At 72.7% G+C, this 45,511-nt stretch carries 35 protein-coding genes and 4 pseudogenes; 16 read left to right on the top strand and 23 right to left on the bottom strand.

Going from position 1 to position 45,511, the window contains the following annotated elements; translation table 11 throughout:
* The first annotated feature begins 139 nt into the window (after positions 1-139).
* Positions 140-739: a DDE-type integrase/transposase/recombinase gene (locus E0504_RS45035; RefSeq protein WP_207974704.1), complete on the top strand. Its 600-nt coding sequence runs from the start codon at positions 140-142 to the stop codon at positions 737-739.
* Between the two features lie 113 nt (positions 740-852).
* A complete protein-coding gene (locus E0504_RS45040) occupies positions 853-1,335 on the top strand; it encodes a GNAT family N-acetyltransferase (RefSeq protein WP_112105225.1) in 483 nt (160 codons plus the stop codon).
* Between the two features lie 34 nt (positions 1,336-1,369).
* On the opposite strand, the pseudogene E0504_RS45045 reads toward E0504_RS45040, so the two are convergent.
* A pseudogene (locus tag E0504_RS45045) lies at positions 1,370-2,037 on the bottom strand (class I SAM-dependent methyltransferase).
* A gap of 128 nt (positions 2,038-2,165) precedes the next feature.
* Here E0504_RS45045 and E0504_RS45050 point away from each other — a divergent pair.
* Both E0504_RS45050 and E0504_RS45055 read left to right on the top strand, forming a co-directional pair.
* Positions 2,166-2,834: a hypothetical protein gene (locus E0504_RS45050; RefSeq protein WP_112105224.1), complete on the top strand. Its 669-nt coding sequence runs from the start codon at positions 2,166-2,168 to the stop codon at positions 2,832-2,834.
* A gap of 195 nt (positions 2,835-3,029) precedes the next feature.
* Entirely contained in the window at positions 3,030-3,821 is a 792-nt protein-coding gene (locus E0504_RS45055) for a VOC family protein (RefSeq protein ID WP_112105220.1), read from the top strand.
* Positions 3,822-3,963: 142 nt separating this feature from the next.
* Here E0504_RS45055 and E0504_RS45060 read toward each other — a convergent pair whose 3' ends face one another.
* The 4 genes from E0504_RS45060 to E0504_RS45075 all read right to left on the bottom strand — a co-directional run bounded on the left by E0504_RS45060 (position 3,964) and on the right by E0504_RS45075 (position 9,658).
* The gene (locus tag E0504_RS45060; RefSeq protein WP_071063508.1) at positions 3,964-4,395 is read right to left on the bottom strand and encodes a nuclear transport factor 2 family protein; all 432 of its coding nucleotides are present in this window, start codon (positions 4,393-4,395) and stop codon (positions 3,964-3,966) included.
* Positions 4,396-4,414: 19 nt separating this feature from the next.
* The gene (locus E0504_RS45065; protein ID WP_112105219.1) at positions 4,415-5,626 is read right to left on the bottom strand and encodes an amidohydrolase family protein; all 1,212 of its coding nucleotides are present in this window, start codon (positions 5,624-5,626) and stop codon (positions 4,415-4,417) included.
* Positions 5,627-5,921: 295 nt separating this feature from the next.
* Positions 5,922-8,303, bottom strand: a complete 2,382-nt coding sequence (gene hypF / locus E0504_RS45070; protein ID WP_131627558.1) for a carbamoyltransferase HypF — start codon at positions 8,301-8,303, stop codon at positions 5,922-5,924.
* 89 nt (positions 8,304-8,392) lie between these two features.
* Positions 8,393-9,658 (bottom strand): hypothetical protein, encoded by a 1,266-nt coding sequence (locus E0504_RS45075; protein WP_112105217.1) that lies wholly within the window; start codon positions 9,656-9,658, stop codon positions 8,393-8,395.
* Between the two features lie 646 nt (positions 9,659-10,304).
* On the opposite strand from E0504_RS45075, the gene E0504_RS45080 reads away from it, so the two are divergent.
* Positions 10,305-11,882, top strand: a complete 1,578-nt coding sequence (locus tag E0504_RS45080; RefSeq protein WP_112105216.1) for an ABC transporter substrate-binding protein — start codon at positions 10,305-10,307, stop codon at positions 11,880-11,882.
* A gap of 72 nt (positions 11,883-11,954) precedes the next feature.
* Here E0504_RS45080 and E0504_RS45085 read toward each other — a convergent pair whose 3' ends face one another.
* Complete coding sequence (locus E0504_RS45085; RefSeq protein WP_112105215.1) at positions 11,955-12,998, bottom strand: 3-oxoacyl-[acyl-carrier-protein] synthase III C-terminal domain-containing protein; 1,044 nt, start codon at positions 12,996-12,998, stop codon at positions 11,955-11,957.
* Positions 12,999-13,319: 321 nt separating this feature from the next.
* Between E0504_RS45085 and E0504_RS45090 the strand changes: the two are divergent.
* Positions 13,320-13,904 (top strand): annotated as a pseudogene (locus E0504_RS45090) (ABC transporter permease); the annotation flags it as partial.
* Here E0504_RS45090 and E0504_RS45095 read toward each other — a convergent pair.
* The 3 genes from E0504_RS45095 to E0504_RS45105 all read right to left on the bottom strand — a co-directional run bounded on the left by E0504_RS45095 (position 13,878) and on the right by E0504_RS45105 (position 17,288).
* On the bottom strand, positions 13,878-15,464 hold the full coding sequence (locus E0504_RS45095) for an MFS transporter (protein WP_112105213.1): 1,587 nt from the start codon (positions 15,462-15,464) through the stop codon (positions 13,878-13,880). The pseudogene E0504_RS45090 and the gene E0504_RS45095 sit on opposite strands and share 27 nt — an antisense overlap.
* A gap of 413 nt (positions 15,465-15,877) precedes the next feature.
* Positions 15,878-16,729 (bottom strand): MBL fold metallo-hydrolase, encoded by an 852-nt coding sequence (locus tag E0504_RS45100; RefSeq protein WP_112105223.1) that lies wholly within the window; start codon positions 16,727-16,729, stop codon positions 15,878-15,880.
* 46 nt (positions 16,730-16,775) lie between these two features.
* Positions 16,776-17,288 carry a flavin reductase family protein gene (locus tag E0504_RS45105; protein WP_112105212.1) on the bottom strand — a complete coding sequence of 171 codons (513 nt, stop codon included), beginning with the start codon at positions 17,286-17,288 and terminating at the stop codon, positions 16,776-16,778.
* Between the two features lie 295 nt (positions 17,289-17,583).
* On the opposite strand from E0504_RS45105, the gene E0504_RS53855 reads away from it, so the two are divergent.
* Genes E0504_RS53855 through E0504_RS45120 form a run of 3 tightly spaced genes read left to right on the top strand, consistent with a single transcriptional unit; the run spans position 17,584 to position 23,091 of the window.
* Positions 17,584-20,799: a BTAD domain-containing putative transcriptional regulator gene (locus tag E0504_RS53855; protein ID WP_306769379.1), complete on the top strand. Its 3,216-nt coding sequence runs from the start codon at positions 17,584-17,586 to the stop codon at positions 20,797-20,799.
* A 55-nt stretch (positions 20,800-20,854) separates the two neighbouring features.
* The gene (locus E0504_RS45115; RefSeq protein ID WP_131627562.1) at positions 20,855-21,718 is read left to right on the top strand and encodes an ABC transporter ATP-binding protein; all 864 of its coding nucleotides are present in this window, start codon (positions 20,855-20,857) and stop codon (positions 21,716-21,718) included.
* Positions 21,719-21,720: 2 nt separating this feature from the next.
* A complete protein-coding gene (locus E0504_RS45120; RefSeq protein WP_112107679.1) occupies positions 21,721-23,091 on the top strand; it encodes an FtsX-like permease family protein in 1,371 nt (456 codons plus the stop codon).
* 20 nt (positions 23,092-23,111) lie between these two features.
* On the opposite strand, the gene E0504_RS45125 is transcribed toward E0504_RS45120, so the two are convergent.
* Both E0504_RS45125 and E0504_RS45130 read right to left on the bottom strand, forming a co-directional pair.
* Positions 23,112-23,810 (bottom strand): alpha/beta hydrolase, encoded by a 699-nt coding sequence (locus E0504_RS45125; protein ID WP_112107678.1) that lies wholly within the window; start codon positions 23,808-23,810, stop codon positions 23,112-23,114.
* 600 nt (positions 23,811-24,410) lie between these two features.
* Positions 24,411-25,505 (bottom strand): LLM class flavin-dependent oxidoreductase, encoded by a 1,095-nt coding sequence (locus E0504_RS45130; protein WP_020462300.1) that lies wholly within the window; start codon positions 25,503-25,505, stop codon positions 24,411-24,413.
* Positions 25,506-25,816: 311 nt separating this feature from the next.
* On the opposite strand from E0504_RS45130, the pseudogene E0504_RS45135 reads away from it, so the two are divergent.
* Positions 25,817-26,212 (top strand): annotated as a pseudogene (locus E0504_RS45135) (winged helix-turn-helix transcriptional regulator).
* A 4-nt stretch (positions 26,213-26,216) separates the two neighbouring features.
* Here E0504_RS45135 and E0504_RS45140 read toward each other — a convergent pair.
* The gene (locus E0504_RS45140) at positions 26,217-27,773 is read right to left on the bottom strand and encodes an MFS transporter (RefSeq protein WP_235014297.1); all 1,557 of its coding nucleotides are present in this window, start codon (positions 27,771-27,773) and stop codon (positions 26,217-26,219) included.
* A 339-nt stretch (positions 27,774-28,112) separates the two neighbouring features.
* On the opposite strand from E0504_RS45140, the gene E0504_RS45145 reads away from it, so the two are divergent.
* The 3 genes from E0504_RS45145 (at position 28,113) to E0504_RS45155 (ending at position 31,230) form a co-directional block, all read left to right on the top strand.
* The gene (locus E0504_RS45145) at positions 28,113-29,105 is read left to right on the top strand and encodes an aldo/keto reductase (RefSeq protein WP_112107676.1); all 993 of its coding nucleotides are present in this window, start codon (positions 28,113-28,115) and stop codon (positions 29,103-29,105) included.
* Positions 29,106-29,186: 81 nt separating this feature from the next.
* Positions 29,187-30,563 carry a TrkH family potassium uptake protein gene (locus E0504_RS45150; protein ID WP_373694012.1) on the top strand — a complete coding sequence of 459 codons (1,377 nt, stop codon included), beginning with the start codon at positions 29,187-29,189 and terminating at the stop codon, positions 30,561-30,563.
* Entirely contained in the window at positions 30,556-31,230 is a 675-nt protein-coding gene (locus E0504_RS45155) for a TrkA family potassium uptake protein (RefSeq protein ID WP_112107674.1), read from the top strand. The genes E0504_RS45150 and E0504_RS45155 overlap by 8 nt, the downstream gene beginning before the upstream one ends.
* Before the next feature lie 51 nt (positions 31,231-31,281).
* On the opposite strand, the gene E0504_RS45160 is transcribed toward E0504_RS45155, so the two are convergent.
* The 3 genes from E0504_RS45160 to E0504_RS45170 are packed head-to-tail and all read right to left on the bottom strand — an operon-like array spanning position 31,282 to position 34,369.
* Positions 31,282-32,013 carry an ABC transporter permease gene (locus E0504_RS45160; protein WP_112107673.1) on the bottom strand — a complete coding sequence of 244 codons (732 nt, stop codon included), beginning with the start codon at positions 32,011-32,013 and terminating at the stop codon, positions 31,282-31,284.
* Positions 32,010-33,623 (bottom strand): ABC transporter permease subunit, encoded by a 1,614-nt coding sequence (locus E0504_RS45165; RefSeq protein ID WP_112107672.1) that lies wholly within the window; start codon positions 33,621-33,623, stop codon positions 32,010-32,012. Before E0504_RS45165 ends, E0504_RS45160 begins: the two co-directional genes overlap by 4 nt.
* The gene (locus E0504_RS45170; RefSeq protein ID WP_112107671.1) at positions 33,620-34,369 is read right to left on the bottom strand and encodes an ABC transporter ATP-binding protein; all 750 of its coding nucleotides are present in this window, start codon (positions 34,367-34,369) and stop codon (positions 33,620-33,622) included. The genes E0504_RS45165 and E0504_RS45170 overlap by 4 nt, the downstream gene beginning before the upstream one ends.
* An 88-nt stretch (positions 34,370-34,457) precedes the next feature.
* On the opposite strand from E0504_RS45170, the gene E0504_RS45175 reads away from it, so the two are divergent.
* Entirely contained in the window at positions 34,458-35,120 is a 663-nt protein-coding gene (locus E0504_RS45175) for a response regulator transcription factor (protein ID WP_112107670.1), read from the top strand.
* A complete protein-coding gene (locus E0504_RS45180; protein ID WP_112107669.1) occupies positions 35,117-36,226 on the top strand; it encodes a HAMP domain-containing sensor histidine kinase in 1,110 nt (369 codons plus the stop codon). Before E0504_RS45175 ends, E0504_RS45180 begins: the two co-directional genes overlap by 4 nt.
* A gap of 7 nt (positions 36,227-36,233) precedes the next feature.
* Here the strand turns inward: E0504_RS45180 and E0504_RS45185 are convergent, their stop codons facing one another.
* The 6 genes from E0504_RS45185 to E0504_RS45210 all read right to left on the bottom strand — a co-directional run bounded on the left by E0504_RS45185 (position 36,234) and on the right by E0504_RS45210 (position 43,485).
* Positions 36,234-36,716: a hypothetical protein gene (locus E0504_RS45185; RefSeq protein ID WP_071065296.1), complete on the bottom strand. Its 483-nt coding sequence runs from the start codon at positions 36,714-36,716 to the stop codon at positions 36,234-36,236.
* 28 nt (positions 36,717-36,744) lie between these two features.
* Positions 36,745-39,003, bottom strand: a complete 2,259-nt coding sequence (locus E0504_RS45190) for a hypothetical protein (protein WP_131627564.1) — start codon at positions 39,001-39,003, stop codon at positions 36,745-36,747.
* A gap of 134 nt (positions 39,004-39,137) precedes the next feature.
* Positions 39,138-40,367, bottom strand: a complete 1,230-nt coding sequence (locus E0504_RS45195) for a hypothetical protein (protein WP_112107667.1) — start codon at positions 40,365-40,367, stop codon at positions 39,138-39,140.
* Between the two features lie 11 nt (positions 40,368-40,378).
* A complete protein-coding gene (locus tag E0504_RS45200) occupies positions 40,379-41,887 on the bottom strand; it encodes an alkaline phosphatase (RefSeq protein WP_112107666.1) in 1,509 nt (502 codons plus the stop codon).
* Positions 41,888-42,160: 273 nt separating this feature from the next.
* Entirely contained in the window at positions 42,161-42,838 is a 678-nt protein-coding gene (locus E0504_RS45205; RefSeq protein WP_131627566.1) for a histidine phosphatase family protein, read from the bottom strand.
* Positions 42,839-42,951: 113 nt separating this feature from the next.
* On the bottom strand, positions 42,952-43,485 hold the full coding sequence (locus tag E0504_RS45210) for a GNAT family N-acetyltransferase (protein ID WP_071065319.1): 534 nt from the start codon (positions 43,483-43,485) through the stop codon (positions 42,952-42,954).
* A 734-nt stretch (positions 43,486-44,219) separates the two neighbouring features.
* On the opposite strand from E0504_RS45210, the gene E0504_RS45220 reads away from it, so the two are divergent.
* Complete coding sequence (locus E0504_RS45220; RefSeq protein WP_131627568.1) at positions 44,220-44,585, top strand: hypothetical protein; 366 nt, start codon at positions 44,220-44,222, stop codon at positions 44,583-44,585.
* 166 nt (positions 44,586-44,751) lie between these two features.
* On the opposite strand, the gene E0504_RS53040 is transcribed toward E0504_RS45220, so the two are convergent.
* Positions 44,752-45,207, bottom strand: a complete 456-nt coding sequence (locus E0504_RS53040; protein ID WP_235015118.1) for a hypothetical protein — start codon at positions 45,205-45,207, stop codon at positions 44,752-44,754.
* A gap of 58 nt (positions 45,208-45,265) precedes the next feature.
* A pseudogene (locus E0504_RS53045) lies at positions 45,266-45,490 on the bottom strand (protein kinase); the annotation flags it as partial.
* Between the last annotated feature and the right edge of the window lie 21 nt (positions 45,491-45,511).

Raw genomic sequence — 45,511 nt, forward strand, 5'->3', positions numbered from 1 at the left:
TGCGTGCCCGGCACCAGACCGTGGAGCGGCGTGCGCAGGCCACCCACCCCGCCCGGAAGAAACCGGAACTACTCGCGACCAGACCCAACGAAATATGGAGCTGGGATATCACGAAGCTAACCGGACCCGTCCGCGGTGTGTGTACTTCGATCTGTACGTCATCCTCGACATATTCTCCCGCGAAGCCGTCCACTTCGAGGTTCATCCCACCGAGACCGGTGAACTCGCAAAAGCCTTCATCGAGCACGCGGTCGCCGTGAACGGCGACGTCCAACCGAACGCCGTCCACGCCGACCGCGGAACCTCGATGACCTCCCAGTCGGTAGCCGCCCTCCTGGCTTACCTGAACATCGACCAGAGCCATTCCCGCCCGCACGTCTCCAACGACAACCCCTACAGCGAAGCGAACTTCAAGACACTCAAATACTGCCCCGCTTTCCCGGGACGTTTCGGTTCTCTCCAGGACGCCCGCGTCTTCTGCGACGTCTTCTTCAGCTACTACAACAACGACCACCGGCATTCAGGCGTCGCTCTACACACCCCAGCCAGCGTCCATGACGGCACCGCGCACAAGATCCAGACCCGACGCGCCCAGGTCCTCGACGCCGCCTACCTCGCCAACCCCGAGCGGTTCCACCACCGACCAACTCCGCCTGCGCTACCGACCAAGGCGTGGATCAACCAGCCCCCAGCGATCATCGAGACCGAGGAGACGCTACACACGAACGAAGCCGCCTGATGTCTCACCATGTTTGACAGGCTCCGGATCTGGCTGTCTCACTGAATCTGGTCCGCACCGTCCGGCGGAGCGGCGATCCTGAGCCCGTGGAACCTGTGCTGGAACCAGACCCGGTGACGGTTCGTCTCGCGCATGGCGATGATCTTCCCGCCGCCCTGGACGTCTGGCGTGAGGCCAACAGTGCCCGTGGACGACCTCCCGACGCTCAGCGGATCGCCAGGGTGCAGACGAAGCTCGCCGCCCCCGATGCTCTCCTGTTTATCGCCTGCGCAGGAACGAGGGTTCTCGGCATGCTGCTGGCCGAACCGGGCCGCGGTCAGAACGGGCAGGGAGCGAGGCTGGACGGGCTGTGTCACATCTCGATGGTCTTCGTCCACCCCGACCGCTGGGGGCGACGAGTGGGAGAGCAGCTGATCGGGTATCTCGTGGACCAGGTTGGCAGCCACGGGTACGTACGGCTGCAGCTGTGGACCGGAGCTGACAACGACCGCGCGCTGCGCCTCTACCGTCGGGTCGGCTTCGTTCCCAGCGGACGGATATCCCGGACGGAAGGTGGAACAGCGATCGTGCAGCTCGTTCGCTCGGTCGCGTCATAGCAACTTCGCCAGGGCAGCCACACCAAGGTCCGGCTCACCTGGCCTGGGCGCCGACCACCCAGCAGGCCGCGGTGAAACGGACCTCGGCGCCGTGCACATAGGGATCGAACGCGGCGCGGGCCGTTTCGACGACCTGCCCGCGAGTCCGCTCGTCCACGTCCCGCAGGGCCTGACCGACCGGGCCGAACCGGGTGAAGTAGGGGACCAGCTCGTGTTCGGGAAACACACAGGACGCATCGACCGGCCGGATGTCGATCCCGGCCCATCCGCCGCGGCCCGTCGCAGGTTCGCGAAGGCGGCGACGGAGTCACCGAAGAACATGACCCCGAAACGGGAGACGATCGCGTCGAAGGCGGCAGGCTCGAACGCGTGATCCTGCGCGTCGGCGCGGATGAAGACCGCCCGCGCCCCCTCCTCGTCCCGCTCGGCCCGCGCCCTGGCGGCGGCGAGCATCGGGTCGGAGATGTCCACGCCGACGCAGCGCCCCTGCGCCCCGAGCCGCCGGGCGAGGGCGACCGTCGTGGCGCCCGTGCCGCCGCCGACGTCGAGCACATACCCGGCACCGGTGGCCGAGACCGCGTCGACGAGCAGGTCCTCGAACGGCTTGAACATCCGGTCCGTCAGGGTCTGCGCCTCGGCCCAGGCCTGCCCGGCCGGTCCGTTCCACCGCGCTGCCTGGCCGCCATCCCCGGTGACATTCATGATCGGCTCCTGTGTCTGTCTCGGCTTCGCTCACATCCGGCTCACACGGCCGGCTGATGTCGTCGGTCCTGCCGGGCCGGCACGTCGGCCGGTTCGGCGGACGGCGACATCATCACTGGAGCGACAGGATGGACCGGACGAACATGGCAGACCGGGGGAACCGCACGGATCGGCGGGCTGGCGGCGGCCGCCGCGGCGCGCGAGCGGGTCACGAGGGACGAACCAGCGGGGGGCCGCGACCGCTGCCTGCCAGATCCCTGCTGCTCCTCGCGCTGGCGGTCGTGATCGGGCTCGGGCTAACCGCCTGCCGGGCCGGTTCCGTCTCGACTGCGGGCTCCGCGCCCGCCCCCGCTGCCAGCGCTGGTACCGGCGCCGAGACGGCTGACGCGACGACCGCGTCGCAGTCGCCAGAGCCGGCGGCGCCGGCGGGCGGCGCGGGTGCCGGCGGTCCCGGTTCGCTGACCGTCGACATCACCTCGCCGGTCGACGTCGCGGGGCATGTGTCGACGGCCGTGAGCTGCCAGTCCACCGCGCGGCGCTACGTCGAGTCCTCGACGGCCACCATCGAGGGCAGGACGGTGTCGCAGGGGGTGCGGGTCGCCGGCTACGACGGGCCGGGCAGTTACCCGGCCGTCATCACGGTCTCGGTCGTCGCGCCCGACTCCGGCCGCTACGCGATCGACGCGGTTCCCGCCACCGTCGAGATCACCTCGGCCGGCGGCTCCGTGTCGTTCAGCGCGAGCACGTCCGGCGGGCGCACGCTCGCGGGCTCGATCGTCTGGGCCTGCTCCGCCTGACCTGACGGGTGCCGCGGGGGACCTCACGTCGGCCCGCGGCACCGCCCGTCCACCCGCCGCGGAGGAAGTTCGAGACAGGCCGCGCGGCGGCGATGAGTTTCTGTCGGTGGGTAGGTCCACTCTGTCGACTGCACGCGAGCAGCGGCCGCGAACCCCGCGCCGCCCACCACGTGCCCGGCGGCGAAGGAGCCCACGATGCCCGCTCACGACACCACCCTGCCCGGCGCGCCCTGCTGGGTCGACCTCATGACCTCGGATGCGGCGAAGGCCCGCGAGTTCTACGCGGAGCTGTTCGGCTGGACCTCCGAGGAGCCGAACGAGGCGTTCGGCGGCTACTTCAACTTCTCCAAGGACGGCAAGGTGGTCGCCGGGGGGATGACGAAGCAGCAGCCGGAGCTGCCCGACGTCTGGTCGGTCTACCTGCTGACCCCCGACGCGGAGAAGACCGCCGCGGCCGTACCCGCGCACGGCGGAACGATGATGATCTCGCCGATGCCGGTCGCCGACCTGGGCGTCATGGCCGTCCTCACCGACCCGGGCGGCGCCGTGGTCGGCATGTGGCAGCAGGGCCTGCACCGCGGGTTCGGAGTGCTGGCCGAGCCGGGCGCGCCGGGCTGGTTCGAGCTGCTCACGCGGGACTACGCCGCCGCGGTCACCTTCTACCAGGAGGTGTTCGGCTGGAAGACGAACGTCGTCAGCGACACGGACGAGCTTCGCTACACCGTGCTCGTCGATGACGCCGGCGAGCAGCACGCCGGGATCATGGACGCGTCAGGCTTCCTCCCCGAGGGCGTTCCGGCGCACTGGGGCGTCTACTTCGCCGTCGAGGACACCGACGCGACGCTCGCCCTCACCGTCAAGCTGGGGGGCGCGGTCGTCCAGCCGGCAATGGACACCCCGTATGGCCGTCTCGCGATCGCGACCGACCCGACGGGGGCGACCTTCAAGCTGGTGGGGAAGAACATCGAGGAGCCGGCGAAGGACTGAGGCCGTCCCCGCACCGTGCGGATCCGCGGGCGTCGGCCTCGAGCAGGCGGGAAGCCGACGCACCGCGGCGGTGAGCCCGGCCTGCCCCTCGGCGACGACCTCCCGCTGGATCATGAACCGGCTGGGACCAGGCCGGTCACCGTCATGACGACAGGCGCTCGATGACGTGCGGGATACCCGAGTCGTGCACACCGCTGCGGCGGATGAAGGTCATCGCTCTGGTGCGCAGCCGCCACCCCTCGGCGGTGCGCAGGTAGGTGTCCTTGTAGTAGCCGATGCGCATGTCGTGATTGGCGTGCTCGATGAAGCACAGCGGCTGGGTTCCGGTGGCGTTGAGGCCGTCGTCGGCGAGCTCGACCAACGAGGTGCCGGTGAGGAACAGGCCCTTGGGCGCGGCGGCGACCAGCGTCGGGAAGTCCTTGAGGGCGAAGGTGTCCCCGAAGGCGGTGTAGGTGCCGTCCGGGGTGAAGACCTTGAGTAGTCCCTCGACGTCGCCCTGCGTGATCGTCACCGCGTAGCGGGCGAGTAGCTGCTGGATCTCGACCAGGTCCTCGGTCCGGCTCGGCCCGGTCACTGCGGGTCCGGTGGCAGGCTCAGTAGACAAACTGCTTACCGCCCTTCATGACGAACGGGACCCGCTGCAGGACGCGGATGTCCTCGAGGGGGTTGCCGCGCACGCCGATGACGTCGGCGAGCAGGCCCTCGGCGAGCCGGCCCCGGTCGGTGACGTTGATGAGGTCCGCGCCCACGATGGTCGCGGCCTGGATCGCCTGCAGCGGGGTCATGCCCCGGTCGACCAGGGCGACCAGTTCGAGGGCGTTCTTGCCGTGCGGGATCGCCGGCGCGTCGCTGCCCACCGCGATCTTCACGCCGGCCTCGATGGCGTTGCGGATCGAGGCCTTCGCGCGGGGGAAGATGAGGGCGGCCTTCGCCTGGATCTCCGGCTCGGCGTCGTTCAGCACCGGCATGTTGTCGATCAGGGCCTGGGTGGCGACCACCCAGGTGCCGCGCTTGATCAGCAGGTTGATGGTGTCGTCGTCGATCATGAACGCGTGTTCGATGCAGTCGACGCCGCACTCGACCATCTGCCGGACGGCTTCCGAGCCGTGGGTGTGCGCGGCCACGCGTAGGCCGCGTCGGTGTGCCTCGTCGGTGAGGGCCAGCACCTCCTGGTCGGAGTAGTGCCGCGCGCCCGAGGGCCCACTGTGGGACATGGCCCCGCCCGAGCCGCACATCTTGATGACCTGGGCGCCGTGCTTGATGTTGTGCCGGACGGCCCGGCGGATCTCGTCGACGCCGTTGGCCAGGCCCTCCTCGACGGTGAGTTTCAGGACGTGCGGGGCGAACGCGCCGAACATCGTCGGGTCGAGGTGGCCGCCGGTCGGGGTGATGGCGTGGCCGGCGGGGACGATCCGCGGGCCGTCGACCCAGCCGGCGTCGATCGCCTTCATCAGCGCCACGTCGAGCAGGTAGCCGCCGGTCTTGCAGAACAGGCCGAGGTTGCGCACCGTGGTGAACCCGGCCCGCAGGGTCCGGCGGGCGTTCTGGGTGGCGCGCATCATCCGCAGCGGCGGGTCGTCGCGCATCTGCCCGGTGAGCGGGTGCTCGCCGGGGCCGCCCATCAGGAGGTTGAGCTCCATGTCCATCAGGCCGGGCAGCAGGATCAGGTCACCGAGGTCCATGACCTCGCCCTCGGGCTGGCCGCCGAGACCGACGATCCGATCGTTCTCGATCTTCAGGATCCCGGGCCGGGTGATCTCCCCGGTATCGACATCGAGCAAGCCGGCGGCCTTGAGTGTCAGCACCCTGTGTCCTCCTTGTCCGCGGTGACGTGACTGATCGCGGTTTGATGCCACAACCAGCAGAAATCCCGCTCTCACAGTTAAGTATCAAATTCTCACGAGCTGGGTGCAGACGTCGCCGCCTGGCGGATCCGTCCCGGGGCCTCGTCGGTCGCCTCACTTGCGGCCTCACACGGCCGTGGTCGTGGGCCGCCGGGTCATCCACGGGAGCGCGTCGCCCGCGTTCTCGCCCGCAAGCCGCATCCGCGGCATCCGCGGGCGGACTTGTGCTGAACGACCGTACAGAAGTGGCGTTCGCCTAACAAGGGTCGGCAAGGGCCCGGGCGGCGGCCGTGGCGATCGCGGCCTGGCCGAGGGCCAGCCCCCCGTCACCCGGCGGGACCACACGGTGGACGAGCACCTCGAATCCCGCGGCGGCAAGCTGGGCCCGGCAGGCCCGTACGAGGACGACATTGGCGAACACCCCCCCGGTCAGCCCAACCAGGCCGACACCGCGGCGGCGCCGGGCCGTCTGCGCGACCCGGGTCACCGCGTCGGCGACCGCCAGGTGGAACGCCGCGGCGAGCGCGTCCGGGGCGAGGCCCGCGTGCAACCCGTCGACGATCTCCGCGATCACCGGCGCCGGATCGAGCACGCGGCCGTCGAACCCGAAGGCGACCGCGGGACCGGGCCGGCGGCTGGCGGCGGCGAGCGCCTCCAGCTCGAGGGCGGCCTGGGCCTCGAAGGTGCTCCGCTGGCGCACGCCGAGCAGGGAGGCGACCGCGTCGAACAGGCGGCCCATGCTGCTGCTGGGCACGCAGGACACGCCGCGGTCCACCAGCGCCCGCAGCGCCCGCAGTTCGGTGGGGGAGCAGGCCCGCACCGGGGCCAGGTCGGCCGTCCATTCGACGCCGGCGGCGGCCAGGTGGGCCAGCGCGCAGCGGTAGGGGCCGCGCGCCGCCGCGTCGCCGCCGGGCAGCGCGACGGGACGCAGGTGCGCGACCCGGTCGGCGTGGGTGACGTCCGGGCCGACCAGCAGTGCCTCGCCGCCCCAGATCGTGCCGTCGAGCCCGTAGCCCGTGCCGTCGAAGGCCATCCCGAGGATGGTGTCGCCGAGGCGGCCGTGTTCGGCGAGCAGCGCGGCCACGTGGGCGTGGTGGTGCTGCACCAGGTGGGTCCGGCCGCCCTGGCCGGCCGCCCGCCGGCCCGCCCAGGCCCGGGTGACGTAGCCGGGGTGCAGGTCCGCGGCGACGGTCGCCGGCTCGGCGGCGTACAGGTCGGTCAGCCGGGCGCTCGCACGCTCCAGCGCCAGCAGCGCGTCGAGTCCGCCCATGTCGCCCAGGTGCTGCGAGACGATCGCCCGGCGACCGGCGGTCAGGCAGAACGCGGACTTGCCGTCGCCGCCCACGGCGAGCACGGACTCCACCGGACGGCCGAGGTCCACCGGCAGCGGCACGTAGCCGCGGGAGCGGCGCAGCGGCAGCACCTGCTCGCCGTCCCACCGCACGACCGAGTCGTCGCACGGCTGCAGGATCGGCCGGTCGTGCAGCAGGTACGCGTCGGCCAGCCCGGCCAGCCGCCCGGCGTCGGCGTCGGCGTCGGCGAAGCAGATCGGGTCGCCCGAGCGGTTGCCGCTGGTCATCACCAGCGCCCGGGGCGGGGGCGGGCCGCCGCCGGGCACCGGCGCGAACAGCAGGTGGTGCGCCGGCGTGTACGGCAGCAGCAGGCCCACCAGGGGGCTCCCGGGCGCGACCCGGTCCGACAGGGGGGCACCGGGCCGGCGCCTGGCGAGCACTATCGGAGCGGCCGTGGAGGTGAGCAGTTCGGCCTCGGCGGTCGAGAGATCGGCCATCTCGGCCGCCGTCGCCAGGTCGCGCACCATCACCGCGAAGGGCCTGTCGGGCCGTCCCTTGCGCGCGCGCAGGAGCTCGACGGCGCGGTCGTCGTCCGCGCCGCAGGCCAGGTGGAAGCCGCCGATCCCCTTGACCGCCACGATCCGTCCCGCGGCGAGGGCGCGCTGGGCCGCGGCCAGCGCGGCGTCCGTGCCGTGCGTCTCGGGTCCCTCCCGGCCGGCCTGGGCCGCGACCGCCACGCGGAACCACAGCCGCGGCCCGCAGGCCGGGCAACAGACGGGCTCGGCGTGGAACCGCCGGTCGCGGGGGTCGGTGTACTCGGCGGCGCACCGTGCGCACATCGGGAACCGGGCCATCGTCGTGGTGGCGCGGTCGTAGGGCAGCGCCTCGATGATGGTGAAGCGTGGCCCGCAGTTCGTGCAGGTGACGAAGGGGTGGCGGTACCGCCGGTCCGCCGGGTCGAACAGTTCCCGCAGGCAGTCGGCGCACACGGCGACGTCGGGCGCCACCATGGTCCGGGCACCGGCCGCCGAGGTGCTGGCCACGATCCGGAATCCGTCGTCTCCACGGCGGTTCAGGTGGGTGACGGCGACGCGGTCGACACGGGCCAGCGGCGGGGCCGGCGCGGCCAGCCGGCGCAGGAACTCGGCGACCGCCGGCCCGTCGCCCTCCACCTCGGCGACGACGCAGCCGGCTTCGTTGCCGACGAGACCGGCCAGCCCCAGCGCGGTGGCGAGCCGGTGGACATGCGGCCGGAAGCCGACCCCCTGGACGACCCCCTCGACCGTCACCCGCCGCCGGATCCGGCCGGCCGACCGGTCATCCGCGGCCGGCGATGCCGCCGGCACTGACGCTGACGCCGGCACTGACGCTGACGCCGTCGGTGCCGGCCCGGGGGCCGCCGCCGGGTTCCGTGGCGACGTCCCGGGCGGGCCTGTCACGTGGCCCGGCTCATCGCGACGTGGCGGGTGATCTCGTCGAGCACCTCCCGTACCGCGGCGGCGGCGCCGGTCTCGCCGTTCTGCTCGAAGATCGAACGGGCCTCGTGCAGCACCGCCGTCGCCTGCGGGAAGGCTCCCAGGTGTGCCAGCGCGTTGCCCTGGTTGGCCAGCGCGCGGGCGTAGCTGAGCGGGTCGGCCAGGCCTTCCCGGGTCGTGATGACCTCCTGGTAGCGGCCGACCGCCTCGACCAGATTGTCCCGCCGGTGCGCGGACGGCGCGTAGACGAGCGCGTTCGCCAGGCTCAGCTGGGTGCTCGCCCACTGCTCGGGATAGGACTGGCGGGTGTACACGGTCAACGCGGTGCGCAGGCCCTGCATGGCGACCCCGATCCGCAGCTGGTCGGACGCGGAGTTCATCGGCATGGCCAGGTAGGCGGCGGCCAGGTTGACCTGCGCGGACGCGAACAGCTCCGGGGCGGTGTCGACGGTGATCAGGCGCAGCGCGGCCAGGTAGTGCTCGGCGGCGGTGCGCAGGCCGGCCAGGTCGTCTCCGGCCAGCTCGTGGTGGACCGAGCCGAGCGTCAGGTGCAGCTCGGCCCGCCCGGTGGCCAGGTCGGTGTGCTCCAGTGCCGCCAGCGCGGCGGTCAGGTCGGTGGCGACCGCGGGGCTCGGTCCCTCGGCGTCGCGGCGCAGGCCCGCGGCCGTCGCCATGAGCTGGGCGGCCAGCCCGGGGGAGGGATCGGCGGCGGCGGCGATGCCCTCGCCCAGCATCCGCGCGGCGTCGTCGAGCCGGCCGGCGGCCATCGCGTGCGCGGCGTGCGCGGACCACGCCAGGGCCGCGATCTCGCCGGTCTCGCTGGTCAGCGGCGGCGGCTCGTCCAGCTCACCGAGGGCGAAGCGGACGACGTCCACCAGGATGCCCAGCTCGGCGCCGAGCGCCTCGCGCAGCGCGGCCGGGTCCTCCGGCGGCCGGCCCGCGGGGCGGAGCACGAACCGGTTGTAGCGGGTGACCGGGTCGTCGCCGCGTAGCAGCTCGACCGCCGCGATCACGTTGCCGCGGTAGGCGAGCTCGAGCGCGGCCAGCTCCGGCGGCCATGCCGAGGGCAGCCGTCCATCCGCCAGCGTGCGGCGCAGGCCGGACGTCGTCTCGCTGCCGGGGACCAGCAGGAATCCCGCGGGCAGCGGGAACACCCCGACAGGCTGCGGGCGTGCGCAGCCGGCATACGTGTCGGTGCCCGTGGGGGCGTTGTCGTCTGCAGCCATCTGTGTCACCCGTCGTGGTTCGAGTCGTGTGCCTCGGCCGCGTCACCGGCGGGTCGCCGGACGCCCCCTCCTGGGATCGCGGCGCGGATGACATCGGTACCCCCTCGTCGGGTGGGCGCTCCCGGGCTGGTGGGCCCGCGGCGCCGTCCCGCTCGTCGGGTGCCCGCACCTCGCGGCCCGCTCGCGACGCGTCGGCGCGTGGACGCCTTCGGCAGGGAAACGCTATGTGCCAAGGGCCCGGACGCCGATCGACAGTGCGCGGACGCTGCCACCAACGCGCCCGGCCGTTTGGGACGCCGCTGCCCGGGCTCCGGAGCGACCCGGGCTCCGGAGCGACCCGGGCTCCGGAGCGACCCGGGCTCCGGAGCGACCCGGGCTCCGGAGCGGCCCGGTGGGCGGTCGTCACGGCGGCTCGTCAGACACCGTGGTGGACTCGTCATGTAGAACGTAGTTCTCGCTAATGAAAGTACGTAGCCGCACGCTTGAGTAGACGTTGACTTCGCTAAAACCGCGTGACACAGTTCACTCCCCAACGGCCCTTGTGACGTGCGCGGCCAATCGATTCGGCGGTGGCTGCCCTCACACCGCTCCGGCAGCGACCCCCGCTTCCGCGGGCCGGACATCTGGCACTGGAGAGAGGACGACGATGATCCGTACGAGGCGATTACTCGCCACCGCCGCCGTGTGCGCCGTGGCGATGTTCCTGGGGGCGTGCGGTGGTGGCGGCGATGGCGACGGCGCCACGGGCGCCGCCGCCACGGGTGCCACCGGGGAACCGGTGGCGGGCGGCAAGGGACGGATCCTCATGCTGGCCGACACCAGCTCCATGGACCCGGCCAAGCTCGGCAACGCCTACGCGGCGACGGCTGTCCTGGGCAACGCCCTGTACGGGACGCTGATGATCGACGACGACAAGGGCCAGGTCGTCTACAAGATGGCCGAGTCGTTCACGAGCAGCGACAACGGCTCCACCTTCGAGCTCCGGCTGCGGCCGGGGCTGGTCTTCTCCGACGGCAGCCCGCTCGACGCCGCCGCCGTGAAGTTCAACTGGGAGCGCCTCAAGGACCCCGCGAACGCGTCGAGCTACCGCGGGGACGCCATGATGATCGCCTCCACCGAGGTGGTGGACGACCGCACCCTGAAGGTCTCGATGGCCGACCCGGTGCCGAACTTCGCCGACGTCGTCCTCACCACGGGGATGAACTGGATCGCCTCGCCCGCGGCCCTGCAGCGCGGCCCGCAGGCGTTCGAGCAGAACCCCGTCGGCGCCGGTCCGTTCAAGCTCGAGCGCTGGACCCGGCAGGCCGACATCGACCTGGTGAAGAACCCGCGCTACTGGGACGCGCCCCGGCCCTACCTCGACGCCCTCACGATCCGCGCGGCCGTCGAGTCCAGGCAGCGTTACAACACCCTGCTCACCGGAGGCGCGGACGTCGCCATCGAGTCGGACTGGATCAACCTCCACAAAGCCGCGGAGAGCGGCCAGCCGAGCATCAGCAGGCCGGTCAACGGCGGCATCTTCATGGCGCTCAACATGCGCCGGGCGCCGTTCGACGACATCCGCGCCCGCCAGGCGGTGGCCGCGGCGCTCGACCTGGAGGCGCTGAACCTCGCGGTCTACGAGGGCGACGGGCAGCCCGCCGAGACGCTGTTCAACGACGCCTCACCCTTCTACTCCCAGACGCCCCTGAGGCGCGCGGACCGGGCGAGGGCGCAGCGGCTGTTCGACGAGCTCGCCGCCGAGGGCAAGCCGGTGTCCTTCACGTTCACCAGCTTCCCCAGCTCCGAGAGCCGGGCGATCGCCGAGAACGTCCAGGCCCAGCTCAGCAGCTTCAAGAACGTCAAGGTGCAGGTCAAGGTCGTCCAGCTCGCCGAGTACGGCAAGATGAACGCGACGCACGACTTCGACACGTTCATCACGTCCGCGTTCTTCCAGGACCCGGAACCGAAGTTGTACACGGCCTTCCGCGGCGGCAGGGCCACCAATGTGCCCGGGGTCGACGACCCCCAGCTCAACGAGGCCCTCGGCACCGGCCGGACCGCGTCGGCGGAGGCGGACCGCAAGGCCGCCTACGACACGGTCCAGCAGCGGTTGACCGCACTGACCCCCGGGATCTTCCTCCAGCGGGTCGCGCTCAGCGCCGTCTCCGGCAAGAACGTGGGCGGTCTCGCGCAGTACGGGCTCGGCTCGCTGCTGCCCGAGGAACTGTGGATCAAGAAGTAGGGCCTGAGCGGTAGCCCCCTGATCCAGGGCGGGGAGCCGGCAGCCGCCACGGCTGCCGGCTCGTGCCGCGGGTCAGGCGGGTTCAGGTGCGGTCAGCGCCGCGCAGGACCAGGTGAAGCCGGCGCCGGTGCTCATGACCAGGGCCGTCTCGCCGGGCGCGAGCATCTCGCGGTCGAGCAGGTCGGCGATGCCGGCGGTCAGGTCGCCCGCGCCCAGATGCCCGGTCGAGCGGCCGAAATCGACCGCCTCGGCGCCGGTCAGCCGTTCGACGATCGGGCCGAAGACAGACAGCAACGGGCTTCGGTGCACCCGCGGCAGCACCACGCACCGCAGCCTCGGGCTGCCCACGTCGGCGCCGGCCTCCTTCATGGCCAGCCCCAGCAGGGTCTCGAGACGCTCCCGCTCGGCCGTCCGGTAGCCGGAGCTGCCGTTGCGGCGCAGGTAGGCGCGTTTCGTGCGGCGGACGTCGACCGACTCCGCCGCCGCGCGCGCGGCGGCGCCGAACGAGTCGTCGCCGCGGTGCATGGCCTCGAGGTTCGGCGCTGACACCGAGGTCACCGACACCAGCCGCAGCCCCGCCGGCACGGGAGCCGCAGGCTCAGCGAGCTCCGCGGGGTTCGTCCGGCTTACCAGCACCGCGCTCGCGCCGTCACCATAGGCGACGCCGAGGTCGCTGTTCCAGCGGTCGAATCCCGGGGGGCAGAAGCGGTCCGCGGTCGTGACCAGGACGCGGGTCATCGTGGGATCGCCCAGCAGGTGGGCAGCCGCGGACTGCAGTGCGGCGGCACCGCCGTTGCACATCTGCTGGATCCCGACGGGCATCGCGTCGTGGGCGCCGAGCTGGTCGGCGATGTAGTGCGCGGGTGACCAGAAGTCGTGCCCCTGGTAGTAGCTCCAGGCGTGCAGAAGCAGATCCAGCTCGGCGCCGCGCCAGCCGGCCCGGGCCAGCGCCGCGTTGGCGGCGAGCACCGCCATCTCCGGCGCGGACGGCCCGTCCGACACGGCCAGCATGGTGTAGCCCGTGTCCTCGAGTGTTCCGCCCACCTCGGAGGGCGGCTGCCGGCGCGGGGGAAGCCAGGTGGCGGCAGAGTTGACGTAGATGGTGTCAGTCCTCATGCGGTCGCGATCTCCCCAGCGGGTGGCGGGCAGGGCGGCAGGGCACAACGGGAACCACCATCGACCTGTCAAGGATAGGCGGCACCGTCAGCGGTGTCGCAAAGTCCTGGAAACGGCGCCCGGTCGGCCTGGTGACGTCCCCGCGAACCGGCGGTGGCGAGCACACAGGGTTATCAGGCCGCACGCCGCGGGCCAGGACGCGGGAAACTGCCAGGATGGCCCGACCGCACCCGACCGCCGGTGGACCGCGGTCGCCCGCCGGTGGGTAGTCACGCGGATCTGCGCCTCGGCGCGGGGCTCCTGCTCCTGCTGGCGCTCGCGGTGGGGGCCCTCACCTGGGCCCGGGTCGCCCGGCGCAGGGACGTTCTCACCGCCTCGCTGCGTGCCGCCGTCCAGCTCACGGTCATCGGTCTGGCCCTGCGCGGGGTCTTCGCCGCCCCGCCGACCACGGTGATCGTCGTCGTGCTCATGCTCACCGCGGCGGTGGGGACTGCGACCCGCCGGCTCACCGAGCTCGCGCCCGCCGGCCGGGCGGTGCTCGTCTCCTGCGTGATCGGGGCCGGTCTCCCGATGGGGGCGGTCTTCGCGGTCGGGGCGCTCGAGCCGTCCACCCGGAACCTGATCGCGCTCACCGGGAGCCTCGTCGGCGGCACGATGACGTCCTGCACGCTCACCGGGCGGCGGCTCGCCGCGGGGCTCCGGCTGCGGTGGGACGAGGTCGAGGCCTGGCTCGCTCTCGGCGCGACATCGCGGCGGGCGTGCCTGGACATCGCCCGCGCCAGCGTCTCCGAGGCGCTGGTGCCCGCGCTCGACCAGACCCGCACCGTCGGGCTGGTCACCCTCCCCGGCGCGTTCGTCGGGGCGCTGTTCGGCGGGGCCTCACCCGGGCAGGCGGCGCGCTTCCAGCTGATCGTGCTGGTCGGCCTGCTCGCGGCGGAGAGCATCGCCGGGGTCACGCTCGCTCACATGCTGGGCGCGCCGAGCCGCCTGCCCGGGGTCGCGGCGGACGCCGAGGACCGACCGGACGCCGTGCCTGCGGCGGCCCGCCGGGACGTCGGCCGCTTCGGCCGCAGCCGCAGCCGAGTCCGTGGCCGTGGCGGCGTGCCGTGAGCTCAGCATGATCGTCACCCCGCCCAGCAGGGCGAATCCCGCGGCGATCAGATACGCGGCGGCGAACGGCCCCGGATGGAGCGTGTCGGCGACGACCGCGGAGAGCAGGCTCGTGCCGACGACGCCGCCGATCTGGCCCGCCGTCTGCTGCAGGGAGGCGACCAGCCCGAAGCTGTCCTCCGGGACGGAGCCGCTCGCGATCACGATCAGTGGCGGCTGCGCGTGCCCGAAGGCCAGGCCGCTGCCGATCAGGCCGACGATGACCAGCCACAGCATGTCCGACCGGGTGCCGAACGCCATCACGGCCAGCGCGACCACGTAGGCCGCGCCCGCGCCCGAGGCGAGCGCGCGCGGCCCGATCCTCGTCCCCACCCAGCTCGCCGACGGCGCGGCCAGCGCGATCGACAGCGTGCGGCACATCGTCACCGCCGAGGTCAGGGCCACCGACAGGCCGAAGAGCCCTTCCAGCAGCAGCGGGGTCACCAGGAAGTTCCCGAGGTGCGCGGCGGAGATCATGAACGACGCCAGCCCGGCGGTGCGGACGTCCCGTTTCGTCAGCAGCTCCATCGGGACGACCGGGTCGGTGCTGCGCCGCTCGACCACGGTGAGCAGCCAGAACAGTGGGACCACCGCGACGAGCAGCGCGATCACGATCGGCCGTGGCCCCCACGCCGCCGCGCGGTTCACCCCGAAGGTGAGCGCGAAGACGGCGGCCGCGAGCACCACCGCGCCGGTGCGGTCCAGTGGACGGCGCAGCCCGTCCCGGTCCGGCGGCAGCACGCGGAGCGCCGCGACCAGCGGGACGACCGCGATGCCGGCCTGGATGAAGAACACCGCCCGCCACCCGACGGCGTCGATGATCAGCCCGCCGACGGCGAGACCGGTGACCGCCGCCCCGGACAGCACCCCCGACGCCCACGCCGACGGACGCACCCGCTCCTGCGGCGGGAAGACCGCGAACAGCATCGCGAACGACGCCGGGATCGTCGCCGATCCCGCGAGCTGGGCGACGACGCGGAACCCGATCAGCGACGCGGCGTCCCACGCGAGCCCGGTCGCCAGCGAGAAGACGACGGCGAGGGCCGTGCCGATCAGGAACGTCCGGCGGTGGCCCCGGATGTCGCCGATCCGGCCGAGGATGGGCATGGCCACCGCGAGGGCGAACAGGGAACCGGTGACCGCCCAGGAGATCACCCCGGTGCTGGAGCCCAGGTCGTCGGCCACTGTCCGCAACGAGACTGTGAGCAGCGTCGCGGTGAAGGTGGTCGCGAACATCGCGGCCAGGCAGGTGAGCAGGACCTGACGTCGCGCGGCCACGTCGCCGCCGGCTCGGCCCTCTCCGGGCTCGGTCGGCATCCGCTCTCCCCCCGCGCGGGCGCGGGGGCGCCGGCCGCCCAATCGTCTGTCGCGGAAGTGCTGGAAGCAACCAATCCGCCCCGATCGGCTCCTCAGAAGCAGCCGCAACAGGGCAGTCTCCGGTCCACGGCCGGGGACTGCCCGTCGATCTCACAGCTGCGGTCTCACATGTGCACTGCCGTCCGCGCGGTGGCCTGGCTGGTGTCCGGGGCGCCGGGGCGCACCAGGAGCCCGCAGATGATCGCACCGGCCGCGAGGATGCCCGCGCCCCAGGCGAAGCTGACGCGATGACGAACTGACGCGCCGTCGCCCGCTGTGGCCCGCTGTGGCCGATCGGCCGCAGGCCACGGTTGATCATGGTGTTCCGCGGAACACCGGAGCGCCGGTGCCGACCGGCCGGCTCCGTCGCGGTATTAGGCCCGCGGCGTCTGTTCCGCTGCCGCCGGCGCTGGGTCGGTGACAAAGTGCAGGTAGCGCTCGGCGGAGCGGTGCATTGCGCCATGGCCGTCCGAGCGGACGATGGTCTGCCAGAACGCGCCGTAGATCGCGTCGAAGGCGAAGGGTTCCAGCAGCCGCACGGCCCGGCGCACGGTCTCCGGGCGTTCCGGGATGTAGTTCGGGTACGAGTACATGAAGCTCACGTACCTACGGTCGAGGACGACCTGGAGGATGTCCCCGGAGAACAGGGCGCCTCGCCCGTCCTCGCCAGCGGCGTGATGCAGGACGGTGCCGCCGGCGAAGTGCACACCGCCGTTCACCAGGGTCAGCCCGTCGCCGATGGTGAGGGTGTCACCCGTCCACAGGTTGACGGCGGCGCAGCGGCGGCCGAGCCACTGCTCGTCGGCGGCGTGGACGTAGATCGGGACGTCGCCGAAGGCGCGGCTCCAGTCGACCATCGAGCCGTAGAAGTGCGGGTGGCTCACGGCGATGGCGGTGATCCCGCCGAGCTCGGTGACCTGGGCGATCAGGTGGTCGTCGAGGAAGGGCACGCAGTCCCAGAGGATGTTGCCGCTCGCCGTGGTGACGAGCAGGGCCCGCTGGCCGATGGAGATCTTCGGCGCCGAGCCGATGCCGTACACGCCCGGGCCCTCGGGTTCCAGTCGGCTGCGGAAGCCGTCCGAGCGGAGCTCGCCGAGGGTGGTCCAGCGCTGCCCGTCCCAGCCGACGTACTGCCGCTCGTCCTCGCAGACCGGGCAGTCCGGTCGCGGCGCCGCGTACTGCACCCCGCAGGTGACGCAGATCGGCAGGCCGGTGGCGAGATCCACGATGCTGTCCTCCGCGGAGCGGTCGGTCCGGGCGACGGGCTGGTTGTCAGATGCTGGCAAGCTGCCGGAACCGGCTGCCGTGGAAGACCAGCGGGGTGACGTTCGCGTCGGAATCCAGGGCGTGGATCCGCAACAGCGCGATCAGATGGTCGCCTGCGGGCACCTCGCTGACAAGCTCGCACTCGAGGGTCGCCGCGGACCCGGCGACGAACAGCGCGCCACCGGACGTCGAGGTCAGCTCCATGCCGGCGAACCGGTCACCGTCGCGGGCGGAGAGCTGACGCGCCGCCAGGTCGTGGGCCTCCCCGAGGACGCTGACGCCCAGTCGGCCGAGCGCCCGCAGCCGGGGCCAGGTGGTGGACGAGTTAGCCACGCACACCGAGACCAGCGGCGGATCCAGGGAGACCGAAATGAACGAGCTCACCGCCATCCCGACCGGCTCCCGGCCGGCGAGCCCACAGACGGCGGTGACCCCGCTGGGGAAACAGCCGAACGTCGTACGCAGCAGGCGTTGGTCGACCGCAGTGGCGTTGATGGCGGTCAGTCGCGCGTTGACCATCCAAGGTCTCCTCTCGTCGGGAGTCTCCCGCGACCACTCGTGTCTCCGGCCGGAGGACACGCCTCTCGCGGGCTCGCCTCCGCGCCGCGCGCCCGCATCACCTTGCTCACCTAGGACATGCTTCGACCGCTTTCTCTTCCCGTTCCGGGCATGGGATTTCCCGCGCCGACAGACGGCGAGGTGGGGGTGCCGTGGCACGACTGACGGCTAGTCAGAACTCGAGCAGGTTGTCGCGGAAGTGCGAAGGAGTAGCCGTCCGCGCGGCGCAGGCGAGAATCAGACCATGTGGATAAGCGTGCTGGGGCCACTTCAGGTGCGGTCCGGCGAGGGGGCGACGGTGAACGTCGGCGGGCCGCGGCCGCGCTCGCTCCTCGCCCTGCTGGCGCTGAACGCCGGCCGGGTGGTCAGCACGGAGCAGCTGATCGACGGCCTGTACGGCCAGGAGCCGCCCGACGGCGCCGTGAACGCCCTCCAGTCGCAGGTGTCGCGGCTGCGCCGCGGGCTGCGGGCGGCGGGGGTGGCGGTGCCGATCGAGATGCACCCGGCCGGGTACCGGCTGGCGGCCGACCCGGAGCAGGTGGACGTGCACCGCTTCGCGCGCCTCGTACGAGAGGGGCGGCGGTCCCTGGAGGCGGACGAGCACACCCATGCGGCGGCGCTGCTGCGCGAGGCGGTTGGGCTGTGGCAGGGACCCGCGCTCGCCGACGTGGTGGATGCGCCGTTCGCCGCCGTGCAGACAATCAGGCTGGCGGAGCAGCGCGTCGCCGCGGTGGAGGACCTGGCCGAGGCTGAGCTGGCGCTGGGGCGGCATGCGGCGCTGGTGGCCGAGCTGCAGGAGGCGGTGGGGGAGCATCCGTTACGAGAGCGGCTGCGGGGACAGCTGATGCGGGCGCTGGCCGGGGCGGGCCGCCAGGCCGAGGCGCTTGCGGTGTTCGAGGACGCACGACAGCTGTTGGTCGAGGAACTGGGGGCCGATCCCTCCGCGGAGCTGGCGGAGGTTCATCTGGCGGTGCTGCGGGGGGAGGTGCGGCCCGGCCAGGGGCGGGGGGAGGTCGGGCCCGGGCTGCCCGCGCGGGTGAGCAGCTTCGTGGGCCGGGAGGAGGAACTGGCCCGGGTCGGGGGGCTGCTGGCCGCCGGGCGGTTGGTGACCTTGGTGGGCCCTGGTGGGGTGGGCAAGACCCGGCTGGCGCTGGAGGTGGCCGGACGGACGGCGGAAAGGACGGTGGAGCGGACCGGCGTCGAGGCCCGGTTCGTCGAGGCCCGGTTCGTCGACCTGGCGGTGGTGAGTGCCGACGGGTCGGGAGGCGGCGTCGCCGAGGCGGTGGTCGGAGCGCTGGGGCTGCATGACGCGGGGCCGTTGAAAGGCGGCGGGGGGATGCGGCCGGACCCGGTCGGCCGGCTGGTCGCCGCGCTCGCCGAGCGCGAAGCGCTGCTGGTGCTGGACAACTGCGAGCACGTGGTGGCGGAGACGGCCGAACTGGTGCGGCGGCTGCTCGGGGCGTGTCCGCGGGTGCGGGTACTGGCCACCAGCCGGGAGGCGCTGAGGATCACGGGGGAGTCGCTGTGGCCGCTGGCCCCGCTGAAGATCCCGGCGGGCGGTGAGGCGGACGGAGTCACCTCCGAGCGGGCGCTCGGTTTCGCGGCGGTGCGGCTGTTCGTGGACCGGGCGACGGCGGTACGGCCCGGTTTCGCGCTGGGGGACGCCGAGGTGGGTCCGGTGCTGCGGATCTGCGCCACGCTGGACGGGCTGCCGCTGGCCCTCGAACTGGCTGCGGCGCGGTTGCGCTCGCTGCCGCTCGCCGAGGTGGAGGCCCGCCTCGGCGACCGGTTCCGGCTGCTGGGGCGTGGGGAGCGGACGGCGGCTCCGCGACACCGCACGCTGCGTGCGGTGGTGGAGTGGAGCTGGGACCTGATGGACAACAAGGAGCAGGCGCTGGCTCGTCGGCTGACGGTTTTCGTGGGAGGCGCGCCACTGGGGGCGGTGGAGGAGGTCTGCGCCTGCGACGAGCTGGACGACCCGGTCGAAGCGGCCGTCGGGCTGGTGGACAAGTCGCTGGCGGAGGTGGACGCGGCCGGCCGGTACCGGATGCTGGAGACCGTCCGGGAGTTCTGCGCCGAGCGGCTCGCGGAGTCCGGGGAGGAGGCGCGGCTGCAGGCGGCGCACGCGGAGTGGTTTCTGCAGCTGGCGGGCGAGGCGGAGCCGCATCTGCGGCGGTCCGAGCAGCTGGAGTGGCTGCGGCGGCTGGACGCGGAGCACCGCAATCTGCTGGCGGCGCTGCGCCGTTCCATTCCCACGGCGCCGGAGCGGGCACTGCGGCTCGTCGCCGTGCTGAGCGGGTACTGGTTCCTGCGCGGGCTGCGCGGGGAGGCCGCGCCGCTGGCGGCGGAACTGCTGCGTACGGTCGGCCGGGAAATACCGGAAGGGCTGGACGACGAGTACGTACTGTGCGTGCTGAACGCGAGGGCCGATGGCCGGGACCGCCCTGGGCAGCGTGAGTGGTGGCGGCGAGCCGAGTCGATCATGTCGGGCCGGATCGCGCCGCCGCGGTATCCGTATCTCAGCTTCCTGTGGGCGACGGCGGCCGGGCCGACCGACGCCAGCCGGGAGCGCCCGGAGGTGCATGTCGGCACCGACCCCTGGTCGCAGGCGCTGGTCCGGATGGGGAGGGGCTATCTGGGCCTGTTCGCGGGGGATGCGGAGGACGGGGTGGAGCGGGAGTTCGACGCGGCGCTGCGCGGCTTCCGCGCCATCGGGGACCGGCTGGGGGCGGCGGAGACCCTGGACGCCGCGGCGACACTGGCGTCACGGCGGGGGCACCACGCGCGGTCGTTGGAGCTGTGGGCGGAGGGCATCGCGGCGGCCGGAGAGCTGGGCGCTGTGGCCGCGGCGGTGAACATGCGGTGCAGCCGGGGCTACGGGCTGCTGCGTGCCGGGGATCTCGAGGCGGCGCGCGCCGACTTCACCTGGGCCGAGTCGGCGGCCCGACGAGACGGCCTGCCCGACGAGCTGGGCTCGGCCCGCTGCGGGCTGGGTGAGGTCGCCCGGCTGGACGGCGACCTCGCGGCGGCACGACGGCTGTACGAACTGGCCCTGCGCGACGCGGCCGCGGAGCTCGTGTTCGGCGAGGTGACCCGGGTGCGGGCGCTGGTGGGCCTGGGCCGGGTGGCCGAAGCGGAGGGCGACGTGGAGGGCGCGCTGGCCCGGCACCGGGAGGCGCTGGACGTGGCGCTGCGCGGCAGCGATCGTGGCGAGGCGGCCTGCGCGGTGGAGGGCCTGGCGGGGGCGGTGCTGCTGACGGGCGACGGTGAACGGGCCGCGTTGCTGCTGGGGTTGGGGCAGGCGGTGCGCGGCGGGGAGGCAGCGAGGGAGCCGGAGGCGGCGCGGACGGCGGCCCGGGTGCGGAACCTGATCGGTGCCCAGCGGTTCGATCAGGCCCGGCGGCGGGGCGCGTCGATGACAGTGGAGGCGGCGCTGGCCGAGCTGGGGACGGGAGCCGCCCGGCGGCGGTAGGCGGCGGTCAGCGGGCGGTCAGCCGACGGTAGGCGCCGGCGCCGATGGTGCCGACATGACGAGCACACGGAGCACACGGAGCACGACCCAGGAGAGCACCGAGGCCCTGCGGCTGGTGGGGGTGCGTAAGGTCTACGGCGATGACAGCGCCCGGGTGACCGCGCTGGACGGGGTCTCGCTGGCGCTGCCGCGCGGCACGTTCACCGCGGTGATGGGCCCGTCCGGGTCGGGCAAGAGCACCCTGCTGCACTGCGCGGCCGGTCTGGACGAACCGGAGGCCGGCACGGTGTTCGTGGACGGCATCGAGCTGGGCGGCAAGAGCGAGACGGCGCTGACGAAGTTCCGCCGGCAGCGGATCGGCTTCGTCTTCCAGCAGTTCAACCTGCTGCCGACGCTCACGGTCATGCAGAACACCACCCTGCCGCTGAAGCTGGCCGGGCGGCGGATCGACACGGCGCGGTCGCGCGCCGTCCTGGAGCGGGTCGGCCTGGGGCAGCGGCTCGACCATCTGCCCAGTCAGCTCTCCGGGGGGCAGCAGCAGCGGGTCGCCATCGCCCGAGCGCTGGTCTCGGAGCCGAGCGTGGTCTTCGCCGACGAGCCGACCGGCGCGCTGGACAGTCACAGCGCCCGGGAGGTGCTGGGTCTGCTCCAGGAGTCGGTGCGCGCCTTCGGGCGGACCGTGGTGATGGTGACGCACGACCCGGTGGCCGCCTCCCACGCGGACGCGGTGGTGTTCCTGGCCGACGGGCGGCTCGCCGGGCAGATGTCCAGCCCGACCGCGCAGGCGGTGGCGGAGCGGCTGACGCACCTGGGTGACGAGGTGGCGCGGCAGGGGCGGAACAGGGGCACGAGCGGCGCCTACGCAGCCGCCGGCACCGGCACCGGCACCGGCACCGGCGCCGGCAACGGAGGGATCTGATCATGTTCACCCTGGCTGTGCGGTCGCTACGGCGACGGATGAGCGCCTTCACCGCAAGCTTCCTGGCGGTGTTCCTCGGTGCTGTGCTGGTGATGGCCTTCGGCTCGCTGTCCGACACCGGCGCCGCCGAAGGAGTGTCGGACACCGATCAGGAGACACTGGTCACCATGTCGACGGTGGTGGGCGGTTGGGGCCTGGCCCTGGTGGCCTTCGCGGTCACCTCCACGCTCACCCTCGGCGTGCGGCAGCGGGCCACGGAGATGGCGCTGCTCAAGAGCGTCGGCGCCACCCCCGCCCAGCTGCGGCGGATGATCCTGGGCGAGGCCGTACTCCTGGCGCTGGCCGGGGCACTGGTGGCCGTCCCGATAGGGGCGCTGGCCGGGCGCGGGCTGCTGGCGCTGCTGAAGTCCACCGACCAGGTGGCCGACGATGTGGCCTTCGCCTACGGGCCGGTGGCACTGGGCACCGGCCTCGGCGTCAGCGTGCTGGGGGCCGCGGGCGCGGCGGTGCTGACGGCGCGGCGCGTCGCGAAGATGCGGGTGGTGGAGGCGCTGAGCAGCGCGGCCGACGCGAGTGCGGGCGGCGGGCGGATGGGCAGGGGCCGGATCATCACCGGCGTGCTGTTCCTTCTCGGTGGTCTGCAGTTGAGCGTGATGGCCGCGGCGGCCGGCCCCGAGGGCTTCGACTCGATGCAGTTCGCCGGCTCGGCGGACATCCTGTTCGGCATCGGGATGGCGTTCTTCGCGCCGGTGCTGGTGCGCTGGGCGACCGCGGTGCTGGCCCGTCCCGTGCAGCGGTTCGGCGGCGTCAGCGGCTACCTGGCGGTGCTCAACCTGCGGCAGCGCACCGCCCAGTTGGCGGCCGCGCTGACCCCGGTGATCCTGTTCGTCGGCATATCGGTGGGCACGCTGTGGATGCAGGTCATCCAGAACGAGGCCAACGCGGCCGCCGGTGTGGTGACCAACGCCGAGGACGATGCCATCGAGACGCTGAACTTCGTGGTCACCGGGATGATCGTGCTGTTCGCCTGCATCATGCTGATCAACACGCTGGTCGCCGCGACCACCGACCGGCGCCGGGAGTTCGGCCAGCAGCGCCTCGCCGGGGCGACCCGCCGCCAGGTGCTGGGCATGGTCATCCTGGAGGGCGCGGTGCTGACCGTCGCCGGGCTGGTGATCGGCACCGTCGCCGCGCTGCCCACCGTGCTGCCGTTCAGCTACGCCAAGACCGACAGCTGGCTGCCCGACCCGGAGGTGGGTATCTGGCTCGGTACCGCGGCGGTGGCCGTGGCGGCGACGCTGGCCGCCCTGCTCGGCTCGGCACGCCGGGCCCTGCGGGCGCCCGCCGTCGAGGCGGTGGCGGTGGCGGCCTGAACTGGAGGGAACCGACATCGTCACAGCCGGTTCGCGGCGGGCTCGGGCTGGCGTGGGACGTGCGCGAGGCGGGCCCGCCCGCCTCCCACGCCCTCGATCTGGCGCAGGGTCTCGACAAACAGCACCGTGAGCGCCGCTACCAGGCGCACTCCGGGCCCGGTCATGATCTGGTGCCCACCCGGCACGGTCGTCAGTCGAGCCGTGCTCACCGTCCGTGTGATCATCTTGGTGAGGTGGAGCGGGCTTGTCTCGTCCTGCTCGCCGTGGATCAGCAGTACCGGCAGGTCGGGCAGCACGCGCGGTGGGAGCTCGGTCGGCAGCTCGCCGGCGAACGGCTGGTGCACCAGGGGAAGTCCCAGCAGGATCAGGGCGTCGGGTCGCAGCGCCGGTGAGCCCGCCAGCGACAGCGAGCGCAGGGCCCCGGTGTCCGAACCGAGCAGGATGAACGGCACGCCGGGCACCCGCGCCTCCGCCAGCGCGACGGCGCCGTGCTCCTGGGTGGACAGGTAGGTCACGTCGTAGCCGTCGATCGCCAGCCGCACGGCGGTCCGTTCGTAGCTGTCCACGCTCTCGCCGCGGCCGGGGATCATCACGATCGAGGCCCGCGGCGGCCGGCCCGCGTCGGCGGCGGGCCAGAACCGGGTCGCGGCGCGGCCGACGAAACCGAGCACCTGGCGGCCGGACCGGATCGGGTTCCGGGTGTCCGTCGGAGAATGCATGATCTGCTCCAGGGAAAATGGGGGCCGGTGCGGTTGGAACGCGCGAGACGGCCCAGGCGAGGATGGGAGTGGCGGTAAGAAAGACCGCCCGGTGGGCAGCCCAAAGAAAACATGCCACGCAGGATGAGAGAGAACACGGCTGTTACCGAAAAAGTCGGAAGAGCGCCGGAGTGGACGTCGCTGAAGGTACGCCTGCCGTCGCTGGAAGAGCCGACACCGGAATCGTGGGGCCGAGCGGGCGGACGAATCCGTCCTGGTGGCCTGGCTCGGCTCGCCCTCGGTGAGGTCAGCTGGCGGGTGACCGCGTACAGGCGGCCGACGCCACCCGCAGGAAATCGATGTGGCCGCGGATTACGAGGCGTGTCGTCTGCAGGAGCCGCCGGGTCGCCCTTAGAGACTGCTGTGTCGCCCGTGGAAACCGAGGTGTTGCCCGTGGAAACCGAGGTGTCGTTGAACCCGGCCGGAGCATGGTCCAACTCTGTGCCGTCACGGCGCGGATGTCAACACCATTACGAAATCCGCCCGGCCGGGTCTGCCTGACGAAAGTACCGCGGGGCCGGGCGGTGGTATTTCCGGTTCCGTCCAGGACGGGGGTCGAGGTCACGGGGACCATCGGCCCCGGGCACGCAGGATCGGGAGCACACCCTCCCCGAACCAGTACGCCTCCTCCAGGTGGGGATACCCGGAGAGCACGAACTCGGTGACGCCGACCTGGTGGTAGGTCTCGATGAGGTCCGCCACCTCGTGGTGGCTGCCGACGAAGGCGGTCCCGGCGCCGCCGCGGACCAGCCCGATCCCCGCCCACAGGTTCGGGAAGATCTCCAGCTTCGCGGTCGACCCGTTGTGCAGCGCGAGCATCCGGCGCTGGCCCTCGGACTCGCTGCGCGCCAGCTGCTCCTGCACCGCCGCGACCGTCCGGGCGTCCAGGCCGGCGATCAGGCGGTGCGCCGCCGCCCAGGCGTCCTCGGCGGTGTCCCGGGTGATGACGTGGGCGCGCAGCCCGAAGCGCGGCGCCCGCCCGGCCGCCTCGGCCCTGGACCGGACCTCGGCGAACTTGGCGGCGACGGCGTCCGGCGGTTCGCCCCACGTCAGGTAGACGTCGGCGTGGCGCGCGGCCACCTCGACCGCGGCCGGCGACGAGCCCCCGAAGTAGATCTCCGGTGGCGGGTCGGGGAGCCGCGACAGCCGCGCCCCGCTCAGCCGCACGAAGCGGCCGTCGACGTCCACGGTCCGTCCCCGCCACAGATCGGAGAGCACCGACAGGTACTCGTCGCAGCGGGCGTACCGGTCGTCCTTGTCGAGGAAGTCGCCGTAGCCGCGCTGTTCGTCCGCCTCGCCGCCGGTGACGACGTTGAGCAGCAGCCGCCCGCCGGAGAGCCGTTGGAACGTGGACGCCATCTGTGCGGCCAGCGTCGGCGAGACCAGCCCCGGCCGTACGGCGACCAGGAACTTCAGCCGCTTCGTCGCCTCGACCAGCATCGCCGTGGTCAGCCAGGCGTCCTCGCACCACGAACCGGTGGGGGTCAGGGCGCCGGCGAAGCCGAGCTGCTCGGCCGAGCGGGCGATCTGGCCGAGGTACTCGAGTGTCGGCGGCCGGCCGCGGGTGCTCGCCGTGGCTGGTGCGCCGTGCCCGCCGCCGACCACGTCGCGCGCGTCGCCGGAGGTGGGCAGGAACCAGTGGAAGGTCAGGGACATGCGTGGGCTCCCGGCGGAGGGGACGTGGCGTCGGCATTCGCCACGTCAAGGCCACCAGGTGGGACGGGACCGGATCTCGGGCGACCGGATCGTGACGAGGCGGCGCGGGAGCGGTCGGACGCCCTGGCGGCCGGCGTGGCCGAGGAGCGTCTCAGGAACAGCGCATGCTGCCGCTGCGCGCGAGGTCGACGGCGAGACGTCGGATCAATCTCAACTTCATCGACACGGAAAGTAGTATTTGCCGAGAGAGAGCCGCCGTCAACCGCCGACCGGAGGTCGCGGTGACCCACAACGTGCCAGTGGCCCACAACGTGCCGGTACAGCCGGCGGAGCACGGTTCGCTCGCCGCCGACTGGGAGCCTCGGGGCGAGGCCGACTGCCGGGTACGGACGATCATGGATCGGGTGGGTGACAAGTGGTCGGTCGCGGTCGTCACCGAGCTCACCGCCGGCCCGCGGCGCTTCAGTGAGCTGAAGCGGGCGCTGCCCGGCATCAACCAGCGCATGCTGACCAGCACGCTGCGCGTCCTGGAGCGGGACGGGCTCGTCACCCGCACGGTGTACCCGCAGGTGCCCCCGCGCGTCGACTACGAGCTCACCGGCCTGGGGTGAACCCTGCTCGACACCGTCGCCTCGCTGCTCGACTGGGCCGAGCGCAACGCCGACGGGATCGACGAGGCCCGTCGGCGCTACGACGCCCGCGGTTAGTCCGCTAGTCCGCGGATGCCGCGACGGCAGCCCCTACGACGGCAGCCCCCGCGACGGCCGGTGCCGCGGGTGGGCGGCGGAGAACCAGGGAGCCCAGGAAGGCCACGCCGACCGAGATGAGGCCGCAGATGACGGCGGCGAAGAGGCCGGCGTCCGCGCCGCTGCGTGCGGTCTCGGCGAAGAAGAGTGCCCCCACGCCGGAGACGCCCAACGCCGAGGCGAACTGCTGCGTGGTGGTGAGGACGCCGCTCACCGTCCCGCTGATGTCGGGGGGAGCGGCCGCCATGACACTCGCGGCCAGGGCCGGGATCACCAGGCCGTTGCCGATGCCGGCGAGCATCAGCAGCGGGGTGAGCTCGTAGGCGGTCATGCCGGTGCCCTCGACCGACACCGCCACCGCGATTCCGACCAGGGACAGGGCGGTGGTGAGCGCCCCGGCGGTCAGCACCCGCGGCCCGTACACGGTGACCAGCCGGCGCGCCGCCAGCGAGGAGAACGCGAAGACCACGCCGAGCGGCGCGAACATCAGCCCGGCGTTCAGCGGGGAGCGGTGCTGGCCCACCTGCAGGAAGATCGTCAGGGCGAGTAGGAAGCTGCCGAAGAAAAAGAAGTACCCCGCGCTCATCACCATGCCGCCGACGACCGCCCGGGACCGCACCACGGCCGGCGGGATGATCGGATGCCCGCCGGAGCGCGCCAGCCGGGCCTCCCAGGCCCCGAACCCGCCGAGCACCACGATCCCAGCGGCGAGCGCGAGCCACGTCCACAGCGGCCAGCCCTCGTCGCGGCCGAGGGTGAGCGGGATGAGGACGAGCCCGATGCCGAGGGTCAGCGTGCCCAGCCCGACCGGGTCGAGCCGCTCCGCCCGAGCCGCGCGCGACTCGCGGACCAGCCGCCGCGCCCCGACGAGCGCCGCCAGCCCGATCGGCACGTTGACCAGGAAGATCGGCCGCCAGCCGAGGCCGAAGATGTCGAGGTCGAGCAGCACCCCGCCGAGCACCTGACCGCAGACCCCGCCGAGCCCGATCGTCACGCCGAAGAACGCGAACGCCCGCGGCCGCTCGGCCGGCGGGAAGGTCACGCTGATCAGCGCGAGCACCTGGGGCACCATGGCCGCGGCACCGACGCCCTGCAGCAGCCGGCCGCCGATCAGCACCGCCTCGTTGGGCGCGAGCCCGCACATGGCCGACGCGGCGGTGAAGACCGCCATCCCGAGCAGGTAGATCCGGCGGCGGCCGAACCGGTCACCCAGCCGGCCGCCGGTGACCAGCGCGGCGGCGTAGGTGAACGAGTAGCCGCCGACGACCAGCTCAAGCCCGGCGTTGGACGCGTGCAGGTCCGATTCGATGCTCGGTGCCGCGACGTTGACGACGAACACGTCGAACAGGCTCATGAAGCTGGCGATCAGGATCACGGGCAGCGCCCGCCACCGCCGCGGATCGACGCCCGCCTCGTCCACCGCCGCCACGGTGCTGGACGGCGGTGCCCCGGCGGCCCGGGCGTCGCCGTCCCCGCCGCTCGCGCCGGCTGGATCCATCTCTGTGACCTGGGCCTTCGTCATCTGGTTCCTTCCGCGACAGGCGCCGGACCGCCCGCCGAACCACAGCCCCGCACCCGCGGACCTGTCGCGCACCTCATCGGTGACAGCGAAGTCCACACCGGACGTCGGCATTCCCGGCCCCGGCCGGCCGGACGTGCGCGAGTTTCCGCCCGCGACGGCCCCGGGCCGGCCTTTTCTCTGCGGCGGCGCAGGTCATTGGCCTGCGCCGGGTTTGGCGGACGGCATGGTGACTCCGGACACACACCGGACGCGGCCGCGTCGTGGCAGAGTCGTGGGCTGGTGATCGCGCGGCGGCGCGGTGGCGGTGGGTGCGGCTGTGGTGGAGAGGAGCCTGATCTCGTGGAGTACGTCAAGCTGGGGTCGACCGGCCTGGAGGTCTCCCGGGTCTGCCTGGGCTGCATGAGCTACGGCACCCCGGGGGAGGGGAACTGGCCGTGGTCTCTTGACGAGGACGCGTCGCGGCCGTTCTTCCGGCGTGCGATCGAGGCGGGGATCAACTTCTTCGACACCGCGAACGTCTACTCGCTGGGCCGCAGCGAGGAGATCACCGGCCGGGCGCTGAAGGACTTCGCCCGCCGGGACGAGATCGTGCTGGCCACCAAGGTCCACTCCCGGATGCGGTCCGGCCCGAACGGGGCCGGCCTCTCCCGCAAGGTGATCATGCACGAGATCGACGCGAGCCTGCGGCGCCTCGGCACGGACTACGTCGACCTCTTCCAGATCCACCGCTGGGACGAGACGACGCCGATCGAGGAGACGCTCGAGGCGCTGCACGACGTCGTGAAGGCCGGCAAGGCCCGTTACGTCGGCGCCTCGTCGATGTACGCCTGGCAGTTCACCAAGGCGTTGTTCATCTCCGAGCGGCACGGCTGGACCCGTTTCGCGACGATGCAGAACCACTACAACCTGCTCTACCGGGAGGAGGAGCGGGAGATGCTCCCGCTGTGCGCGGACCAGGGGATCGGCGTGATCCCGTGGAGCCCGCTGGCCCGCGGCCGCCTCACCCGCGACTGGGACGCCACCACGACCCGCGCCGAGTCCGACCCCTTCGCCCGCGCCTTCTACCAGGACGACGACCGGCTGATCGTCGAGGAGGTCGCCCGCATCGCCGACGAGCGCGGCGTGAGCCGGGCCCAGGTGGCGCTGGCCTGGGTGTCACGCAATCCCGTCGTCACCGCGCCGATCGTCGGCGCCACGAAGCCCGGGCACCTCGACGACGCGCTCGCCTCCCTGGAGCTGACCCTCACCGACGACGAGGCCGCCCGGCTGGAGGCCCCGTACCGCCCACGGCCCGTCACCGGCATCCAGGTGCCGCAGCGGCGACGGCTCTGACGTCCGGCTGAACTCGTCAGGACACGTGCGGTGGCCCCGCGGCGAGCCGCGACACCCGGCGCGGACAGGATCGCGAGTGTCCTGCGCCCGGAAGGCGGCCGCCTCGCCCCTCGGTCGCGCCGTCGCCCCGGGGCGGGGTTGCTGACCCATCCGGTCCGGCTCGTCGTGCTGGGTTTCGCGGTCACGGTGGCGGTGACGGCACTGCTCCTGCTCGCACCGGTCGCGACCGAGTCCGGCCGGACGACGTCGCCGCTGGTCGCCGTGTTCACCGCGACCGGAGCCGCGAGCGGGGCGCTCGCCGTCGTCGACACCGGCGCCCACTGGACCACCTTCGGCGAAGTCGTGATCATGGGGGCGGTCCAGCTGGGCGGGCTCGGGTTCATGACCTCGGCGTCGCTGCTGGGACTGCTGGTGTCGCGCCGGCTGGGTGTGCGGATCCGGCTGCTGACCGCCGCCGAGACCCAGTCGTTCGGTCTCGGCGACGTGCGTCGGGTGGTGCGCGCGGTGGCCCTGGTGACCTTCACCGTCGAGGCCGTGATCGCCGCGGTGCTGTTCCTGCGGCTGTGGCTGACCTATGACAGGTCACCGGCCCGCGCCGCCTACGAGAGCGTGTTCCACTCGATCACCGCGTTCAACAACGCGGGCCACTCGCTCTACGGGGACAACCTCGTCGGCTTCGCGGCCGACCCGGTGATCATCCTGACGGTGGCCGGCGGTGTGATCCTGGGCGGGCTCGGGTTCCCGGTGCTGTTCGAACTGCGGCACGAGCTTCGGACACCCCGGTACTGGTCCCTTCACACCAGGGTGACGCTGCTGGGATACGGGATTCTGACCGTCGCCGGCACGATCGCCGTCGCGGCGACGGAGTGGCGCAACGCCGCGACACTGGGGGAGCACGGCGTCGGCGACAAGCTGCTCGCGGCGTTCTTCGCCAGCACCACCGCGCGCACCGCGGGCTTCAACTCGATCGACTACGCGGACGCGGACGCGAGCACGCTCGTCGTGACCGACGTGCTGATGTTCATCGGCGGCGGCAGCGCGAGCACCGCCGGCGGAATCAAGATCACAACATTCATGATCCTCTTCTACGCCATCCTGGCCGAGGCCCGCGGCGACGAGACGGTGGACGCGTTCGGTCGCCAGATCTCCCCGGCCGCGCTGCGCCAGGCGCTCGCGGTCGCGCTGCTCGGCGTCGCGCTGCTGGTCGTCGGCACGTTGTGCCTGCTCTCGGCCAGTGACCACACCCTCGACCAGGTGCTCTTCGAGGTAACCTCCGCCTTCGGCAGCGTCGGCCTGTCGACGGGGATCACCGACGAGCTGCCCGCGTTCGGGCAGTGCGTGCTCATCATGCTGATGTTCATCGGCCGGACCGGGCCGATCGCCGTCGCGTCGGCGCTGGCGCTGCGCGAACGGCGGCGGCTGTACCGCCTACCGGAGGAAAGGCCCATCGTTGGCTAGCCGACATTCCGAGGACGGCGTCCTCGTCATCGGTCTCGGTCGTTTCGGAAGCACCCTGGCCGAGACCCTGCAGGAGCTGGGACATCACGTGGTGGCCGTCGACTCCAACCACGACCTGGTCCAGCGCTGGTCCGGGAAGCTCACCCACGTGGTCGAGGCGGACGCCACCAGCGAGGAGGTGATGCGTCAGCTCGGCGCGCACGAGTTCCGGCAGGCGGTCGTCGCGATCGGCACCGGGATCGAGGCCAGCGTGCTGGCCACCGGTGTCCTCCTCGACCTGTCCGTCGCCGAGGTCTGGTCGAAGGCGATCACCCGCGAGCACGGCCGCATCCTGGAACGCATCGGCGTCAACCACGTCGTCTATCCCGAGCGGGACGCCGGTGAGCGGGTGGCCCACCTGCTGACCGGCCGGCTCATCGACTTCCTCGAGCTCGACGACAACTACGCGATAGCGAAGCTGCGCGCTCCACGCGCGATCTGCGGGCGGGCGCTGGAGAAGACGGCGCTGCGCAGCAGGTACGGGATCACCATCGTCGGAGCGAAGAAGCCCGGCGGCGAGTTCACCCACGCCGAGGCCGGAACGGTCCTCGACGTGGGTGATCTCGTGGTGATCGCCGGAAGGACGGACCGGGTCGAGAGCTTCGCCGCCGAGATCGGCGGATCCTGAGACCGCTCGCCCGCGGTGGTGAGGCATCGCGGTGGTCAGGTGTCGCGGTGGTCAGGCGTCGTGCCGGGCGAGGAGCAGGCCGCCGGTGAGGAGCGCGGCCAGCGCCCACAGCGTGAGCACGCCGAGTCCCTGCCACGGTCCGATCGGCACGGCGTCGACGTCGCCGGTGGCCTGGACGGCGAGCCCGGCGCTCATCGGCCCGGTCTGCTGCAGGTGCCGCCGCCAGCCCGGGTCGGTGACCACCTGGGCGATGATCGGGAACACGTACAGCAGTCCCAGGACGATCCCGGACGCGGCCGCCGGGTTCCGCGCGGCGGTGGCCGTTCCCAGGCCCAGCAGGCCGATGAGGACGAGGTACAGCACGGAACCGACGGCCGCCCGGGGGACGACCTCGTGCTCGGGAAGGACGAACCACCCGACGGTCAGGGACCCGAGGACGGCGGGCACGGCCGTCACCGCGACGACCCCGGCGACGACGACGGCCTTGGCGGCCAGGACAGCCGTCCGCCGGGGCAGCGCGGTGAGCGTGACCCGGACCATCCCGGTGCTGTACTCGTCGCCGATCACCAGGACCGCGAGGACGGCGACGACGGCCTGACCGACCTGGACCCCGGTGAGGCTCAGTCTCGTCAGGTCCTGCCCGCAGCCTCCCGGCGCGCACCCGGTCGCCGCGGCCACCGCGGCGCTCGACCCGACCGTGCTCACGATCACGGCGAGCGCCAGCCCGAGCGTGCCGGGCGAGGTCCGCAGCTTGGTCCACTCGGCGTGCAGGGCCGATCTCACGCGCTCCTCCGCCGGAGAAGGACGGCGGCCGTGCCCAGGGCGAGGGCGGCCCACCCGGCGAGCACCCCGAAGCCGGCCCACGGGGCGAGGGGGAAGTACCCGTTCGCCGGCGTGTAGAGGTTGGCGACCTGCGGATACCGCGTCGCCGTCTGCTGCAGCGCGAACGCCGCCGCCGGGCTCACCCGCAGCAGCCACCGCGCGGCCCCGTCCGGCAGGACGGTCATGGCCAGCAGATACGGCAGGACGAGCACGGCGACGGCGGTCGCCACCGCGGTGACACCGCGCCGCAGCAGCGCCCCCAGCCCGAGCGCCAGCACCGCGGCGACGGCGAGCAGCGCGGCGGTCCCGACGATCACGCGCAGCTCGGTCGGCGTCGTCGCGGGGTGGACGTAGACGCCGTTGCCGCGCAGCACGCGCTGGCCGAGGACGACGGCGACGGCGGCGGCGACCAGGCCGGTCACGAACGCGACGGCGCCGACCACGACGGCCTTCGCGGCGAGCAGCCGGCCGCGGCGGGGGCTGGCGGTCAGGGTGGTCCGGATGAGGCCGCAGCGGTACTCCGCGGTGATGAACCCGGTGCTGACGACGGTCACGACGAGCAACATCACGAAGGTTCCGACGAGGGTCCGGGCGAGGGACACGCCGATACCGGCCGCGCCGGCGACGGCCGGGGCGATGTCGCCGGAGCCGGTCACCGTGAACACGCCGCCGGCGCGTTCGAGATCGCCGCCGGGAACCCGCGGTGCGGGCCCCGGCATGCCGACGTTCTCGCCCTCCCACGCCGGCCGCGCCACCTGGCCGGGCGCGCCGGCCGAGCGAGCCTCGTCCCGCACGAGGAGGTGGTCGAAGGTCCCGGTCGCCTCGGTCGGGCCGCCCGCGGTGCCGGCGCCGAGCGATCCGCCGACCCGCTCCGCGTGCTGCGGGGACGTCGTGACCAGCCCCGCCTCGACCGTCGGCGGCAGGCCGGCCAGCCGCACGGAGCCGACCGTGGTCCACGTGGTGCCGTCCGGCGACTCGGCTCCGGCCACGGTGTCGCCGGTACGGGTGAGCCGCAGCCAGCGCGGGGAGTCGGTGCTGACCGGGCCGGGCGTCCCGGCACGGTCGTGGGTGTAGTCGTACTGCATCCGAACGCCGTGGCCGCCGGTGACCAGGACCGCGGCGTAGGACGAGCCCTGCGCCGTGCCCGCCTTGAGGATGAGCCCGGCCTTGGACCACGGCACGACGGCCGGGCGCGACCCGTGCGGAGACGCCCCTGGCGTGGCCGCCTCGCGTGCAGACGCCTCGTGGGGAGACCCGTCGTCCGGTGGCGGCCCGTCCGGGCCAGGGTCCAGCAGGCGGCTGGTGAGCGAGGTGACGCGGACGGTGATGCTGCCGTCCCCGGTGAGCGGGCGGTGCGCGAAGGCGAAACTGTCGACGACGACCTCCCCGCCGGGCCCGACCGGCGGCAGGCACTCCGACCCGGGCCCGTTCCGGCCGCACGAGCCCTGCATGCCTGGCAGCAGGCCCAACAGGATCGTCGCGCCCGCGGCCGTGACGGCCGCCACGACCCAGCCGCGGACGGTGCGGAACTTCGTGAACTCGGCGCGCAGCACCTGGCCGAAGGCGTTCATCGGGCCCGCGCCGGGTCCACGGCGCGGAACTCGACCTCGTCGCGGGTGAGCGCCAGATAGACGTCCTCCAGCGTCGCCCGCCGCGCCCCCGGCGCGGTGGCCAGCAGGTGAGCCACCGGCGCGTCGGCGATGACCTTTCCGCGCCCGACCACCACCACGTGGTCGGCGGTTTCCTGCAGTTCGCTCATCAGATGGCTCGACACCAGGACCGCGCGGCCCTCGGCGGCGAGCGCGCGCAGGAGCCGGCGCATCCACACGATGCCCTCCGGGTCCATGCCGTTGAACGGCTCGTCGAGCAGGAGCGCCGGTGGGTCGCCGAGCAGCGCGGCGGCGATCCCGAGCCGCTGCCGCATGCCGAGCGAGAAGCCGCCGGCCCGGCGCCGGGCGACCGCCCGCAGGCCGGCCTGATCGAGAACCTCGTCGACGCGCCGGGCGGTGAGGCCCTGCGAGTGGGCGAGCCAGAGGAGATGGTTGCGGGCGGTCCGGCCGGGCTGCAGCGCCGCGGCGTCGAGCAGGGAGCCGACGTGGCGCAGCGGGTCGCGCAGGCCGCGGTAGGGATGGCCGTCGACGAGGGCGTCACCGGCGTCGGCCCTGTCGAGGCCGAGGATGACGCGCATGGTGGTGGACTTGCCCGCGCCGTTCGGGCCGACGAACCCGGTGACCTGCCCCGGCCGAACGGCGAAGGTCATCCCGTCGAGGGCGACGGTTCCGCGGAACCGTTTGCGCAGCCCGTGCACAGTAATCATGGGTCCGGGTTCTACGCGTGCGCCGGTGTCATCCCGGTGCCGGTGGACGACACCGGGCTGACACCCGGGGCATGGCACCGTGAGGGGCGTGCGTGTTCTGGTGGTCGAAGACTTCGAGATCCTGGCCCGGACCCTGGGCACCGGGCTGCGCCGTGAGGGCATGGCGGTCGACGTGGTCCTCGACGGCGCCGACGCTCTCGATCACCTGGCGGTGACGCGGTACGACGTGGTGGTCCTCGACCGGGACCTGCCCGGCGTGCACGGCGACGAGGTGTGCCGGCGGATCGCCGCCGCGCACTCGGCGAGCCGGGTACTGATGCTGACCGCCGCGAGCACCGTCAGGCAGCGCGTCGACGGACTCGGTCTGGGCGCCGACGACTACCTGCCGAAGCCGTTCGACTTCGCCGAGCTGGTGGCCCGGGTCCGGGCGCTGGGCCGCCGTCCCGCCGTGGCGCTGCCGCTGATCCTCGAGAGCGGTGACCTGACCCTCGACCCGACCCGCCGGGTCGCGTCCCGCGCCGGGCGCCGCCTGGATCTGAGCCCGAAGGAGTTCGCGGTCCTGCAGTGCCTGCTCTCCTCGACCGGACGGCTGCTCTCCGCGGAGGAGCTCCTGGAACGGGTGTGGGACGAGACCGCCGACCCGTTCACGACCGCCGTGAAGACGACGATCCGCCGCCTGCGGGCCAAGCTCGGTGATCCCCCGGTGATCCACACGGTCCGCGAGGGCGGCTACCGGATCGGTGAGTCGTGACGCTCCGGTGGACGCTGCGGACGCAGCTCACCCTGCTCTACGCGGGCCCGTTCCTCGTGTCGGGCGTCCTGCTGCTCTCCGTGCCGATCCTGCAGACCCGCCAGTCCGTCCCCGTGGGAGTCCCGCCCGGCCTCGGGACGAGCGCCCCGCCCGGCCCGGACACGTCCCGTCTCCTCACCGTCTCCGCGGTCGCCCTCGCCGCCATGGTGGTGATTTCGATCATCCTCGGCTGGCTGGTGGCGGGCCGCTTCCTGCGCCCGCTGCGCACCATGACCGCGACGGCACGGGACATCTCCGCCACCAACCTGCACCGCCGGCTCGGGCCCCACCGGCGGCCCGGCGAGTTCACCGAGCTGGCGGGCACGCTGGACGACCTGTTCGAGCGGCTGGAGGCGGCGTTCGCGTCGCAGCGGCACTTCGTCGCCAACGCCTCCCACGAGCTGCGGACGCCCCTGACCGCCACGCGGACGGTGCTGCAGGTGGCCCTCGCCGACCCGGACGCGACGGTCGACTCGCTGCGGGCCGCCTGCCAGGACGTCCTCGCTCTCGGCGAAGCACAGGAGAGCCTCATCGAGGCGCTGCTCACGCTGGCCGGCGGCGAGCAGGGGGTGGAACACGGAGAACCGTTCGATCTGACGGTCGTCGCCCGCGGCGTCCTGCTGACCCGGCGGACCGGAGGCGTCGACGGCACCGGACGGGACGATGGCGTCGAGGGCGTCGAGGTGACCAGCGCGTTCGGCGCGGCGCCGACGGCCGGCGACCCACGGCTGGTCGAGAGCCTGGTGGCGAACCTGGTCGACAACGCGCTGCGGCACAACGTCCCCGGCGGACGAGTCGAGATCGTGACGGCGGCCACCAGGCACGGAGCACACCTCACGGTCCGCAACACCGGACCGGTCGTCCCACCGGACCAGGTCGAGCGGCTCTTCCAGCCGTTCCAGCAGCTCGGCGGCCAGCGGGTCCGGCGGGGGGCCGCCGGGCACGGCCTCGGGCTGGCGATCGTCCGCGCCGTCGCGGGCGCGCACGGCGCCACCCTGACCGCGCGCGCCCGGCCCGAGGGTGGCCTGGACATCGAGGTCCTCTTCCCTGGAGTCAGGATCCCCTGAGCCAGGCCTAAAGATCCACGCTGTCGTCGTCGACCGGGTCGTCGTCGACGAGGTAGGCGCCGCCGTCGTCGTCGAGGCCGAACGAGGCACCACCGGCTCCGGAGCCGGTGGTGCCGTAGTCCTCGGGGTGCTTCCACCCGCCGTCATCGGAGTGCTTCGCCTCGTGGCTCTCGTGATGCTCGTGGGTTCCGCCGGTCTCGTGGACCCCGTCGGTCTCGTGCGGGTCCGAGTCGTGGAGCTTCGTCTCCTCGGCGCCGGACGCGTCGTGGTGGGTGCCCGTAGCCGTCTCGGCGTTCGAGCCGTGGCCCGGGTCGAGGTCCCAGTCGTGGTCCCAGCCCTCGCCCCAGCCGGCGCCGTCGACGGAACCGGCGTCCAGGCCCGCGTCGCCGTGGCGGGTGACCGGGTCCGTCAGGTCCGGGTCGGCGTGATGCCCGGCATAGTCGTCGGCGTAGGCGCGGGCCCGGTCGAACTGGCTGGTGAAGATCGACATTCCTGCTCCCCGCGGGTCAGAAGGTGGATCAGAAGTCGACGAAACGGGGCGTGGCGACGGTATCCCGGGCGGCCCGGAGATGGTCCGCGATCGCGCCCCGCCCGACCCGGATCCCCGCCCCCGCGGGATAGCGTCGCAGCACGTCCAGCCGCGCGAGCCGGTACGCGACCGCGCGCAGCACCGCCTCCCGGGTGTGGACGGGCGCTCCGCGCAGCTCGGACGTCATCCGCCGCGCGGTCTCCCACCGTGGCGCGAACAGGTTCTCGGTGAGGACGTAGCCGAGCACCGGCAGGGTGGTCGAGACGAGGACGTTCCACCGGTCGAGCAGCGTCGCCCAGCCGCGCGCGGACTGCGCCCCCAGCTGCGCGGTCCGCTTCTCGCCCTGCGTGTAACGGCTGTAGGCCTGGGTCGCCCCCGACACCAGGAAGACCGGGTTCAGCAGCGCGGCGACGCCCAGGGAGACCGCCGTCCCGGTGTAGTTGGGGCGTGGCAGCGCCGCCGGGTCCAGGTCGAGCAGCCGGGTCGCCTGGGCGGCGAGCTGCGCGGTCTCCGCCGCCGCCCGCTGCACCGGCGTCAGCGCCGCCCGCAGCCGACCCTCCTGCGCCTTCAGCCAGGCGGGCTCGGCGCCACCGGTCACCGGTTCCAGCAGCAGGGCGTCGCGGTGGCGCACGAACGCGGGCAGCACCGAGCCGACCTGGTCGAGATGGCGCTGCAGCTCGACCAGGCCCTCCGCGAGGGTCGCGGCCGTCCGCGCCCGCGCCTCGTCGTCCGTGGGCTGTGGCACCGCCCGGCCCAGCTCGGCCGCGGTACCGTCACCGAGCAGCACGGCGTGCAACTCGTAGAACGGCCCGAAGATCGTATAGAGGAAGTAGTCCTCCTCCAGCCCGACGGCCGCCCGCAGCATGTCGGGGACGGCCCGCGGCCCCGCGGTGGCGTGCCGGCCGGCCACGATGTCGGTGTGCACCGCGCGGACCAGCTCGAGCTGGCCGACGATCGAGACCTCGGCGTCGCCGGTCGCCACCCGCAGACCGGCCCGCTGCTCCTGGGACGTCCCCTCGACCGCGCGCAGGGCCGTGAACGGCAGGCGCAGCTCCAGGCCGGGACCGCGGACCCGCAGCGCGTCCGGCCCGACCGCGCAGACGACCGGCCGGCCGTCGGCGAGCTCGGCCGGGTACGGGCCGTCCGCCAGGGTTCGCTCGGCGGCGGTGCGCAGCGCCGGATGCTCCAGCAGGCGCCGGCCGAACACCGCCGACTCGCTCTGCACCGTCACCGGGCCGTGCTCCGGGTCGACGACGACGAACCGCTCGGCCGACCCGGCGACGCGCAGCCGCGAGTCGAACAGGTCGAACCTGGCCACCACCCGGGCGCTGTAATGCTCCTGAAGCTCGAGGGCGGTGTCGTCGAGCACGCAGTCGACCCTGGTGACCTCGGCGTCTCCCGCCAGGCCCCGCGCCGACACCGGGGCCGACGTCCCGATGGCGGCCGGCGCGTCCGAGGCGTCCGCCCGTACCGTCCCCGTTCCCGCCGCCGTGAGGAAGGCGTGCAGCACCTGCGGGGTGACCAGGTGCAGGACGACTCCGGTGAGGAACCGGCCGTCCAGGACGGCGCCGCCGCTGACCACCGCGACACTCGGGCCGCCCGGGCCGACGCCGATTCGGTTCAGCGGCCAGTCGAGCAGCGCCCGCCCGCGGGCCCGCAGCTCCAGCCGCCCGCCCCGCACGACCACGTACGCCGTCAGCTCCCGTGGCGCGGCGACGGCTGGTGTCGCCTCCATCGCGGACGGCGCGGCCGCGGTGGGCTCGGCCTCGTACAGCGGTGTCACCGAGACCGCGCACGGGCTGACGAAGGACGTCGATGCCGCGTCCGCCAGCAGCGCGCCCCGCAGGCCGGTGAGCAGCGCGAGCGCCTCGGTCGGCAACGGTGCCACCGTGGACGCGGCGAACGCCCGTCCCGCCGGTAGCCGCAGGTCGACGACGAGGCGGCCGCTGTGCTCGACGAGCTCCACCGTCGCGCCCGGGTCGACGGCCGGCTCGAGCGCGGTCACGGTGGTGGCCCCACCGAGGACGTTCGTGTCATGGACGTAGGCCGCGGGGTGGTCGGTGAGCACCAGCCGGCGGCTGCCCATCCGGGAGAAGCCCTGCGATCCGTGCTCCCGGAGCGGGAACCACGCGCTGTCGAACACCACCTGCCCGCGGATCCGCTCCAGCCCGCCGGAGGCGGGCCCGCCTCCGGCCGGTCCGAGGGACGTCCGGCTGGCGGACGGCGGGTCGAGCGGCGTCGGATGCACAGGCGGGTCCTCGGTCTCGGGCTTCTCGTGTTCCTCGCCGGATGCGGCTCAGCGGTGGCTACAGCCGACGTTCACGGAGTGGAACCCTATCCGCACGTTAGCGCGGATCATCCCCATCGATGCCGGCCCCCTGTTCACCAGGTGCTGTCGACCAGGCCGGTGCCCAGATACACCTGGTCGAAGCCGTTGCCGTCGTTGTCGTCGGTGTAGGCGATCACGATCTGGCCCCACGGGTTGACGCCGAGCGCCGGCTCGTTCTGCTTGCCGGCGACGGTGCTGTGGACCCGCAGCCGGGGCAGCCGGCCGGTGACCGTGCCGTCCGGGTTGAGGCCCTGGGCGTGGACGTCGGTGGACTCGCCCCAGGACACCACCGCGTTGCGCTGGTCGTCGATGCCGGTCTGCGGGTCCGCCCCGGGCAGGACGACCTCAGGTCCGGCCGCGTTCGCCGCGCTGAAGGAACGGGCGCCGACCTGCGCGCTCCCGTTCTGGTCGGTCTCCCAGGCGACGACCTGGTCGCCGTTGAGGTTCGCGGCCACCGACGGGTGGAGCTGGTTCCCCGCGGTCGTCACGTCGGCGACGGACTGGGCCGCCTTCACCCCGCCCGAGGAGGTGAGGATCTTCCGGCCGATGTTGAACGACCCGTTGCCGTCACCGTCCTCGTCCCAGACGACGACGGCGTTGCCCGCGGCGTCCATCGCCACGTCGGGCCGGCGGTGGGTGCCGCCCGTCGCGTGCACCTGGACCTCGTAGGTCCTGGCCGACACCGACGCGAACCCGGACACCCGCACGGTCGGTGCCGCGGTGCCCTGGATGTCCTCGAACGCGACCGCGAACCCGGGGCCGTCCGGGTCCGCCGCGACGTGCGCGTTGAGCTGCTGCCCGTCGGCGTTCGCGTTGGCCTGGGCCGAGCCGGTCACCGTGCCCGCGGTGTTCACCGCACGCACGGCGATGTTGTAGTACCCGTTGCCGTCAGGGTCCTCCGCCCAGATGACCACCGCGGTGCCGTCCTCGCGCAGGGCGACGTCGGGCTGGACGTGCCGCCAGCCGCCGCTCCCGCCCGCCGACAGCTTCTTCTCGTACAGCGACGTCCCGTCGCGGTACAGGCGGAGGTACACCTCGGTGTGAAGGGTGTCCTCGGGGGCCGTGGTATCCCGGTCGTCCTCCCAGACCACGGCGGTGTAGCCGTTGCGGGTCGCGGACACCTCCGCGTTGTCCTGGTCGCCGGTGGCGTCGGAGTTGGCGGCCGTCCAGGTGACGTCGGCCGCCGTGGTCCCGTCCGCCGCCGCCGTGCCGACGAGCGCCCCGGCGAGGGTGACGGCCGCCGCGGCCCCGACGACCGCGACGCGGGTGCTGTGCCTGCGCATGCCTGCCCCGTTCACACCGTCTGGAGACCGGGGTTGCCGGCCTCGATCACGTAGCTCTGCACAGTGGTGGCCGCGCTGCCACGGACCGTGACCTGGTTGAGCGCGCGGAAGTCCACCGTCATCTGGGTGGGTGTGGTGACGGTGCGGACGTAGCCGCGCCGGTTCCAGTTGAACTTCACATGCGGGTTGAGGCTGGACAGGCCGGTCCCGGCACCGGCGCCGTCCCCGCCCGAGGTGATCGAGGTGGACACCAGCTCGGTGCCGATCACCTTGTTCTGGGTCGCGTAGTCGTCCATGATGTCGGCCGCCCAGTGCTGGTGGACGTCTCCGGTGAGCACGACCGTGCTGGTGTTGCCGCGGGCCTGCCAGCCCGCCTGGATCCGGCCGCGGTTGGCGGTGTAACCGTCCCAGGCGTCCATGCTCTTCGAGCCGTCGGCGGCGGCGAGGCGCTGGGCGAAGAACACCTGCTGGCCGATGATGTCCCAGGTACCCAGGCGCTGGCCGAGGCCGTCGAGCAGCCATGCCTCCTGCGTCGCCCCGGTCAGCGTGCGTGCCGGGTCGTCGGCCGCGGCGCAGACCTTCGTGCCGTCACCGCACGCCTGGTCGTCCCGGTGCTGCCGGGTGTCGAGCATGTGGAAGGTGGCCAGGCTGCCCCAGCGCAGGCGCCGGTAGAGCTGCAGGTTCTCGTTGACGGGAACCTGCGCCGACCGCAGCGGCATGTGCTCGTAGTACGCCTTGTAGGCGGCCGCCCGGCGGGCGGTGAAGTCGCCGGCCGGACTGGTGTCGTTGCGGACGAGGTCGGCGTAGTTGTTCTCGACCTCGTGGTCGTCCCAGACCGGTATCCACGGCGCGGCGGCGTGCGCGGCCTGCAGGTCGGCGTCGGACTTGTGGAGCGCGTGCCGGACGCGGTAGTCGGCCAGCGAGCTGATCTCGGCGCTGGGCACGTGCGAGCGCACGCCGGACCCGGCCGCGCCCTCGTAGATGTAGTCGCCGAGGTGCAGGATGAGGTCCGGGTTCTCCTCGGCCATCCGGCGGTAGGCGGTGAAGTAGCCGGCCTCGTAGTGCGAGCACGAGGTGAACAGCATCTTCAACGCGGGGCTGGAGCCGACGGCCGGGGCGGTCCGGGCCCGGCCGACCGGCGAGATCTGGCCGGAGGCGCGGAAGCGGTACCAGTACTCCCGGTTGGGCTGCAGGCCGCCGACCTCGACATGCACGCCGTGCGCCCAGGCCTGGACGGCGGAGACCGAGCCGCTGGCGGCGATCTGGGTGAAGTACTGGTCCGTGGCGACCTGCCACTCCACGGTGACGGCGCCGCTCGACATGCCGCCGAGCCCGTCCGCGGCGAGGGGCCTGGGCGCGAGGCGGGTCCACAGCACGAATCCGTCCGCGCTGGGCTCGCCCGAGGCGACGCCCAGCGTGAACGGATAGGAGGCGGCACGGGCCGCCGCGGCGCCCGCCAGCACCGTTCCCACGCCCGCAATTCCGCCGAGAACGACGGACCGTCGGCTCACCTGGCTCATGAATGATTCCTACGACCTGCCGAAGCAACCGGAGGTGCGATCCAGAAAGCGTTCACGGCCCGTTGGCCAGTGCGATCCCAGGTCCCGTCTCGACGGATCATCCGTCATCTGCTCGACGCCTGGAAAGGTCTATGCACACAGCACGGTTTATGGCAGGGGCACGGCCGCGGAAGAAACCAGGAGACGTGTTTCGCACCAGGCCCGCCCACGGCGGCGGGGGATTTCGGGTCGAGCGGCGTCGAGCCGTTCAGGCACATGGCCGCGTACTGCCCGTCAGGGGCCGGATTCCCGCGCCGCGGGTGTGAGATGGGCGGACTCGATCTGATCGAGGTGTCGGGTGCTGTTGTGCTTGACGAGCTGCCAGCGTGCCGCCCCGAACTCCGGCGCGCGGTGTGACCACCAGGTGATCGAGCAGTGCGCCACGGCGAAACCGACCCCTGGGCGCGACGGCAGCCGCAGGAACCGTGTGTGGGCGGCCTCGACGGTCTCGGCATGCGCGACGACGAGCACCCGCTGCTCCGGATGTCGTTCGATGATCTCTCCCAGAGCTGCCATCGCCCTGGCGAGGTACTGGTTCCAGCTTTCCGCGCCCTCGGCGAACGGCCGGTCCGGCTCGTCGCCGGGGCTGGCACCGAACGCGGCCCAGATCTCCGTCCAAGGCCGGCCGTCCGCGACGCCGTGCTGCGGCCCCGCCAGTGCCGGCTCGACGGTGACCGGCACGCCGAGCCCGCCGGTGGCGAGTTCCGCGGTCTCCCGGGCACGGCGCCTCGACGAGACGTAGACGGCGTCGAAAGGCTGGTCGTCGTGCATTCGGCGAAGCCGCCTGCCGAGCTGCCGCGCCTGGTCACGGCCGCGTTCCGTCAGTCCGGTGCAGCCGATCTCGCCGCCCGCGACACGTCTGAGATTGCAGTGCGCCTCACCGTGCCGCGCGAACAACAGATCCGTCTCCATCGCCGCGATACCCCCGTCTCGGAATGCGCCTGTCGCAGAGAGTGTCACTCACCACGCTGCGACGCGTACCGATTCGCGGAGGACGAATGCGCGAGCGGCTCAACGTCGGCACCTCAGCTGACGGAGCTGGGCGGGGAGCCTGGCGCCCAGGGATCGGGCGTGTACGCGGAGCCGGTGTCGCGTCGCCACTGCATCCATCGCTGGAGTTTGGTCAGGGGCGTGAATCCGCTCGCGGCGTAGTGGGCGTGCGCGTCTTCCGTCACCAACGTGAACTGTGAGATGCCGCGCAGCAGTCGATGCTGGAGCAGCCCGCACACCAGCCAGCGCCCAACACCTTTGCCACGATGGTCCGCATCGACGTAGACGTCGTCGATGAATCCGACGGCCACCCGGTCGGTCACGCAACGGGCGACTCCCCGCTGCCGACCAGCCGGATCGTAGACGCCCACGGTGAGGGAATGGTCGAGCGAGGTGTTCACAGCCTCCTGGCTGCGGCCACGCGACCAGGCGGCCTCCAGCGACAACCACCTCCACACCTGGTGGCGGTCCAGGAGCTCGGGACTGTCCGACAGCTTCCACCCCTCGGCCTGTAACGGCTGCCAGGGCGGGTTCGCCGGCCTGTCCAAAGAAGTGATCACGTTTTTCATTGTGTCGCCAGTCTCCCACCCGGGAGACTGGTCGAGGTGAAAGGCGCACGCGATTTCCACCGGTGGGTGGTGCGCCGGGACTTGCGCGCACCACCCACCGGTCGGGTCGTCAGGCGATGAGGTTCACGTTGAGAACCTGGCCGACCACCGGGTGACGTAGGAGGAAGCTGGTCGGGTGATACGTCCGCTGGCCCGCGACGTCGCATCTCACCTGGACGGTCGCGGTGCTGGGGACGGAAGGATTGGCGAAGACGACTGAGAAGCGCCCGCCCACGCCCGCCGAGGCGCCGTGCGACTCCCCGCCGCCGCTGATCAGCAGCGACTCGGCCGAGCCGATCCTGCACTGGACGGTTCCGGCGACCGCCAGCGGCCTGTCGTGGCGGCCTCGGTGGCCATGTGCAGCTGCTCGGCCTCGATGATTTGACGAGCCAGATCCTGTTCGGAAATGCAAATTTATAAATAAAAATGACTGATTCGTGGAAGGCGGTCCGGGAGGGTCGGGGTGGCTCACGATCCGGCGTCCCTGCTCCGCTCCCACGCCGAGCCACGCGGCGATGTCGTTCGTCGTCCACACGGGGACGTGGCTTAGTTGTGGTCACAGCAAAAGCCTGGCGGGTGCAGCTGATTTAACCCGCTACTGTGGGTTATACCTCCCAGCGGGGCGGCCCCGCCCGGTGTTAGCAGCACCGGAACGGGGCCTCGATCCGAACCCTGCCAAACCAGGAGCCCGAACCGTGCCATCCAGCATTCCACAACGCTCCGCCGTCTCCGCGATGTACTCCCACGTTCGCGCGCTCACGCTCGTCCCGACCGCCGTCGGCGGCCGGCTCGTGTCCGTGCGTGTCCTGCGTTCAGTCCTGCTCGCGATCGCCTACTACCTCGACGCGGCGGACTGGTCGGGAGCATTCCCGTCGATGCCCACGCTGGCCGCGCGGGCCGAGGTGTCCGTGTCCACCGCCCGGCGCGCGGTGCGCGGTGCGCGCCCTGGAGGCGGCCGGCGTCCTGGTCACCGAGCTCGGTGGCGGCCGCCGGTCGAACCGGTACCGCCTGGTCCGCCCAGCGCCAGCGCCAGCGCCGGTTCCGGTCCCGGTGGTCGGTGACGCGGTGGCGGGGGTCTCCGCCTGCCGTGCCGCGCTCGTCGCGGCCGGACGGGGCCGAACTGGTGGCGCCCGGTAGTAGGGCGCCGCGTTGGTCAGATTCTCCGGGTGGCGAAGCGCGCGGGCTCGCGCATGACGGTGGGGCGCCGGTCTCGGTGGCCTCGGGTCCTCAGCGCAGGGTCGAGGTGATCCACGACTCGCAGGTGTCGGCGCTCTGGTGGTTGGTGTCCCACTTGCAGCCCTGCCACCGGAAGGAGAGGATCTCCGACTGGACGCCGGCGATGGAACCCGACCACTCGACCGGGTCGCAGTCCCCGGAAAGATATTTGCTGCCCTCACGCGGGTTCCCCTGCGAATCCTGGTAGGCGTACTGGACGTAGATGCTCCAGGCGTCGCCGCAGGCGACATCCTTGACCGTGAAGGAGTTGCGGCCCTTCTCCAGGTTGGCGGTTCCACTGTTGAACCAGATCCAGCCGGCAGTGCCTCCGGCGCCGTGGAGGACGAGCTGGCTGGTCGTCCCGCCGTCCGGGTCGGGCGGCGGGCGGGTGGTGGGCGGCGCCGGTGCGGCTGGTGGCGCCTGCGGGGCCGGTGCCTGTGGGTTCGGTGTGGGGCCGGGGGTGGGCACGTCGCAGCAATGGCCGCAGGGCTTCCGGCACGCCGTCGAGGTCGGGCTCGGCGTTCAACCTGCGCAGCGCGGAGGTAACCGGCGTGTTCACCGGCGAGCCGGCGAACGGCTGGCGCCCGGTCGCGGCGAAGGCCACGCAGAGGGCCCACGCGAACACATCCGCCGCTGGCCCGGCGTGCTCGCCGAGGAGCTGTTCGGGTGCCATCCAGGCGGCCGTTCCGATGACGTTCCCGGTGTCGGTCAGTGCCGTCTCGTCGAGAGCGCGGGCGATACCGAACTCGATGACCGGGACACGTGGCGCGCA

The organism is Parafrankia sp. BMG5.11 (assembly GCF_004337455.1).

Bases quoted from the DNA above. Each gene is read 5' to 3' on its own strand.
- E0504_RS45210 (WP_071065319.1), bottom strand. From the start codon at position 43,485: ATGAAAAACGTGATCACTTCTTTGGACAGGCCGGCGAACCCGCCCTGG.
- E0504_RS45165 (WP_112107672.1), bottom strand. From the start codon at position 33,623: ATGAACGCCTTCGGCCAGGTGCTGCGCGCCGAGTTCACGAAGTTCCGC.
- E0504_RS45195 (WP_112107667.1), bottom strand. From the start codon at position 40,367: ATGCGCAGGCACAGCACCCGCGTCGCGGTCGTCGGGGCCGCGGCGGCC.
- E0504_RS45075 (WP_112105217.1), bottom strand. From the start codon at position 9,658: ATGGCTGCAGACGACAACGCCCCCACGGGCACCGACACGTATGCCGGC.
- E0504_RS45115 (WP_131627562.1), top strand. From the start codon at position 20,855: ATGACGAGCACACGGAGCACACGGAGCACGACCCAGGAGAGCACCGAG.
- E0504_RS45125 (WP_112107678.1), bottom strand. From the start codon at position 23,810: ATGCATTCTCCGACGGACACCCGGAACCCGATCCGGTCCGGCCGCCAG.
- E0504_RS45205 (WP_131627566.1), bottom strand. From the start codon at position 42,838: ATGGAGACGGATCTGTTGTTCGCGCGGCACGGTGAGGCGCACTGCAAT.
- E0504_RS45200 (WP_112107666.1), bottom strand. From the start codon at position 41,887: ATGAGCCAGGTGAGCCGACGGTCCGTCGTTCTCGGCGGAATTGCGGGC.
- E0504_RS45085 (WP_112105215.1), bottom strand. From the start codon at position 12,998: ATGAGGACTGACACCATCTACGTCAACTCTGCCGCCACCTGGCTTCCC.
- E0504_RS45105 (WP_112105212.1), bottom strand. From the start codon at position 17,288: ATGGTCAACGCGCGACTGACCGCCATCAACGCCACTGCGGTCGACCAA.
- E0504_RS45185 (WP_071065296.1), bottom strand. From the start codon at position 36,716: ATGTCGATCTTCACCAGCCAGTTCGACCGGGCCCGCGCCTACGCCGAC.
- E0504_RS45120 (WP_112107679.1), top strand. From the start codon at position 21,721: ATGTTCACCCTGGCTGTGCGGTCGCTACGGCGACGGATGAGCGCCTTC.
- E0504_RS45140 (WP_235014297.1), bottom strand. From the start codon at position 27,773: ATGACGAAGGCCCAGGTCACAGAGATGGATCCAGCCGGCGCGAGCGGC.
- E0504_RS45095 (WP_112105213.1), bottom strand. From the start codon at position 15,464: ATGCCGACCGAGCCCGGAGAGGGCCGAGCCGGCGGCGACGTGGCCGCG.
- E0504_RS45170 (WP_112107671.1), bottom strand. From the start codon at position 34,369: ATGATTACTGTGCACGGGCTGCGCAAACGGTTCCGCGGAACCGTCGCC.
- E0504_RS45050 (WP_112105224.1), top strand. From the start codon at position 2,166: ATGGACCGGACGAACATGGCAGACCGGGGGAACCGCACGGATCGGCGG.
- E0504_RS45130 (WP_020462300.1), bottom strand. From the start codon at position 25,505: ATGTCCCTGACCTTCCACTGGTTCCTGCCCACCTCCGGCGACGCGCGC.
- E0504_RS45080 (WP_112105216.1), top strand. From the start codon at position 10,305: ATGATCCGTACGAGGCGATTACTCGCCACCGCCGCCGTGTGCGCCGTG.
- E0504_RS45055 (WP_112105220.1), top strand. From the start codon at position 3,030: ATGCCCGCTCACGACACCACCCTGCCCGGCGCGCCCTGCTGGGTCGAC.